This is a genomic window from Mesorhizobium tianshanense (assembly GCF_007830515.1).
GTDB lineage: Bacteria > Pseudomonadota > Alphaproteobacteria > Rhizobiales > Rhizobiaceae > Mesorhizobium > Mesorhizobium tianshanense.
Window position 1 is genome coordinate 1 of sequence record NZ_VLKT01000043.1, and the last position, 57273, is coordinate 57273.

A 57273-nucleotide genomic window follows, 5' to 3' on the forward strand; every position below is an offset into this window, starting at 1 on the left:
GTAGAACCACACCGACAGCGGCCCCGTCTCGAACACGACCCGCCAGGCATACGGTGCGCGCTTGCGGATCACCGCCGCGAGCAGTTGCGGGTCGGACGCGCACTTGCCCCGCCAAATCCTCTTGCCGTCCTGCCGGATCGAAATTGCCGTCTCTTTTATGGATACGTCGAGACCGATATACTGCTTCATGGCTGTCCTCCGTTCGATGCCTGGGCCCGGTGTCCATCGTGAGCCCGTTCTTCATCCTAGCGGGGGACAGCCAGCCGGCTAGAGCTCCGAACATCGCCGCCACAGCTTTGGTGGCCACCGCTCCCGCGATTACGTCATGTTCGTTCTCCGGCCCAAACGCGACACTTCGAGATCAACTCGGTAAGGACAGCTTCCGGCGTGACCGCGCTGTTCCGAAAGATGGAGCGAAAGGGTAAGTTCCACCCTTAGCGGCAGTTGGTTAAGGTGGTTGGCGCTAGATTTCACACTTGCAGCCAGGCGTCGATGCGGACCCTCCATCCCTCGATCATGTGCGCGAACGCATCCTCCGTCAGCTCGGACAGATACGATCTTCCTGCCGTGCTCAGGGCAGTGAAGGTGTAGGCAATCGACGCCTCGGTGCGGCCGTCGGCGGTTGGGCGGCAGGCCACTTCGACAAGTCCGAAGCGCGAATCCGGCGTAACCCGGACATAGCGAACACGATGCGCCACGGGGTCCCAGACCGTGCAGGCCCACAGCGTGACCTCATCACCATGGGCGGTCCGGAAGACCATGCCCTGGCGCGTCTCCCCGTCCTGCGGATGCAGAAACTCCGGGTTCCAGCCGTCCACCCACAGCGTCTCGCCGATCGGCGTGAACAGCGGGAAGACGCGGTCGACCGGTCCCGAAAGCACGATGCCGTGGCTGCGCTCGAGATGATGCGTCATCCGCCCTCCCCGCCGGTTTCCGCCAGACGGTGGCTGTCCGCCGCGCCAAGCTCCAGCCCGTAGATGCGCTTCAACTGGCCGATTGTTTCCAGGGTCGCGGGGGAAAACGGCGTCCGGCCTTCGAAAGCATGCAGCACGACGCCCTCGATGAGGTCACCCAGGCTCATGTCGCGATGCTCGGCCAGGGCCTTGAGTACCTTTACCAGTCGTTTTTCCAGACGCACCCCGGTCTGCACGCGTTCTATGGTCATAGCAAAGCGCTACCATGGTACATTGGTACAATCAAGCGTTCGCCGGCAGCGGTCATGTGTGTTGCCGAAATACCACCGCTGAAAGAAGCCGCGATTCAGCCACGACAATGCCGCTTGCGACAACCCGTCGCAGGGGCTATAGGCGCGCTCCCGGTCACGAAAACCGAAGCGAGCACAACGGTTGGAGCTTTCGTCTCCGCCCGCGCAGGCAGCATTGCCGTCCTGTGTACGGCGCCGTTTCGGAGATTGGGATTGGGGTGTAGCTCAGCGGAAGAGCGCCGGATTTGGGTCCGGAGGCCGGAGGTTCAATTCCTTCCACCCACCACGGATAGCTCAGTTTGGTAGAGCATCAGATTTAGGGTCTGATTGTCGAAGGTTCAAATCCTTCTCCTTTGGCCTGAAAAGCCAACACCCTGCCAGGTGTTATCTGAAAAACGGTCCGGGGACTGGAATGCGAAAGACCTGACGGACGACCCAAACCTGCGGGCGCGGGCCGGATCGAAGGGTTTTTCGCCATCGGCTCGCGGCCAGGCCCGCGGTGACGATCAAGGCGCAGCATCGCCGGCAAGGGAGGCCAAGGCCTCCGGCGCCCGCTTTGCTGCCTCGCGATCCGCTCCCGAAGGCCCGCCATGGGCGGATGTCACCGGTCCCCGGATCATTCGTGCCCGGAACGTGAAGTGAGACGACGTGAAACGAGAAGCGAAAGGATGATCGACGCATGACTTGACGCCTCGCATGGGGCCATGCCCGACAGGAGTAACGACAATGACTGTTCTCGATAAGGTTCTTGGGCGCGAGCGCGTCCTCGTAAAGGAAAACGAACGTGCCATCACCCTCTACAAGGGTGAGATCAAGGCTGTTCTGGTGCCGGGCGAGCATTGGCTCGCCAACCGGCGCCAGAGCCTTGACGTGTCGCGGCATGATCTGAAGAACCCGGAATTTGTTTCGGCGTACGAGAAGGCGTTGTTCGACAAGCTCCCGGACGTGGCCGCGCGTCATTTCACCGTCGTTCGCACCGGGCGCACGGAAGTCGCCGTCATCGAGCGTGACGGCAGCCTCCATGCCGTTCTGGCGCCGGACCACAAGCTCGTCCTGTGGACGGACGCCGGGCCGTGGACGGTGACCGTGATCGACACCGCCACCGATCTCGCGATCGATCCGGCCGTCATGCGCCGGCTCGGCCAGGCCCGAAAGGCGGAGCTGATGTCCGTCCATCCGGTCGTGGACGGGCAGGCCGGACTGCTCTTCGTCGACGGCGCCCTTGTGCGGACGCTGACGGCGGGCGTGCACGGGTTCTGGAACGTCGGGCGCATGGTGCAGATCAAGGTCGTCGACCTCAAGCGCCAGTCGCTCGACGTCGCCGGGCAGGAAGTGCTGACCAAGGATCGTGTCACGATCCGCGTCAACATCGCCGCCGAATACCGTGTCGTCGACCCGGTTCAGGCGGTGAGCGCTGTGAAGGACTTCGCCGAAGCCCTCTACCGCGCCCTGCAATACGCCTTCCGCAAGACGCTCGGCGCGCTGACGCTCGACCAGATCCTCGAGAAGAAGGTGACGATCGACGAGGAAGCCGCCGGGAAAGTCCGCGCCGACATGGCCGAGATCGGCATCGAGGTCAGCGATATCACCCTCAAGGATGTCATCCTGCCGGGCGAGATGCGCGAGATCCTCAACCAGGTGGTGTCGGCCGAGAAGCAGGCCGAGGCCAACGTCATCCGCCGCCGTGAGGAGACGAACGCCACGCGTTCGCTGCTCAACACGGCCAAGGTGATGGCCGAGAACCCGGTGATGCTGCGGCTGAAGGAGCTCGAAGCTCTGGAAACCATCGCCGGCAAGGTCGAGCGGCTGACCGTCCATAACGGAACGGGCGGGCTGCTGAACGACCTGGTCAAGCTCCGCGAGAGCTGAGCTGAAGCGACATCGTGGGAAGGGCCGCCGGGCCAACCGGCGGCCCTTCTTGCGTTCGCCAGGCAGGCATCCCATCTGCGCCCGGCGCATCAGGCCTTTTCCTGCCCGGAAAAACCGATTAGACAGCGCCCAGCCACATGCGGACAGATTCCGCCCGCAACCCGAAGGAAAAGCCGTTGTCCACCACGTTCGACAAAGTCGCCAAGATCATCGCCGACACCAGTGAGATCGATATCGACACGATCACCCCTGAAAGCCACACCATCGACGATCTCGGCATCGACAGCCTCGACTTCCTCGACATCGTCTTTGCCATCGACAAGGAATTCGGCATCAAGGTGCCGCTGGAAAAGTGGACGCAAGAGGTCAATGACGGCAAGGCCTCGACCGACGATTACTTCGTCATGAAGAACCTGTGCGCCAAGATCGACGCTCTGGTCGCGGCCAAGAGCGCCTGAAATGGCTCAAGCGCGCGACCTTGACGCGTCTTGCCGCGTGATCCCGAAAATCGATTTTCTCTGGGGATCATGCGCAGGATCAAAAATGCAACAGCGTCCTTTGCGCGTCCAAAAGAATGCGCGGCGCTGTAGTCGCCTGAGCCACAACAGCCGCCCCCACAATAGCCGCCCATGAGCCCCCACCACGTCGTCATCACAGGCATCGGCCTCGTCTCTTCGCTGGGAGAAGGTCCGGATGCGCATTGGCGCAAGCTCGTCCAGCCGGGCCTGGAACCCGTGCTCGACGCCGCGCGCTTCCCGCCATACACCGTTCACCCGCTGCCGGAGATCGACTGGAACCTGCAGATCGCCAAGCGCGGCGACCAGCGGCAGATGGAAACCTGGCAGAGGCTCGGCACCTATGCCGCCGGCATGGCGCTGGACGACGCCGGCATCAAGGGCAACGACGAACTCTGCACGACCATGGACATGGTGGTGGCTGCCGGCGGCGGCGAGCGCGACGAGACGGTCGACGCCGACATTCTCGCAGCGTCCGAAAGCCGCAACGACCGCGACGTGCTGCTCAACGAGAAACTGACCACCGAATTGCGCCCAACGCTGTTTCTGGCGCAACTTTCCAACCTGCTCGCCGGCAACATCTCGATCGTCCACAAGGTGACGGGATCGTCGCGCACCTTCATGGGCGAGGAAGGTGCGGGCGTCGCCGCCGTCGAGACAGCCGCCGCGCGTATCCGTTCCGGTCAGTCGACGCACATACTGGTCGGCGGCGCCTTCCAGACCGAACATTCCGACATGCTGCTTGGCTATGAGCTGGCCGGCTACCTGCATCGCGGCCCCTGGAAGCCGGTCTGGCAGAGACAGGGCGCCGAAGGCGGCGGCGTGGTGACCGGATCCGGCGGCGCGTTTCTCGTCCTGGAACAGCGCGAACACGCGATCAGCCGCGGCCGAAAGATCTATGCCGAGCTCGGCCCGGTCTTATCCGGACGCGCCAGACGGCGGCAGGGCGAGCTCGATGCCGGGATTGCAGCGCTGCTCAGGCAGGCGGCATTGCCGAACGGCGAGTTGCTGGCGATTTCGGGCGCTTCAGGTGCGCATGCCGCCACTGCCGCCGAGAAATCGGCGCTCGACGCCAATCCGGCGATTGCCGCACGCGGCTTTTCGACGCTGACCGGCCACATGAAGGAAGCGCAGTTTCCCTTCGCCGTGGCGCTAGCGGCGCTGGCTGTCGAACACAAGGCCGCCTACCCCGTTTTTGACGCCGCCAACGAGAAGCCGTTCAACGGCATTCCCAGGACTGTCCTTGCAACGGCGATCGGCTATCACCAATTCGAGGGCGTGGCGTTGGTCAACGCTGCCTAAAATATCAGGGCGAAGCGGTTTCGGACGAATCCGATGCTCCAACTCAAGGAAACGGTCGAGGGTCTCAGGACAACAACATGGCCAATCTGAACGATCACATGGGCAGGCCGATCGTCGCCGTCACCGGCATCGGCGTGGTAACGTCGCTGGGCGTCGGCAAGGCCGACAATTGGGCGGCGCTGACCGCCGGCAAATCCGGCATCCATCCGATCACCCGCTTTCCGGTCGATCATCTGAACACCCGCATCTCCGGCATGGTCGATTTCCTGCCGTCGAGTTCGAAGGGCGCCAGCCTCCTTACTTACGACCTCGCCGAGATCGCCGCACAGGAAGCGATAGCGGAAGCGGGTCTTAATTCGGGCGATTTCGGCGGGCCGCTTTTCCTTGCTTCGCCGCCGGTCGAACTCGACTGGAGCGAGCGCTTTTCGCTCTACAATTCCGACAAGGACAACATCGGCGCCGAAAGGCTGCTTCGCGTGGCGCGGGGCTTGAAGGAGCTCGATATTTTCGAGACCACCCAGTTCGGTTCGATCGCCGACCGGCTGGCCGACCGTTTCGGCACCCGCGGCCTGCCGATCACGCTGTCGACCGCCTGCGCCTCGGGCGCCACCTCGATCCAGCTCGGCGTCGAGGCGATCCGCCGCGGCGAATGCGACCGGGCGCTGTCGATCGGCGCCGACGGTTCCGCGACCGCCGAGGCGCTGATCCGTTTCTCGCTGCTTTCGGCGCTCTCCACGCATAACGACATCCCCGAAAAGGCATCCAAACCGTTCTCCAAGGATCGCGACGGCTTCGTGCTGGCCGAGGGCTCGGGCGCGCTTGTGCTGGAATCGCTGGAGGCCGCACTGGCCCGCGGCGCGACCGTTCTCGGCATCCTGCGCGGCTGCGGCGAGAAGGCCGACGACTTCCATCGCACCCGCTCCAAGCCGGACGGTTCGCCGGCGATCGCCGCCGTTCGCGCCGCCTTGGCCGATGCGGGCCTGAGCGAAGGCGAGATCGACTATGTCAACGCCCATGGCACCTCGACGCCGGAAAACGACAAGATGGAGCATCTGTCGTTGTCGACCGTGTTCGGCGAGCGGATCGGCTCGATGCCGATCTCGTCGAACAAGTCGATGATCGGCCACACGCTGTCGGCGGCCGGCGCGGTCGAGGCTGCGTTCTCGCTGATGACCATGCGCGAAAGCGTCATCCCGCCGACGATCAATTACGACAATCCCGATCCGGCGATGGTGCTCGACGTGGTGCCGAACAAGAAGCGCAACGCCGAGGTCGGCACCGTTTTGTCGAACTCCTTCGGCTTCGGTGGCCAGAACACCTGCCTTGTCATGGCGCGGGAACCGGTCTAAGCGACCCTTTTCCGACAACAGAACCGACAGGCTCCATGCGCGCATTGCAACTTATCGAGGACCGCCGCCTTGAAACGGTGGACCTGCCGCCTCCGCCGCAGCCTTCGCTTGGCGAAGTGACGCTGCGCATCAAGGCCGTGGCGCTCAACCATATCGACGTCTGGGGCTGGCGCGGCATGGCCTTCGCCAAGCGCAAGCTGCCGCTGGTCGTCGGCGCCGAAGCCTCCGGCGAGGTCGAGGCGGTCGGCCCCGGCGTCTCCAGCCTCGTACCCGGACAATTGGTGTCGATCTATGGCGCGCGCACCTGCGGACTTTGCCGTGCCTGCCGCGAAGGCCGCGACAATCTCTGCGAGCATGTTTCGGGCGTTCACGGCTTCCATCTCGACGGCTTCGCGCAAGAGAAGATAAACCTGCCGGCGCGCCTGCTGGTCCCTGCCCCGCCCGGGGTGACCGACATCGGCGCTGCCGTCGCGCCCGTCACCTTCGGCACGGTCGAACACATGCTGTTCGACAATGCCAGGCTGCAGCCCGGCGAAACGATCCTCATCCATGCCGGCGGCTCGGGCATCGGCTCCGCCGCGATCCAGCTCGCCATGAAAATGGGCTGCACCGTGATCACCACGGTCGGCTCGAACGACAAGATCGACAAGGCGAAGGCGCTTGGCGCCGACCATGTCATCAACTATCGCGAGGACCGTTTCGAAGGCGTCGTGCGCAAGCTGACGAAGAAGAAGGGCGTCGACGTCGTCTTCGAGCATGTCGGCGCCGACACTTTTGCCGCCTCGATGCTGTGCCTGAAACGCGGTGGCCGCCTGGTCACCTGCGGCTCGACCTCGGGCGTGTCGACACAGATCAATTTGATGCAACTGTTCCAGCAGCAGTTGAAGCTGCTCGGCTCCTTCGGCTGCCGCATGCAAAACATGGCCGACGCCATGCAGAAGATGGCGGCGGGGCTGGTTTCTCCGGTTATCGACACCGAAGTCGGCTTCGACGGCATCGACGCCGCGCTGAAGCGCATGGAAGGCCGCGACGTGTTCGGCAAGATCATCCTGCGCGTCGGCTAGATCCTTGCTCGGCAACGCCTTCAGGAAGCTCCGCAGGGACCTGGCGTTCCGCCACGGCAGGCGGCTCCGCCAGTTCAACTACTGGCTGCTTGCGCGCGCCGCGATGACGATGATCTGGGTGCTGCGTCTGCTGCCGGTCGACAGGGCGCTCAATTTCGCCGACCGCGCCGCCCGCCGCATTGGTCCGTGGATTGGGCGCCACAACGTCGCCGTCGCCAATCTGCGCAAGGCCTATCCCCAGAAGAGCGACAGGGAGATCCAGGCCATCGCGTCCGACATGTGGGGCAACATGGCTCGCCTCGCCGCGGAATACATCTTTCTCGACGCCCTGTTCGACTACGATCCCGCCGCGACAAAACCCGGCCGCGTCGAGGTTCGCGGCGTCGATCATTTCGTCGAGATCGCCCGCGAGCAAAAGCCGCATATCATCTTCACCGGGCATCTCGGCAATTTCGAGCTGCTCCCGGTGGCGGCAGCCACTTTCGGCATGAACATCACGGCGCTGTTTCGCCCGCCCAACAACCCTTACCTTGCCGACTACATCCTCTCGACGCGCCGCTCGACCATGGGTTCGCTTCTACCCTCCTCGACCGGCGCGTCATTCGCGCTGGCGGCCATCCTGGAAAACGGCGGCAATATCGGCGTGCTGGTCGACCAGAAATTCTCGGGCGGGCTCGAAACGACCTTCTTCGGCCGCCCATGCGAGAGCAACCGGGTCCTGGGCACGCTGGCGCGGCACTATGACTGCGACGTCTATCCGGCGCGCTGCATGCGCCTGCCGGGCAACCGCTTCCGGCTGGAGATCGAGGACAAGCTGACCTTGCCCCGCACCGCAGACGGCAGTGTCGACGTCCGCGCCACCACCCAGCTTCTCAACGACATGGTCGAGCGCTGGGTGCGCGAGGATCCCGGCCAGTGGATGTGGTTCCACAAAAGGTGGGAAATGACCGGTCGGCGCCGAAGGCGTCGCCACGCGAGACCGCGCGGCGAGGCCACCTGAGCAAAAGCCGGGCAAGTTTGTTCTTGCTTTGTGCCGGCAATTATGCTAGTGATTTAGGCATGGTGCTGATTTGCGCCAACGACCCGCCCGCCGAGGCGGGTTTTTTGTTTTGCCCATCGACCGCTCGATAGCCGCCTGACGCCTCGCCTCAAGTTTCGGTCTTTTCGGCGCCGTAAGTTTCATGAAAGGGCTGTTAGACAGCCACGCCTGGAGAAAAGTGATCCTGATCGGTCAAGGCCTTGCCTCATCGGCCGTAAGTGCGTGCTCTCGCGTGCCGGAGACGATGATCTCCAGGACCTCATGCTCGTCGGTGTTCCTGACGTAGCGATCGCCGACGTTCTCGCCGCGCTTTAGCACCATCACGCGGTCCCCCACAGCGAAGATGTCAACGAGGCGGTGGGAGATGATGATCTGGGCAACGCCCTGCTTTTTCAGTTCCAGCATGGTTTCGAGCAGCCGCTCGGTCGCCATCACCGAGAGATTGGCGGTCGGCTCGTCGAGTATCACCACGCGCGGCTGGAAGGAGATAGCACGGGCAATCGCCACGGACTGCTGGCGGCCGCCCGACAGGCTCTCGACCTTTTGATAGACGGAATTCACGTCGACCTTCAGCCGCTTCAGCACGCTGTCGGCTTCCGCGTACATCTTCCGCCGATTGACGAAAAGGCCCTTGCGCGGCCAACGGCCAAGAAAGATGTTCTGGCCGACATCCATATTCCCGCAAAGAGCGAAATCCTGGTAGATCATCTCGATGCCGGCGTCGCGGCTTTCGTGCGGGCTCTTGAAGTGCACCGGCTGCCCGGCGACGAAGATCTCGCCGGCGTCGCGCTGGTAGGCGCCGGTCAGGATCTTCATCAGCGTCGACTTGCCGGCCGAGTTGTCGCCGACGAGGCCCAGGATCTCGCCGGGATAGAGCACGAGGTCGACGTTGCGGAGCGCCTGCACCGCACCGAAGGCTTTTTCGATGCCCCGCATTTCTACGATCGGTGCAGGTTTGGTCGCGTCACGCATGAGTGGTTTCCGCCGTCCTTGTGCGCCGCGCGAGGCGTGCCCGCAGGCGGCCGAAGATGTTGGCCTGGCGCACCCAGATGTCGATCAGCACCGCCACGATCAGGATGCCGCCGATGAAGACGTTGATCCAGTGCTGCGGCATGGCGAAGCCCTGGACGTTGAGCTGCAGCAGCGCCCGGATCAGGGTGATCACCGCCGCCCCGGCGAGCGCCCCGATCACGGTGCCGTAGCCGCCGAAGATCGAACCGCCGCCGATGATCACCGAGGCGATGGCGTCGAGCTCGCGAAACTGGCCGGCCACCGGGTTGAAGCTGCGGAAGTAGGCAACGTTGATGATCCCGGCCATTGTCGCGCAGAGCGCCGCCAGCATGAGCGCGAGGAACCGTACCCGGTTGGTGTTGATCCCGGCATAAGCGGCGGCGCGAATGTTGCCACCGGTCGCATAGACCTTCTGCCCGAACGGCATGTAGGCGAGCACGACGCCGGCAATGAGGGCGACGAGCAGCATCCACATGGTCTGTACGCTTACCACCTCGGCGATCGAGCGCAGCAGCCCGTCCGGCAGCGAGATGCGGTAGTGCAGCAGGATATCGTTCACCTTGCGGCCAAGCAGGTTGTAGCCCTCGGGCCAGCCGGTGAGCTGCTGCCCGGCGACGAACCAGGCGGCGAGGCCGCGGGCGATGTAGAACATGCCGAGCGTGGCGATGAAGGCCGGCAGCTTGAAGCCGACGGTGACGATCGCGTTGACGAGGCCGGCGCACATGCCCGCGAGCAGGCCCATCGCCACGGCGGTCACGGGGTCGGCGCCGAGGACCTTGAGGAAATAGGCGGCGGTGCTGCCGGCGAGGGCGAGCACCGCCCCGACGGAGAGGTCGATATCGCCGGCGGCGATGACGTAGGTGAGCCCGATGGTGATCAGCGCAAGCTCGGTGTAGTTGAGCAAGATCGCGAAGCTGTTGGACAGGTTCCACCAGTAGTCCGGCCGGAGCGCGAGGCCGGTCAGCCACAGGAACACGGTCAGGATGATGGCGAGCGCGTCGCGCCGGGCGAGGAACTTGCCGAACCCGGTGGCCGACAGCGCCATGTCGGTCGCCATCGCGCCCTTGGTCTGCACCCCCTCGATCGCGATGCCGCCGATCTCATAGGCCGGTGGCGGCGGCCGGCCGCGGAGCCAGGCCCAGAGGCGCCCCGCCACCTGGCGGCGGATGAGATAGGGCTCGATAAGCACCGCGACGACGAGCAGCAGCCCAAGGAACACCGGCACCGCGCCGACCGGCAGCGAGAAGACGGCGTTGACCGTGATCTCCTCGTCGCCGATCTTGATGACGCGCGTGATCGGCCAGCCCTCGCGCAGCACCTTGTCGAGCAGCACCACCAGCAGGGCGCCAAGGCAGGATCCGGCGACACGGCCGCGGCCGCCGAGGATCGAGGCGCCGCCGATGATCACGGCGGCGATGACGATCAGCTCACTGCTGACGCCGTAGAGGGGCGTCACGCCCTTGTCCTGGGCAGCCGACATCAAGCCGGCTAGCGCCGCGCAGAGCGAGGAGATCAGGTAGGCTCGAATGCGCACCCAGTTGGTCGGGATGCCGGCATACGACGCCGCCTGCTCGTTGCCGCCGGTGGCGAAGGTCTCGTAGCCCCAGCGCGTCTTGGCGAGCACATAGGCACCGATCACGGCGACAACGACGAAGATCACGATCTGGTTGTTGAACCCGAGGAGGTTAGTCTCGCCGAGGTGAAAAAAAAGCGGATAGCCGGTCGCCTTGGCGGGATAGTAGATCGACTGGCCGTGGGTCAGCGCCAGCACGAAGCCGCGGCCGATGAAGAGGACGGTAAGCGTGGCGATGAACGCCGGCACCTTCAGGATGGTGACGAGCACGCCATTGACGAGACCGATCAACACGCCGAGCAGCAGGCAAAGGATCACCGAGGGGACGACGCCAAGGTCAAGGAAGCTTGGCGCGAACAGCCTGGCGAAGACGACGGCAACCATGCCGTAAGTGGAACCGACCGAAAGATCGAGGTCCTTGTTGACGATGACGAAGGTCACTCCGACCGCGATGATGGCAACCCGCGAGGTGTCGCGGAGCAGCGAGTGAAACGCTCCTGTTGACCCGAAGAACGCGGGATTGACGAGAGCGCCGCCGAGATAGAGCAGCAAAAGCAAGGCAACGAGCCCCACCTCCCAGCCGCCGACAATCTGGGACGGCGCACGGCCGAGCGATGTGGTCGCGGTGGGCGCCATGGGTCCCCTCTGGTTGTTGCCGTCGTTGCGGGAGAGCCTGCGCCCTCCCGCAGTGATTTCGGACGTTCCGAGCGGACTCAGTTCTCGAAGCGCTTGCCGACGTCCTCGACGGTCTCCTTCGTCACGAGTTGGGCGCGTGTGTCGAGGTTGGCCGCCGCGATGCCGCGATCGATCTCCAGATAGAGCTGCATGACCGGCCAGAAACCCTGCAAGAAGGGCTGCTGGCCGAGCGCGCCGGTCAGATCGCCGCTCTTCATCGCATCCTGCTGGGCCGGGCCGAGGTCGAAACCGTAGGCGCAGATCTTGCCGGTCATTCCGGTCTGAGCGACGGCCTTGGCAAGCGCCGGCGTGAACACGTTGTTGCCGGCGAAGGCGCCAACGACGTCGCCGCGCGATTCGAACAGCGTCACGATGCCGTTCACCGGGTCATTCGGATTGGTGTCGATACCGGTGTTCTCCGGACCCGCGTCGACCTTGAAGGCATCAAGCTTGCCGGCATCCTTCAAGCCCTTGACGATGGCGTTGAAAGCCGAAGTGACGCGATTGTTCACCTCGATGTTGCCCATTGCGGTCGACGACGGCAGGACGATCGAACCCTTCTCGATACCCTTGTCCGCGAGGCACTTGACGAGTGCCTCGCCGGCGATTGCGGCAGCGGAGGCGTCCTGGCCGGTGTGGCCGATGCCGCTGCGGTTGAGGATCGTGCCGTCAAAGGAATTGGTCGTGGCGACCGGTATGCCCTTCGCCTCGGCGGCCTTGACGATGTCGTTATAGGCGCCGACCTGGGGCGTTGTCATGATCAGCCCGTCGATCGTCGGATCCTGCACGATCTGGTTCAGGATTTCGATCTCGCGGGCAGGGTCGTCGGTCGGCGATTCCGAGCCGAGCAGCAGGACCTTGGCGCCGATCAGGTTGCCGGCGACGGTCGCACCGACGTAGACCGGATCGAAGAAGCCATTGCCGGCAGTGTGTGTCACGATAGCGAAAGTGAGGTGACCATCGGCCGAATGGAAGTCCTTGGTACCGGGGGCCTCCTTTGCGGCATCTTCGAAGTTGTAGCCGCCGACCGCCTTATCGACGCCCCCCGATTGTGCGTAGGCGTTCGACACGCCGAGCGATAACGCCGCGGCACACGCCGCGAGCGAGAAAATACGTTTCATGATTATCCTCCCTTGCAACCAACGGTAGGAAGCCGTTCGGCGCATTTATTCAGGAGTTTCCGAATGCTTCCTCCCAGCCGTATCTTCTGCCCAAAGCCTGCCCACGTAAATAGTGCTCCCACTTTCACCGACGAATTGGTCGGCGGTTCCGTCATTTTGACCGGGCGCGCCGGTTTCTAGCGTTGATGTAGCGCGACGCGGTGTCAGACAGACGAGGAGACTTGGTGTATCATGAACCGTACCTGGGCCGTATTTCAAAAGGGAGCGACACAGAGAGCAACAAAAATAAAGTTTCACAAACGCTTAGGGAGGATACCGCAATGAATCTGCGACCAGACCCCACATTCTATCCGTCACCCAAGCTGGCTATGGAAGGGCCGCCGGAAATTCTGGCCTACACGTTGATGCTTAGCCCGGACTTCTCGCAACCCGACGGCCTGGCTGTGGTGAATGTCGATCCAAATTCGCCGGATTTCGGCAAGATCGTCCACACTGTGATCATGCCAAACAAGGGCGATGAGTTTCATCACTTCGGCTGGAATGCGTGTTCTTCGGCGCTATCACCACTGACTGGCCACGCCTTTTTGGAGCGTCGTTATCTGATCATTCCGGGCATGCGTTCGTCGCGCATCTACATAATTGATGTGAAGGGCGGGCCGACAGCCGCCAAGATTCACAAGATCATCGAACCCGCAGAAGTCTTTGCCAAGACGGGCTATTCTCGTCCGCATACGATCCACTGCGGACCCGAGGGCATCTATGTCTCGACCCTCGGCGGCGGCGGCAAGGACGGTACCGACGGTCCTCCGGGCATTTTCATCATGGATTGCCAGACCTTCGATGTCATTGGCCGCTATGAGATAGATCGCGGTGCCCAGGACAAGCACTATGATTTCTGGTGGAACCTGCCGCGCGACTACATGGTCAGTTCCGAATGGGCCCTGCCGCCGCAGTTCGAAAACGGCATCGTCCCGGAGGATCTACTGTCCAACAAGTACGGCCACCGCATGCATTTCTGGGATCTGCGTGCGCGTAAGAACATTCAGACGATCGATCTGGGCGCCAATCACCAAATGGCGCTCGAAATCCGCCCGGCGCATGATCCAGTCCAGCAATACGGCTTCTGCGGCGTTGTGGTCGATACCACCAATCTCGAAGGCTCGATCTGGACTTGGTGGCGCGACGCAGATGGCAAGTTCCAGGCCAAGAAGACGGCAACCATTCCGCCTCAACCGGCCAATGCCGACGATCTGCCGGATCTTCTAAAGGGTTTCTCGGCGGTGCCGCCGCTGGTCACCGACATCGACCTCAGCCTCGACGACAAATATCTCTATGTAGCTTGTTGGGGTACGGGTGAAATGCATCAATACGATGTCAGCGACCCGATGAAGCCGGTTCTGGCGGGCAAGGTCGAACTGGGTGGGATCGTCAAGAAGACCAAGCACCCCTGTGGCAAGGTCTTCGGCTATGGGCCACAGATGGTCGAGATTAGCCGCGACGGCAAGCGTGTCTATTGGACCAATTCGCTCTATTCGACCTGGGACGATCAGTTCTATCCCGGTGAGCGCGGCGGGGCGATGGTGAAGGCCGATGTTGGCGCCAATGGTGGCCTGACGCTCGACACCAACTTCTTCGTCGAGTTCCCCAAAGGCTATCGAACGCACCAGATCCGACTTGAAGGCGGCGACTGCTCTACCGACAGTTTCTGCTACCCATCGGTCTAGGTGTCGCCCGAACTCCTTTCGACCACAGCCGGCCTCTGGCTTGCCGTGGTCGCCAGCGGGATTTACCATGGCGTAAACCCGGGTATGGGCTGGCCGCTTGCCGTCTCGGCCGCCCTGATGGAGCGGCGAGCCTATGCGCTGCCGCGCGCACTCATGGCGCTGGCGTTCGGGCATCTTGTCGCCATGACGGTAGTCCTCTTGCCCTTCGCGCTGATGACCGCGCTGGTTGATTGGCAAACCGAGATCCGCGTTGGCGCAGGTCTAATTGTCGTCGCGCTCGGAGTCTGGCTGCTCTTCAACCGGCGGCATCCTAGATTTCTGGCGCGCGTGCCGCCGTCGCGACTGGCGCTCTGGTCCTTTCTGGTCGCCGTCGCGCATGGCGCCGGCCTGATGCTGGTGCCGATCTACCTCGGCCTGTGCGGCATCGTTGAAACGGATGCCGGGCACCGTGCCGCGACCGCCCTCATTGCACGAACTGCAGTGCTCTCGATCGGCGTGGCAGCGGTCCACACCGGCGCGATGATCACTGCGGGCGGCGCTTTGGCCTTCGGCGTCTATCGGTGGCTGGGATTAAGGTTTCTTGCGAAAAGCTGGTTTGATCTAGATGTGATCTGGGCGCTAAGCCTAGTTCTGGTCGGGGCGATCGGCGTATTTTCCGCGCTCTAGGGTGTGTTGAGATTCAGGTCAGGCCGGGTCGAAAACGGTGGTTTCCGAGAACCGGAGCGGAGCGTACTTTGGTACGTGAGCACCGGAAGCGCAGGAACCCGCCGTTTGCAGGCCGGCATCGCCTGAATCTAACACACCCTAGTTGGTCACGACGATCCGCGTATTGCGGAAGCCGGCTCGCCTCACCATCGAATAGAAGGCGGCGGCATTGGAGGGGTGCAGCCGCACGCAGCCATGCGACGCCGGACGCCCGAGAGACTTCACCGCGCCCGTGCCGTGGATGGCGTAGCCGCCGCGGAAGAACACCGAATGAGGCATCGGCGACATGTCGTATTTGCGCGAATACCACATTCGCGCCGTCCGTTGCGGCCGGTAGCTGCCGCGCGGCGTGATATAACCTTTGCGCGCCGTGGATACGGGCCATCGGTAAACCGCACTACCGTATCTTACAGTCATCGTCTGCGATGACACGTCGATTCTTGCAACCAGCTTGGCTGCCCAGCCCTCGACCGAAGAACCGAACAGCATCGTTGCCAGCGCCGCTGCCATGAGAACGGTTTTTTTCATGTGTTCACCCCCCTGATTGCCCCTTGCCTGCTGCCCTTCACGCTATTTTTCATCTTTTTAATCTCAAGTGAACGAGGTAATCACATACTCCTTGACGAATTCACCAATCCAAAGCAGCAAATTTGAACGATTTCCCGTGATAGTTGCCGCAACGACACATCCGCCAACAGGCTTGCAAAACCGCACCTTTGGCTGCTCAATTCGCCGAATGAACGTAAAGAACGAACGTCTCCTGAAAGCGGTCGATGACCGGGTCGACGATCTGGTCGCGCTGACCGCGGATCTGATCCGCTTTCCGACCATCAACCCACCCGGCGAAGCCTACCGGCCATGCGCCGAATATGTCGGAGCGCGGCTGAAGCAGCGCGGGTTTGAAATCGAGTTCATCCGCGCCGAAGGCACGCCCGGCGACACCGACCGCTACCCCCGCGTCAATGTCGTCGCCCGCTTCGACGGCCGCTCGCCCGGCGCCTGCGTCCATTTCAACTCGCATATCGACGTGGTCGAAGCCGGCGACGGCTGGAGCCTCGACCCCTTCGCCGGCATTATAAGGGATGGCAAGGTTTATGGGCGCGGCGCCTGCGACATGAAGGGGGGCCTGGCCTGCTCGATCGTCGCCGCCGAGGCGTTCATGGAGGTCTTCCCCGACTTTCCCGGCGCCATCGAAATATCGGGCACGGTCGACGAGGAGTCGGGCGGCTTTGGCGGCGTCGCCCATCTGGCCAGGCTCGGCTATTTCTCCAAGCCGAAGGTCGACCACGTCATCATCCCCGAGCCGCTGAACAAGGACCGCATCTGCCTTGGCCATCGCGGGGTGTGGTGGGCGGAGATCGAAACCAAGGGCGAGATCGCGCACGGCTCGATGCCGTTCCTCGGCGACAATGCGGTGCGCCATATGGGCGCCGTGCTGCAGGCGTTCGAGGACGAACTGTTCCCGGCGCTCGACCGCAAGATGACGCGTATGCCGGTCGTGCCCGAAGGGGCAAAGCGCTCGACCATGAACATCAACTCGATCCATGGCGGCCAGACGGAGGATTTCCGGCCCGGCCTGCCCTCGCCCAACGTTCCCGATTCCTGCCGGCTGACCATCGACCGCCGCTTCCTGCTCGAGGAGGACCTCGGCACGGTCAAGAGCGAAGTGACCGATATCCTCGATCGGCTGAAGCGCGAGCGGAAAAAATTCGACTATGAGATCCGCGATCTCATGGAGGTGCAGCCGCTGATGACCGAGCGCGACGCGCCGGTGGTGAAGGCGGTGGCGCAGGGGATCATGGAGATATTCGACCGCGAGCCCGACTACGTGATTTCACCCGGCACCTACGACCAGAAGCACATTGCCCGCATCGGCCACATCTACGACTGCATCGCTTATGGTCCGGGCATTCTCGACCTCGCCCACAGGCCCGATGAATGGGTCGGGATATCGGACATGGCTGACGCGGCCAAGGTGATGGCGGTCGGGCTCAACATACTGCTCAGGGGCGCCGGCGCACGGTAATGCGGCAGCGACGGGGCAAGCTCAGATCGCCCGATCCCGCGGCTCACGGAAAAACATTCCCGCCGGCGCTGCCGGAAAGCACGAAACGCAATTTACTCCTTCGCGAAATCACGCTTCTATCCACCGGGTTTTGAGCATTTTTTTGAGCAAATCGGGAGTTGCACGATGAAATTGTGGAAGACCATTCTCACCGCTGCGGCTTTGGCGCTGGCTGCCGGAACATCGGCGTTTGCCGCGCGAACCGACCTGGTCATCGGCGTCACGCTCGAACCCCCGCATCTCGATCCGACCGCGGGTGCCGCGGCGGCGATCGACGAAGTGCTTTACGCCAACGTGTTCGAGGGGCTGACCCGCATCGGCCCGAATGGCGAGGTGCTGCCGGATCTGGCCGAAACCTGGACCATTTCCGATGACGGCAAGGTCTACACCTTCAAGCTGCACACCGGCGTGAAATTCCATGACGGCACTGACTTCAATGCCGACGACGTGAAATTCTCGCTCGACCGCGCCCGTGCCGAAGACTCCGTCAACGCACAAAAGGGCCTGTTCGCCGCCATCGATACTGTCGAGGTGGTCGATCCGGCGACGTTGAAGATCACGCTGAAGAACCCGCAAGGGTCCTTCCTCTACAATATGGGCTGGGGCGACGCGGTGATCGTCGCACCTGAGACAGCCGACACCAACAAGGAAAAGCCTATCGGCACCGGCCCGTTCAAATTCCAGAACTGGGCCAAGGGCTCATCGATCACGCTGGTCAAGTCGGACACTTACTGGGGTGCTCCGGTGTCCCTCGACAAGGCGGAGTTCCGCATCGTTCCCGATGCCGCTGCCGCCGTGCCGGCACTGCTTTCCGGCGACGTCCAGGCCTTTCCCTTCTTCCCCGATCTCGACAGCGTCGCGCAGGTCCAGGGCGACCCCCGCTTCAAGGTGGTGATCGGCTCGACCGAGGGCGAGACCATTCTCTCCATCAACAGCAAGAAGCCGCCCTTCGACAAACTGCAGGTCAGGCAGGCGATCTCCTTCGCGCTCGATCGCAAGGCGATCATCGACGGCGCCTCGGCCGGGCTCGGCGTGCCGATCGGTTCGCATATGTCGCCGGCCAGCAAAGCCTATGTCGACCTCACCGGCCTCTATCCGCACAATGTGGATAAGGCCAGGGAACTGCTGAAGGAAGCCGGCTTCGAGAACGGCTTCAAGGCGACGCTGAAACTGCCGCCGCCCCCCTATGCGCGGCTTGGCGGCGAGATCATCGCCTCGCAGCTTCGCGACGTCGGCATCGAGCTGGAAATCGTGCCCGTGGAATGGGCGCAGTGGCTGGACCAGGTGTTCACCAAGAAGGATTACGACCTGACCATCGTGTCCCACACCGAGCCCAACGACATCGATATCTATTCGCGCAAGGATTATTACTTCAACTACGACAATCCGGCCTTCGACAAGATCATAGCCGGGCTGAACCTCACCTCGGATGAGGCCAAGCGCATGACGCTGCTCGGCGAGGCGCAGAAGATACTGGCCGACGATGCCGTGGTCGGTTTCCTCTACGAACTGCCGAAAGCCGGCGTCTGGGACGCCAAGCTCGAGGGGCTGTGGGAAAACGCACCGATCCAGGCCAACGACCTGACCAAGGTGAAGTGGACGGATTAAGGCTGTTGGCCGGCCAAAGGCGAAGGGTGCGCTCCGTCCCACCCCCCTCTGTCCTGCCGGACATCTCCCCCGCAAGGGGGGAGATTGCGCCGTCATCTCCGCTTTCGCCAATCACCGACATCGCAGGGGTGAGCGGTGCGCTGAAACTGCCGATCGCCCCCCTTGCGGGGGAGATGTCCGGCAGGACAGAGGGGGGTGGGCGGGAACGCGACCTTTGCCCGGTCTTTGCGACAGGCAACGCAGCGGCCCTCCCGCCATGACCGCCTACCTCCTCAAGCGCCTCGCCATCGCTCTCGCCACGCTGGCCCTGGCCTCCATGGTGGTCTTCGCCGTGCTGGAGATCATTCCCGGCGACCCGGCGCGGCTGATGCTGGGCCTGAACGCCAGCGCCGAGCAGGTCGAGCTGCTGCGCAACCAGATGGGCCTCGACGCGCCCCTTGCCGCGCGCTATCTGCGCTGGGCCGGCGGCTTGCTGAGCCTCGATTTCGGCCGTTCCTACACCTATTCGGTGCCGGTCATCGACCTGGTCCGCGAGCGGGTCGTCGTCTCGCTGCCTCTGGCGCTGATCGCGCTTGCCCTGTCCACCGTCATTGCCATTCCGGTCGGGCTGTTTTCCGCCAGCCGGCGCGGGCGGGCCGGCGACACGATCGCGATGGGCGCCGCGCAGCTTGGCGTCGCCGTGCCGAACTTCTGGTTCGCGCTGATGCTGATCTATCTCTTCGCCGTCTGGCTGCGGCTGGTGCCGGCCGGCGGTTTCCCGGGTTGGAGCGCGGGTGTGTGGCCGGCGCTGAAGTCGCTGCTCCTGCCGGCGGTCGCGCTTGCTCTGCCGCAAGCGGCGATCCTTGCCCGCGTCACGCGATCGGCGCTGATCGAGGTGCTGCACGAGGACTATATTCGCACCGCCCGCGCCAAGGGCCTGCCCTATCGTGCCGTCTTGTGGCGGCACGCGCTCCGTAACGCCATGATCCCGGTTCTCACCATTCTCGGCCTGCAGTTCGCTTTCCTGCTCGCTGGCACGATCATCATCGAGAACATCTTTTACCTGCCCGGTCTTGGCCGGCTGGTGTTCCAGGCGATCACCCAGCGTGACCTGATCGTGGTCGAAAGCGTCGTCATGCTGCTGGTCGCCGCCGTCATCGCCGTCAACCTGCTTGTCGATCTCTCCTATGCGGTCGTCGACCCGCGCCTGAGAAGCCGCCAATGACGCTGCACATCGACATATCAGAGGAAAACCTTGCCGGCATCCTCGCCAAGGCGTTCCGAAACCGCTCGTTCCTCGCCGGCTTCGTCATCACCGCGCTGGTGGCGGCCGTCGCCCTCATCTCGTTCTTCTGGACGCCATTTGACGTCACCAGGCTGATCATCGCCGACAAGACTCAAGGGCCCTCGCTGACGCACTGGTTCGGCACCGACCATTTCGGCCGCGACATCCTTTCCATGATCATGGTCGGGGCGCGCAACTCGATCGCCGTGGCGCTGGTGGCGGTCGGCATCGGCATGGGCGTCGGCGTGCCGCTCGGCGCCTTCGCCGCGGCGCGCGGCGGCATCGTCGACGAAGCGGTGATGCGGTTGAACGATCTCGTCTTCGCCTTCCCTGCCCTGCTCTCGGCGATCATGATCACCGCCATCTTCGGGCCGGGCGCGCTCAACGCCATCATCGCCATCGGCATCTTCAACATCCCGGTCTTCGCCCGCGTCGCCCGCGCCGGCGCGCTGGCGATCTGGCCGCGCGAATTCATCCTCGCCGCGCGCGCCGCCGGCAAGGGCAGAACGCTGATCACGCTGGAACATGTACTGCCCAACATCGTCACTTTGCTGCTGGTGCAAGGCACCATCCAGTTCGCGCTGGGCATCCTGGCCGAAGCCGGGCTTTCCTATGTCGGGCTTGGCACACAGCCACCAATGCCGAGCTGGGGCCGGATGCTGTTCGATGCGCAGACGCGCATGGTGGCGGCGCCGTGGATGGCGCTGTTTCCGGGCATGGCGATCGCCGTCACCGTGCTTGGCCTGAACCTGCTCGGCGACGGCATTGCCGACATCCTCGATCCCCGGTCGCGGCGGCAGCGATGAACCTGCTCGAAATCGAGAACCTGTCGCTGACGATCGGCGGCACACCGATCCTGAAGCGTGTCGAGCTTTCCGTCGCGCCCGGCGAGGTGATGGGGCTGGTCGGGGAATCCGGCTCCGGCAAGTCGATGACGGCGCTCACCGTGATGCAGCTTCTGCCCTGGGCGGCGCGCGCCACGGGGCGCATCGCCTTCGACGGCATCGACATCCTTGCGGCCAGCGAAGACCAGATGTGCGCGCTGCGCGGCGACGACATCGGCATGGTGTTCCAGGAGCCGATGACGGCGCTCAACCCGGTCAAGACCATTGGCGAGCAGGTCGCCGAAGGCATCCGCTGGCACATCAGGGCAAGCCGCGCCGACGCGGAGGAGCGCGCGCGAAAAATGCTCGACCGGGTCGGCCTGCCGGCGGCACAATTCCCGCTGTCGCGCTATCCGCATGAGCTTTCCGGCGGCCAGCGCCAGCGCGTCGTCATCGCCATTGCCTGTGCGCTGAAACCGAAGCTGCTGATCGCAGACGAGCCGACGACGGCCCTCGACGTGGTGTTGCAGGCACAGATCCTCGACCTTTTGCGCGACCTGGTTGCGGAAAACCGCATGGGCCTGCTCTTGATCTCGCACGACCTCGCGGTGGTGACGGAGATGGCGGATCGCATCACCATCCTGCGCCATGGCGAAGTGATGGAGGCCGGCGACACGGCGCGCACGCTGTCCGGACAGTTCCATCCCTACACGCGGCAGCTGGCGCAGGCCTCGATGCATGTGCCCGCGCGGGCCAAGACACAAGAGGTCGGCCAAGGCAAACCGCTGCTTCAGGTAGACAGCTTGACGCGGGACTATCCGGGACGTCGCACGTCGCTGTTGAAGCGCGCGGCCCCGATCCGCGCCGTCGACGATGTCTCGTTCTCGGTCGATCCCGGCCAGTCGGTGGCGCTGGTCGGGCGTTCGGGCTGCGGCAAGTCCACGCTTGCCCGCATGGTCCTGGCGCTGGACGGGCCGTCATCGGGAACGATCCGGTTTCGCGGCGAGGTCATCACCGGCAAGAGCGAGGCGGAACTCAGGCCGGCGCGACGCGACATGCAGGTGGTGTTCCAGGACCCCTACGGCTCCTTCGACCCGCGTCAGAAGGTCGAAAAACTGGTGGCCGAGCCACTGCATGTCCTGGAGAAGAAGCCAACGAATACGGAGCGACGCGAGATGGTGGCAAAAGCCTTGCACGAGGTCGGCCTCAGCCCGCGCGACATGGACAAATATCCGCATGAATTTTCAGGCGGCCAGCGCCAGCGCCTGTCGATCGCCCGCGCCATCATCACCCGCCCCAGACTGGTCGTCGCCGACGAGCCGGTCTCGGCGCTCGATGTCTCGATCCGCGCCCAGATCCTCGACCTGTTCGCAGAGCTCAATCAGAAACTCGGCATCGCCTATCTGTTCATCACCCACGATCTGACCGTCGCCCGTGCCATCACCGACCAGGTGATGGTCATGCATGACGGCAGGATCGTCGAGCGCGGCGGGACGAGCGAGGTTCTCGACCATCCGCAATCCGAAGCCGCCAAGGCGCTGGTCGCCGCGGCGCCCGATTTGCACAGGGCGATCGCGCGCCGGTTGCAGGAACAGGGATGAACAGTCGGAGCCGGCTTACCCTTGCGGCTTCACGACATCGGCAGGTCTGATGTCGAGCAGGTCGAGCGTGCGGCGCAAGAGCTGCATCTCGTTCCCGGCAAGTTGCGAATCGGCCTTCGCGATCTCGGCCATATGGCGGGCAAGCAGCTTTCGCCGCTCGACATCGAGGTCGCGGAACTGCGCGATGGCTTGCGAGCTGTTGGTCTCGTAGCCGAAGTCGTTGAGATATTCGATGACGCTTTCGATGCTGGCTTCCGGAATGCCGAAGGCTTCCCGGCAGATGCGCCTGAAGGCAACCATTTCGCTCTCGCTGACCGAACCGTCGGCCAGGATCATGCGAAACAGCATGAGCAGTTCCGCCGACAGCACGGGATCGTCCGCAACCTTGCGCACGCCGGGGTCGCCATCGAAGATCGAACGTATCTGGTCCAGCAAAGCAAATGCCATCAGCGTCCCTTTCCGTTTCGTCAAATGCATGTCGCTCAAAAGTGCGCAGCGGTTTTGAGATAACGACATGCATAAAAATAAAGAGCCAAGCGCGTCGCGACGCGCTTGGAATAGGTAGCGCGGAATCGGTCTTGCGCAAACGGGTGATCGGACGCGCCGCACCCCGCCGGACGTCTACCTGCCATCCGCAATGGCGCAAAACTGATCAAGCCGCTGCTGAGTGGCGCTGGCCATCAAGTTGCTGGCCGATCCGGCAAACCCGCTGCGCACGCTCATTGGTGTGTGACGGTGCGCCTGATAGTATGCGGTTGTACGAATCATGTTGGAGGAGCCACACATGAATCTCAGTGCGCCTACACAGCTTATTTTCATTATATCCGTTGTTATCGCCGTCATCGGCCTTCTCGCCGCTCTCGGCGTTCTTGCGTTTATTCCACTTGCCGCGGTGTGGATCGTCCTCATCGCTTACATCGTGCTTGCCGTCGGCTGCTTGATGCCCGGCGCTTAAGCACTCAGATCTCAGGCAACTCGGAGCGCCCGGCCACAAGCCGGGCGCTTTTGATTCCGGGGGATGATCTGTTAGACTCCTTGGGCACAAGGATGGCCAATGCCGGTCGAGATGCAGCATCATGATCAACTGGACCGTTCGGTCGCCGGTCGGTTCGAGATGGTGCGGCGCGCGCCAGGCTTTCAGCTTGAAGGCGCGGTCACCGACATTTGCGGCTACCGCGAAACGACACCCGGCCGTTTCCGCAACGTCGAATTTGCATCGCTGACCGTGCCGCTGGTCATCAGCTTTGCCGAACCCTTCGCCATCGGGCTCGGCAAGAATCCGGGCGACAACGACCGCTTCGGCAGTTTCGCCGCCGGCCTCTATGCTGGTCCGGTGGTGATCGAGTCCTTCGGCGGTGCCTGCTGCGTCCAGGTCAATTTCACCCCGCTCGGCGCCCGCCGCTTCTTCGGCCTTCCGATGAGCGAACTGACCGACCGCATGGTCGGCCTGGACGATGTGCTCGGACTTGAAGGCACCGCGCTGCGCGAAAGACTTGGCAATGCGCGCGACTGGAGCGCACGCTTTGCCATCGTCGAGACGTTCGTCGCGACACGTCTGGCCGAGGCCCGGGAAACGCAGGCCGAAATCGCTTGGGCCTATGACCGGATCATCGTGTCGGGCGGCCGCATCCGCGTCTCATCGCTCGCCGACAGGCTGGGCTGGAGCCGCAAACATCTCTTGGGAAAATTCTCCAACGCGATCGGCGTCGGCCCCAAGACACTGTCGCGCATCGTCCGTTTCAACCGCGCGCTCGGCCTTTCAAGGCAGGATAGATGCGGTTGGGCCGATATCGCCGCCGACTGCGGCTATGCCGACCAGGCGCATCTGGTGCGCGAATTCCGCGATCTTGCCGGCGAAACGCCGACGACGCTTGCCGCCCAGGCATAGGCGCTGGAGCGTCCTGTGAGCGCCCAATGAGGCGCGTGGTAACATTTCTTCAAGACGCCGAAACGGCCTTCGCCCAGACTGGGTTATCCAACAACCCAAGGGAAGGAGATCGTCATGCCCAATACCATCGAAGCGCCGCGGCTTTATCCGGCACTGCGCTACAGGAACGCCGCCAAGATGATCGACTGGCTGGGCGAGGCCTTCGGCTTCAGCGTCCGCGCCCGCTATGGCGAAGGCGACGTCGTGCACCATGCCGAGCTCGCGTTCGGCTCTTCGATCATCATGCTCGGCACTGCACGCGATGACGCTTTCGGCAAGATGGTCGGCGCACCGGGTTCCGGCGGCGGCAACTCGATCTATGTCGCCATCGACGACGCCGACGCCGCCTACGCCAAGGCCAGAAAGGCCGGCGCCGAAATACTGGAAGAGCTCACCGACCGCGACTATGGCAGCCGCGAGTTCATCTGCCGCGATCCGGAAGGCAACGTCTGGTCGCTTGGAACTTACTGGCCGAAGGCCGGTGAAAAGGCCTGAATTGGCAGCGCTGCACATTCGGGATTGGCCGAAGCCTCCCAACTTCGTCATCCCTGGGCGAAGCGGGAGCGAAGCGCCGTCGCGGAGACCCAGGGATGACGAAGCAATGGGCGTTTCCGCTAATCGCCAAGGCATGTGGTCCGTCAAGGCAAATGACCCGCCAAAACTTCTGTGTCAAGGAACTACCGCGCGAGGCCAAAAATCGCGTCGCAGTCGAGATGCGTCTCCAGTTTGGCTGCAATCTCGTCCAGCGCCCGTTCGACCTCGGCGCGGTAGTCGATGCCGCCGCCTTTGACGCCGAGGTTTTCGAGGAATTTCGCCCGGAAGGAGTCGGCGGAAAACAGCCCGTGCAGATAAGTGCCCGATACCTTGCCGTCGGCGGAGATCGCGCCGTCGTCGACGCCGTTGATGACGGCGGACGGCCGCAGCGTATCCGGGCCGGTGGTGCGGCCGAGATGGATCTCGTAGCCTTCGAGCGGCAGGTCGAACTGCACCGAGCGCGCGCTGACGTTGCGCACCGTCTTTTCCGGCTCCATCACCGTTTCGACGTCGAGCAGGCCGAGGCCCTTGGTTTCGGTAACGCTGCCTTCGATCCCGTCGGGGTCGCGCACGACATGGCCGAGCATCTGGAAGCCGCCGCAAATGCCGACCACGTGGCCGCCGCGCTTGCGATGGGCGGCAAGGTCGCGGTCCCAGCCATTCTCGCGGAATCTCAAGAGATCGCCGATCGTCGATTTTGACCCGGGAATGACCACCAGCCCGGCATCGTCGGGAAGGCGCTGACCGGGTGGCACGAACACCACCTCGACCTGAGGCTCGGCCTTGAGCGGATCGAGATCGTCGAAATTGGCGATGCGCGAAAGCATCGGCACGGCCACCTTCAGCGCGCGCTTCTCGCCAGACGCCAGGCGTTCGAGCACCACCGAATCTTCCGAGGGCAACCGCGCCGCCGTCTTCAGCCAGGGCACGACGCCAAAACAGCGCCAGCCGGTGAATGTCCCGATCGCCTTGATGCCGTCATCGAAAAGGGAGACATCGCCGCGGAACTTGTTGATGAGATAGCCGGCGATCATGCGCCGGTCCTCTTCCGGCAGGATCAGATGGGTGCCGGCGACCGAGGCGATGACGCCGCCGCGGTCGATGTCGCCGACGAGGATCACCGGCACGTTGGCACTCGTGGCAAAACCCATATTGGCAATGTCTCGGCTCCTGAGATTGATCTCGGCCGGCGAACCGGCGCCCTCGACGATGACGAGATCGGCGCCCTCGCCGACCTTTGCCCAGGACTCCAGCACGGCATCCATCAGCCGGCCCTTCAGCGCCTGGTAGTCGCGTGCCTTCGCCTCGCCGAACACCTTGCCCTGCACCACCACTTGCGCGCCGACATCGGTCTGCGGCTTGAGCAGCACCGGATTCATGTGGACGGAGGGCGCCACGCCACAGGCGATCGCCTGCAGCCATTGGGCGCGGCCAATCTCGCCGCCGCCGCTGTCGCCCGCAATGTCGGCGACGGCGGCGTTGTTCGACATGTTCTGCGGCTTGAACGGCCGCACTTTCAGCCCGCGTTTTTTCGCCGCGCGGCACAGGCCGGCGACCAGCACCGTCTTGCCGACATCGGAGCCCGTGCCCTGCAGCATGATCGCCTTGGCCATCAGTTCTTGCCCTGCGCCATCGTTCCGGTGATCGTCGACTTGGCCGCCAGTGGTCCGCCGCGCCAGATGTAGAGCGCCAGCAGCGGCTCCTTGCCGGTGCGCATGGCGTGGCTGACGTCGGAGGCGTGGTGGATTACCTCGCCCGCCTCGCGCCTGCGAAAGCCGCCTTCGCCCATGCGCCATTCGGTGCCGCCGGTCAGCGCAAGGTAGATCTCCTCTGCAACATGATGATGGTCGGGATAGACGATATCCGGTCCGAGGATCAGCAGACCGCCCGCGACGTCGTCGTTGACGAAATGGCCGCGCGTGCCGAAGACTTCCAGCCAGCCGTAATTGTCTATGAACGCCTTGCCGAAATCCGTCTCGCTGTAGGTCTGCCCCCAGCGCAGATCGCCGCGACGCTCCGCAAGCAGCTGCGCCAGCGGCCTGGCGCTTGCCGGAACAAGTTCGACGATACGGTCGAGCTGGCGCAGGCAGGCGAGCGGATGAGGATCAAGCGGACGCGCCGGCATGGCCCAGCCGATCCGGGCAACGGCATCGCGCACCAGCGCATCATCGAACGTTTCGAGATAGGTATGGAAAAATTCGAGCAGTTCATCGAAATTTGTCGTCACGCCTTGCTCCAGACACGCATTCGCGCACAGCCGCTCCGCAGATGGTCGGGTTGCGCGGCGGCATCATTGGTCTAGATTGATGCGCGCGCAAAGCCAAGAACAACAGGCCAGCAGGCCGAAGAACATCAGGGAGCACGCCATGGACGCCGCTGTCGATGCGAGCACCAGCCAGTTCGAACTCAACGAGGACCAGCGCGCCATCCAGGCGATGGCCGAGGCGTTCGCCGCCGACCGTGTCGCGCCGAACGCGCTCGACTGGGACCGCAACAAGCATTTTCCGGCGGACGTGATCCGCGAGACGGGGCCGCTCGGCCTCGGCGGCATCTATATCCGTGACGATGTCGGCGGCTCGGCGCTCGGCCGGCTCGACGCCGTGCTGATCTTCGAGGCGCTTTCGCGCGCCGATCCGGCCTTCTCCTCCTTCATCTCGATCCACAACATGGTGGCGTCGATGATCGACCGCTTCGGCAGCGACGAGCAGCGCCAGCGCTTCCTGCCGAAGCTGACCTCGATGGAATGGCTGGCAAGCTATTGCCTGACCGAGCCGGGCTCAGGGTCGGATGCGGCGGCGCTGAAGACGCGCGCGGTCAAGAGCGGCGGTGACTATGTGCTGAACGGCGCCAAGCAGTTCATCTCGGGCGCCGGCGACAGCGACATCTACATCGTCATGGCGCGCACCGGCACCGAAGGGCCGAAGGGCATTTCCACCTTCGTCGTGCCGAAGGACGCGCCCGGCCTGTCCTTCGGCGCCAACGAGCACAAGATGGGCTGGCACATGCAGTCGACCCGCCAGGTCGTCTTCGAGGACTGCAAGGTGCCGGCGCAAAACCTGCTGTCGGTCGAAGGCGCCGGCTTCGGCATCGCCATGGCCGGGCTCGACGGCGGCCGGCTCAACATCGCCGCCTGTTCGCTGGGCGGCGCGCAATCGGCGCTCGACAAGGCCATGTCCTACACCGCTGAGCGCAAGGCTTTCGGCACCAAGATCAACCAGTTCCAGGCGCTGCAGTTCAAGCTCGCCGACATGGAGACCGAGCTGCAGGCGGCACGCATCTTCCTCTACGCCGCCGCTTCGAAGCTCGACCGCAAGGCCCCGGATGCCTCGAAATGGTCGGCGATGGCCAAGCGCTTCGTCACCGATATCGGCTTCAATGTCGCCAACGACGCGCTGCAACTGCATGGCGGCTATGGCTATTTGCATGATTACGGCATCGAGAAGCTGGTGCGGGACCTGCGCGTCCATCAGATCCTCGAAGGCACCAACGAGATCATGCGCGTCATCATCGCACGCGCCCTGATTGGGCGCTGACTGAGCATTTTTCAGCCAAGCGGGATCACTTGGCGTCGCAGAAATGCGGCTAAACAAACAGATAGAGCGGTATCTCTTCGACCCTGGACATCCCGCTCTAGAAAAACCGGGAGAAAAACGATGACCACCATCGCCTTCATCGGCCTCGGCAATATGGGCAACCCGATGGCCGCCAACCTCGTCAAGGCGGGACACACGGTGAACGGCTTCGACCTGATGCCGGAGAACCTCGTCGTCGCCAAGGAGCATGGCGTCGTCGTCATGGCCAATGCCGTTGCCGCGGTGAAGGATGCCGATGTGGTCATCACCATGCTGCCGGCCGGCAAGCATGTCCTGTCGGTCCACGAGGACATCGCGCCCAAGGCGAAAAAAGGCGCGCTGTTCATCGATTCCTCGACCATCGACGTCGAATCGGCACGAAAAGCCCACGCCATCGCCGCCAGGCACGGGCTGCTGTCGGTCGACGCGCCGGTTTCCGGCGGCACCGGCGGCGCCACCGCCGGCACGCTGACCTTCATGGCCGGCGGCTCGAAGGACGCCTTCGCCAAAGCCGAGCCAATCCTCAAGCCGATGGCCGGCCGCATCGTCCATTGCGGCGACGATGGCGCCGGACAGGCCGCAAAGATCTGCAACAACATGATCCTCGGCATTTCGATGATCGGCGTCGCCGAGGCCTTCGTTCTGGCGGAAAAGCTCGGCCTGTCGCATCAGGCGCTGTTCGACGTCGCCTCGACCTCCTCCGGCCAATGCTGGTCGCTGACCACCTATTGCCCGGTGCCTGGCCCGGTGCCGACATCGCCGGCCAACAATGGCTACAGGCCGGGGTTTGCCGCAGCCCTCATGCTGAAGGACCTGAAACTGTCGCAGGAAGCCGCGCAGGGCGCCGGTGCGGTAACGCCGCTCGGCGCCGAGGCAGCCCAGCTTTATGCGCTGTTCAATGCCCAGGGGAATGCCGGCGCCGATTTTTCCGGCATCATAAATTTTCTGCGCGGTGCCCCAGCGTAAGCCTTGAATTCGACAGGACTTTTCGATTTCCCGGCAAAAGAAACACCGCGAATTTAGATTTGCTTAAGCTCTCGATAACCCCCCGGTAACGATGTGCCTGTACAACGGAATGCGAGGCGGCAATCCCGCCCGGCGCTCCGGATCAGGTCTCGCGTACCGGAGCCCGTAAGTTTCGCAAGTGTTCTGGTAGCGAAGCGCCATGCGTATCTGGCAAAGCCGCGTTCCCGATGGAGCGCGGTTTTTGCGTTTCCTCGCCTGGCGGGCTCTTCGGCAGAATGCGGCATTCAAACACCGGGCGTCCCACTGCGGGACGCCCGGTGATCGTTCTACCTTACCGCTTGTGCAGATCCGCTTGCGCCAGATCGAGCGCCTTGGCGATGCGGTCGCAGGCCATGTCGATCGTCTCGCGCGTCCAGATCAGCGGCGGCGACAGGATCATCGTGTCGCCGGTGGCGCGCAGCATCATGCCCTGGGCGACTGCGTGGTCGCGGACAAGCACTGCCGTGCTCCCAGCCGGCAGGAAGCGCTCCTTGGTCGCCTTGTCCCTGACGATTTCGATCGCCCCCATCAGCCCGATCGAGCGCACCTCGCCGACCAGGTCGTGACCACCAATGCGCTCCTGCAGCGCCTTGGCGAAATAGGGTCCGGTGTCGTTCTTGACCCGCTCGACCAGGCCTTCCCGCTCCATGATCTCGAGGTTCTTCAGCGCCACCGCGCAGGCCACCGGATGCCCGGCATAGGTGTAGCCGTGATAGAACTCGCCTCCCTTCTCGACCAGCGTCGCGGCGATGCGGTCGCCGACCAGCAGCGCCGACAGCGGCTGATAGCCTGACGTCAGCGCCTTGGCGGTGGTGATGGTGTCGGGCTCGATGCCGAAGGTCTGCGCTGCGAACCACTCGCCGGTGCGGCCATAGCCGGTGATGACCTCGTCCAGCATAAGCAGGACATCGTATTTGCGGCAGATGCGCTGCACTTCCGGCCAGTAGCTCATGGGCGGTATCTTCACGCCGCCTGCCCCCATCACCGGCTCGCCGATGAAGGCGGCGACCTTGTCGGCGCCGGCTTCGAGGATGGCGTCCTCGACGGCCTTGGCCGCGCGCAGGCCGAAATCATGGTCGCTTTCGCCGGGCAGAGACAGCTCGTAGGCGTAAGGCATCATCACATGGACGATGTTGGGAACCGCGCCGTGGAGCTGGTTATGCATCTGTTCCATGCCGCCCAGCGACGCCCCGGCAATGGTCGAGCCGTGATAGGCCGACTTGCGCGAGATGATGCGGTTCTTCTCCGGCTTGCCTTCCAGCGCCCAATAGTGACGGACAAGGCGCAGCGCCGTATCGTTGGCCTCCGAACCGGACGAGCCGTAGAATACCTGGTTGACGTGCTTCGGCGCCAGTTCCGTCAGCTTTTTGGCCAGCAGCACCGGCGTCGGTGTCGAGCATTTGAAGAAGGAATTGTAGTAGGGCAGCTCCTTCATCTGGGCGTAAGCCGCGTCAGCCAGCTCATCGCGGCCGTAACCGACGTTGACGCACCATAGCCCGGCCATGCCGTCGAGGATTTCCGTCCCGTCGGAATCGTAGATGAACGGACCGTTGGCGTGGGCGATGATGCGAGAGCCGGCCTCGCGCATCTCCTTGTGGTCGGTGAACGGATGAAGGTGATGCGCAGCATCGATCTGCTGAAGCTGCTTCAGCGAATAATTCTGATAAGTCATGTCTGATCTTTCCTCTTGAACCAATCCGGCAATTCGCGCCGGGGCGGATTCCTCAGAGGAGCGCGGGCGGCGAATAGCCGATGCGGGCGCAAAGCCGCAAAAGCTCGGCGCGAAGCGTGCGCGGCGACGGCGTCACCGCGACCCCAAATGCGCACCATATCCTCATCCGAGCCATGGGCTGTACCTTAGGCCGTCCGATGCGATCAGTTCAAGCCGTTCCGTTCAAGCAATGCCGGTCAGCGCCCGTTGCAGGAAGACATACTTCATCGCGGCCTGTGCCGCTTGCGGCCGGCGATCACCGCGCCCGCCATGGCCGCCCTCGGTCTCCTCGAAGAACAGTGTCTTGGCATGACCGGCAGCCTGCAGCCGCCCGGCCATCTTGCGCGCATGGCCGGGATGGACGCGGTCGTCAGCGGTCGAGGTGGTCAGCAGGACCGGCGGATAGGCGGGATCGCTCTCGACATGCTGATAGGGCGAGTAAGCGGCCAGCCAGGCCGCTTCTTCCGGCTTCGCCGGATCGCCATACTCGGCCATCCAGGATGCGCCGGGCGGCAGCTCGGTGTAACGCAGCATGTCGAGCAGCGGCACGTCGATGATCACCGCACCGAACAGCTCCGGATGCTGGGTCAGCGAGACGCCGGTCAGCAGGCCGCCATTCGAGCCGCCCTGAATGCCGAGCATGGCCGGCGTGGCGATGCCGCGTTTCATCAGGTCTTGCGCGACCGCGGCGAAATCGTCGAAGGCATTCTGGCGATTGGCCTTGAGCGCGGCTTGGTGCCAGTTCGGGCCGAACTCGCCGCCGCCGCGGATATTGGCCTGCACATAGGCGTTGCCCTTCTCCAGCCACAGCCTGCCGCGCACGCCGGCATAGCCGGGCAGCAATGGCACTTCGAAGCCGCCATAGCCATAAAGCAGCGTCGGCACCGGCCCGTTCTGGTCGCGTCGCCTGACGACGAAGTAAGGGACCATGGTGCCGTCCTTCGAGCGCGCCTTGAACTGTTCCGAGACAAGGGACGACGCATCGAAACGCGCCGGCTGCGATTTCACCGTTGTCAGCGTGGCGGCATTGTCGTCCGACCAGATGATCGAGCTCGGCGTCAGGAAATCGGTGAAGGAGAACGACACACTGGAGCCGAAACGCTCGGCGTGGCTGATGCCGACGCTGCCGTTTTCGGGCAGCGCCACGGGCTGCGGCGACCAGCCGCCGTCGGCGCGTTGGCAGGCGACGACCTTGCCGCGCACATTGTCCATCAAATTGATGAACAACCGGTCTTGCGTGCGGGCAATGCCGGCGATCGAGACGCGATCCGCCGGCTCGAGCACGGTTTCGACAGGTCCCAACGCATTGGTTTCGATCCAGCGCTCGAAATCCAGCGAATAGAGGCCGTCAGGCTTGCACAGCGTACCTTCCGGCGCCGTCCATGGGCTGCGCACGCCGAAGACGAACTGGTCCTTGAACAGCTCCGTGTCGGTGACGTCGTCCGGCAGCGGGATGCGCCTGTTCTCGCCGGACGGCAGACGCAGAAAATTATGCGAGGCGAAGAAGTCGAGCGTCCGGGTCAGGAACAGATGCCGCTTGTCGCCGTCGAATTCGACGGAACCGCCGGCAGCGAGATCCTGCTTCTGCGCCTCGAAGATCGGCGTCGCGTCCTCCAGCCTGGTGCCGCGCTGCCACAGCTTGACCACGCGCGGATAACCGGACTGGGTTTTGTCCGCCTCCTCGAAGGCGGACGAAACGACGACGGTGTCCTTGTCCAGCCAGCCGAAGCCCGATTTCGAGGCGGGAGCGCGAAAGCCGCCCTCGACAAAGGACTTGGTGTCGATGTCGAATTCACGCATCTCACTGGCGTCGCCGCCATCCGGCGACAGGCTGAGCAGGCAGCGGGTGAAGTCGGGATAAAGCCAGCTGGCACCGCTGAACACCCATTTCACGCCCTCTTTGGCGGACAGGCTGTCGAAGTCGATAATCGTCTCCCAGTCCGGCTTCTCGGTCTTGTAGGAAGCGACCGTCGTGCGCCGCCACAGGCCGAGCACGTTGGTCCTGTCCTGCCAGAAATTGTAGACGTGGCCGTTGAGCGCGGACCCGACCGGAATGTTGTCTTCGGCCGTCATCAGGTCGAGCGCGGTTTCGAACGACGCCTGATAGGACAGATCGCCCTGCAATTCACCTGTTGTAACCGCGTTCTGACGGTGAACCCAGTCGAGCGCTTCCTTGCCTGTCCTGTCCTCCAGCCAGAGAAAGGGGTCTTCTGTCTCGCCGGCTGAACCTGGCTGCTTTTGAGTGATCGGCTTGGTCATGTGGTCTCCAAAATTTCGTCACGCTCGGTGCCACAAACATCGGCATGGCGCTACCGACATTCAACTGGAACACGTAAATACGAATGGTCGGAGATTGCCATGATAAGGCTCTCTGCATGGAGTGCGAGGAACCTCATGCAACGTCTGTACATTGCAACCGAGAAGTTTGATCCATCCCACGGCACGGGATGGGGCAAGTACATTGAGTGGTCGAGCCTCACCCAATTGACAGAGGTCGTCTCACTCGACGGCATGCTCTGCCCGACGGCACTTGGGGAGATAAAGGATAGCTACTGGCCCCACATTGTGAATGAAGACTTTATGCTGAGTTTCTTCGTGGATCTGGACTTCCTTCCTTCGGAATTGGCCGATACGAGCGGCCTCAACATCCTTGGCGTGATCCGAACGCCTTCGGCAGACGTGCGCTCACTTGGTTGGGACGGGTTCACTTTCATGGGCTATGAGCTGCTGGACAAGGACGTCAGCATCAGCGCGTTGACCAATTGCGGCGGGTTTCCCGACGTGTTTGCAAACGCAGAACTATCCGGTGTCGGGCTGATAGACGACTTTGATCGCGCCGTTGAAATCCGGGATTTGCTGCATAAAAAGCATCCCGAAGAACATCACGCCGACTGCGACCTCTGGGCCATTTTCAGACGGCAGGGCAGGTAATCGGCATTACGCCGCTGCGTGTCTCACACCATCCGCCTCCGCATGATGGTTGTAACCGCCAACGCCAGGCAAATGGCGCCAAGCGTGATCGGCAGGCCGTCCGCACCGAAAATATCCATGGCGCCGCCCGCCAGCGGCGGCACGGCGATGCCGCCGACGCCCCACATCAGCGAAAAAGCGGCGTTGCCGGCGACCAGTGCCGAGCCAGTGAACCGCTCGCCGAGCTCGATGATCGACATCGTATAGATGCCGTAGGAAACCGCGCCCCAGATAAAGACGCATGGCCAGATCAGCGGCGTCTCGATAAGGACCGGCAACAGCACGCATCCGAGCACCGTTAGGGACACACAGATGAACCGCACCAGACGCGCCGTCAGCCGTTCGGCAAGCAGGCCGAGCGGTACCTGCATGGCGATGTTGCCGGCGATCATCACGGACAGCAGCGCCGACATTCGGGCCTCCGCGAGGCCGTAATGCGTTCCGTAGACCGGCAGCAGTGCCAGCACCGCCTGTTCGAAACCGGCGGCCACGACGACCGCTGACAACAGCAGCCATGCCATCGGCATGAAACCCACGACCGAAACCCGGTGCCCGGTCTCGTCGAACTTCGGCAGCCGTCTCAGCACCAAGGTGAGGCAGGCGCCGCAAAAAACGAATGCCGCGATGCCGACGAGAAACGGCGGCCATCCTTCGGTGCCGACGGCAAGCAGGCACAACGGGCCGGCCGCGAAGCCTGCCGAAATGACTGTGGAATAGATCCCCATCACGCGACCTCGCCGCGCCGGCGGCGCCAGCGCGATCACCCAGGTCTCGCTCAGCACGTAGAGCGGATTGGTCACCACGCCGATCAGGAAGCGCAGCGGAAACCACAGATAGACATTTTGCGTCCAGCCGATCAGCGCCAGCACGATCGCGGAAAGTGCTGCGCAGGTGAGCGCCGTGCGCCCTGCCCCGAACCGGCGCGCCAACGCCGGGATGTGCGGCGACGAGACGATGAAGCCGACCGGCGTCATTGCCGCCGAGAGGCCTATCATGGCCGGCGAGACGCCCTGGCGCTGCAGGATGAAGCTCAACAGCGGATAGCTCAGCCCCTGCGCGATGGCGAACACCGAGACGGTGGCGATCACGCCGGTGATCGCCGCCCACTGCATCCTCTCGCCGCTGTTCGTTTCCGCCAGGTCCATGATCCGCAACCCATATGGGAACCTGCAGGATTAGCGTTTCGGCGGCGCGCCGGGAAGCACCGACGGCGAGAACCGCTTGCGCCAGCGGTCGAGCTTCAAGCTTTAGCTCCGGCGATCCAGTCGGCTGCCTTCGGCCATGTCGCTTCCCTCGTCCTAGTGGTCGCCGCCTCCGCAATGGCGGGACGCCCGGCGGTCCATTATGGCGCCGCACCGTCGCACCGTATGAGGCCTGTCATGACCGCCGCCCTTCATCCCGCCGAACCGGCATTGGCAACCGACCGCGCCCGTCGCGGAGGGCGGGCGGGCAAACGCGTCGGCGCAGCGTCGGCGTTCGCGCAGCCACCTTTCCGCCAGCTGAAAATCCCGCTGACGCCGACGAAGCTGGTCTCCGACGACGAGCTGGAATCGATTCATCTCGCCTCGCTGCGCGTGCTGCGGGAAATCGGCGTCGACGTGCTGCACGACGAAGCAAGGCGCATCATGAAGGCGCATGGCGCCGATGTCCGCGAAGGCAGCGAGCGGGTGCGCTTCGATAGCGACATGATCCTCGAACTCATTTCGCACTGCCCGCCGGAATTCACCATCCATGCCCGCAATCCGGCGCACGACGTGCGCTTTGGCGGCGACAATCTGATCATCTCGATGATGGCGTCGGCGCCTAACTGTTCCGACATCGACCGTGGTCGCCGGCCAGGCAACCAGCAGGACTATCGCAACTTCCTCAAGCTCGCGCAGATGCACAACATCCTGAACTGCACGGGTGGTTATCCGGTCGAGCCGATCGACATCCATCCGTCCGTCCGGCACTTGGAATGTATACGCGATCTCAGCGTCCTCACCGACAAGGTGTTCCACATCTATTCGCTCGGCAAGGAGCGCAATCTCGACGGCATCGAGATCACCCGCATCGCACGCGGCATCAGCCACGAGCGATTGCTCGAGGAGCCGTCGGTCTTCACCATCATCAACACCAATTCGCCGCTCAAGCTCGATGTGCCGATGATGGAAGGCATCATCCAGATGTCGAGCAAGGGCCAGGTCGTCATCGTGACGCCGTTCACGCTGTCTGGCGCCATGGCGCCGGTGACCATCGCTGGCGCGCTGGTGCAGCAGAATGCCGAAGCGCTGTCCGGCATCGCCTTCGCACAGATGGTGAAGAAGGGCGCTCCCGTCGGCTATGGCGGCTTCACCTCTAATGTCGACATGAAGTCCGGCGCACCGGCCTTCGGCACACCGGAATACATGAAGGCGCAACTGGTCGGCGGCCAGCTCGCCCGCCGTTATCAAATCCCCTACCGCACCTCCAACACCTGCGCCGCCAACACTGTCGACGCACAGGCCGCCTATGAAAGCGTGTTCTCGTTGTGGGGCGCCATACAGGGCGGCGGCAATATGATGATGCATGCGGCCGGCTGGCTGGAAGGCGGCCTGCGCTGCTCCTACGAGAAGACCATTCTGGACATCGATCTGCTGCAGATGGTGGCCGAGTTTCTGACCCCACTCGACCTTTCCGAGGAGGCTCTCGGCTTCGATGCCATCCAGTCCGTTGGTCCGGGCGGCCATTTCTTCGGCACCCAGCACACCCAGGACCGCTACAAGACCGCTTTCTACGCGCCGGTTATCTCCGACTGGCGCAATTTCGAGACCTGGGTGGAAGCCGGGTCGCCGACGGCGCTCGAAAAGGCCAACCGAGTGTGGAAGGAACGGTTGGCGTCCTATGAAGAGCCTTACATGGACCCGGCGATCCGAGAGGAGCTCGACGCCTTCGTCGAAAAGCGCCGGTCCGAAGGCGGCGCACCTACCGATTTTTGATCATCACGCAGCGACGGGTCTAACTCGGCGTCGAGGCGCGGTTCCCCGCTGACCAAAACATCTGATTCAATTTACACAAAAACGGAACTATCTTCATGAAATCTCATGCAAAAGCGGTTGTCATCGGCGGTGGTGTCGTCGGTTGCTCCGTGCTTTACCATCTCGCCAAGGCCGGCTGGACCGATATCATGCTGATCGAGCGCTCGGAGCTCACCTCCGGCTCGTCCTGGCATGCAGCGGGCGGCTTCCACACGCTCAACGGCGATCCCAACGTCGCCAAGCTGCAGGCCTACACGGTGCAGCTCTACAAGGAGATCGAAGAGCTTTCCGGCCAGTCCTGCTCGCTGCACCTGACCGGCGGCGTGATGATGGCCGACACGCCCGAGCGCATGGACTTCCTGCGCCTTGCCCACGCCAAGGGCCGCTATCTCGGCATGGACACGGAACTGATCACGCCGTCCGAGGCCAAGGCGATGTTCCCGCTGATGGACGAGACGAATTTCGTCGGCGCCATGTGGGATCCGGTCGAAGGCCATCTCGATCCTTCCGGCACCACCCATGCCTATGCCAAGGCCGCTAGGAAGCTCGGCGCCGAAATCTTGCTGCGCAACCGCGTCGTCGAGCTGACGCAGGAGGTCGACGGCACCTGGAACGTCGTTACCGAGCAAGGAACGGTCAAGGCCGAGCATGTCGTCAACTGCGGCGGCCTGTGGGCGCGCGAGATCGGCCGCATGGTGGGTGTCGAGCTGCCGGTGCTGGCCATGGAGCATATGTACCTTTTGACCGAGCCGATGCCGGAGGTCGAGGAATTCAACAAGTCGACCGGCCGCGAGATGATCGGCGTGATGGACTTCAAGGGCGAGATCTACACCCGCCAGGAACGTAACGGCATCCTGCTCGGCACCTATGAAAAAGCCTGCAAGCCGTGGTCGCCGGTCAACACGCCATGGGATTTCGGCCACGAATTGCTGCAGCCCGACATCGACCGCATCGCGCCGTCGCTCGAAATCGGCTTCAAGCATTTCCCCGGCATCGAGAAGGCCGGCATCAAGCAGATCATCAATGGTCCCTTCACCTTCGCGCTGGACGGCAATCCGCTGGTCGGCCCGGTGCAGGGCCTGACCAATTTCTGGTGCGCCTGCGCCGTCATGGCCGGTTTCAGCCAGGGCGGCGGCGTCGGGTTGGCGCTGTCGAACTGGATGGTCAACGGCGATCCCGGCTTCGACGTCTGGGGCATGGACGTGGCGCGCTTCGGCGAATGGGCAACCCTGCGCTACACCAACGCCAAGGTGCGCGAGAACTATTCGCGCCGCTTTTCCATCCGTTTCCCCAACGAGGAGCTGCCGGCCGCCAGGCCGGCGCAGACGACGCCGCTCTACGACACCATGCTGGCCAACAACGCCGTCATGGGAGACTCATGGGGTCTCGAAACCCCGCTCTGGTTCGCGCCGAAAGGCTCGGAGCCGAAGGACATCGTTTCGTTCCACCGCTCCAACGATTTCGGGCCGATCGGCGAGGAAGTTCGCACGACCCGCGAGAAGGTCGGCGTCACCGAGATCGCCAATTTCGCCAAATACGAAGTGTCCGGGCCAGCAGCCGAGGATTTCCTCAACCGGCTGATGACCAACCGCATGCCGAAGACCGGCCGCATCGTGCTGACCCCGATGCTGAACGAGTTCGGCAAATTGATCGGCGACTTCACCATCGCCAAGGCGGGTGAAGAGCGTTTCATGATCTGGAGCTCGTCCGCCGCTCAGAAATACCACATGCGCTGGTTCGAAAAACATCTGCCGAAGGACGGTGGCGTGCGCATCCACCGCTTCGACCAGACGCTTGTCGGCCTCTCCATCGCTGGGCCGAAATCGCGAGACCTGCTGCAGAAACTGGTCGATGTCGACATCTCGACCAAGGCTTTCCGCTTCATGGATTTCCGCGAGATGGCGGTCGGCGGCGCGCCCTGCATGGTCAATCGCATCACCTATACCGGCGATCTCGGCTACGAGATCTGGATGGCGCCTGCCTACCAGCGGCTGGTCTATCACGCGATCAAGGCTGCCGGCGAAGAGTTCGGCCTCGTCGATTTCGGCATGCGCGCTTTGCTCTCGATGCGCCTGGAAAAGAATTTTCCCACCTGGTACCGCGAACTGCGGCCGATCTACGGGCCGTTCGAAGGGGCGATGGACCGCTTCGTCAAGCTGGAGAAGAACGACTTCATCGGACGCGAGGCGGCAGCCAGGGAACAGGCCGAAGGGCCGAAGCTGCGCCGCGTCTCCTTCGTCGTCGACGCCGCGGATGCCGATGTGATGGGCGACGAGCCGATCTGGGCCAAGGTCGGCGGCAAAGACTACGGCACGGTGGAAAAGCCGCACGGCTATGGCGCGCCGCGCTTCGACACCGGCGGCGAGGAAGTGCGTGGCTCCAAGGCAGCGGAAGGTGCTTCGGCAGTGCGCGGCATCGTCGACGGCGACTGGCGCGTGGTCGGCTGGGTCACCTCCGGCGGCTATGCGCATTACGTGCAAAAGTCGATGGCGCAGGGCTATGTGCCGGCTGCCTTGGCCGCGGACGAGAGCGCCGGACTGTTCGAGATCGAAATCCTCGGGAGCCGGCGACCGGCCCGCATCAATGTCGAGCCGCCTTTCGACCCCAGCGGCGAGAAAATGCGGACCTGATGCATGTCGCCCGAAAAGTGCGGGCCGCTACCCGCATTGTGCGGGGTACAGTCTTCATGCTAGCGGAGCCGGCGGTAACCGGCACCGGCGATGAGAATTCCTTGAAGTATTCCTCGAAGTATTCGATGAAATGGGCCGAATGGCTTGCCGAGGGCAGGATCGGCCCCTTCCCCGCGGCGATCGTCATGATCGCGCTTTATTGCTGCACACAGATTGTCGTGCTGCCACTTGCGAGCCTCTGGGCGGGAACCGGGGTCGGCGTCGATGACTCCGAACAGCTGCTGTATATGCGGTTTTTGTGGGCGGGCTACGGCGGCGCGCAGCCGCCGCTTTACTCCTGGCTCGGCTGGCTGACGTCATCGGTTTTCGGAACCAACATCTTCGCGCTCAAAGTGCTGAAATACTCGCTGGTTTTCGTGGCCTTGGCCTCGGTCTTCGTCGCGGTGCGCAAACTCGGGTATTCCCAGCGCACAGCGGTTGCCTCCACTCTAGGTTTGTTGCTGTTTCCTCAGCTGACCTGGGAAATGCAGCACACCTTGTCGCATACCGTTGCCGCATTCTGCTTTTCGGCGCTGCTGCTGCTTGCACTTATCGAGCTTCTGCAGCGCAAATCGCTGCTGGCCTACGCCTTGTTCGGCCTGGCGATCGGTGCGGCCGTCCTGGCGAAATACAACAACGTCATCCTGCTTACCGCCATGGTGTTGGCGACCTTGTCGATGCGCGAAACCCGCCAGGTCATCCTGCGCCCGCAAATCATGATCAGTATGGCCGTGGCGCTGCTGGTGTGCCTGCCGACACTGTATTGGACCGCCACCCATCCGAGCGAATTGCTGGCGCGCAGCTACAAGTTCGGCATCAATGAAGGAGGCGGTGCTTTCCTCGTCGCGTTGAAAGGCATCGTCGACTTCGCCGGAGCCGTACGGAATTTTGCCATTCTGCCGGTCGCGGTTTTTGCAGTGGCGATGCTGGCGGGACGGATCCTTCCATCGACGCTTCGCCAACAGCTTTCAGATTCGGAAAAATTCCTGTGGCGCGTTCTCGGCTTTGGGCTCTGCATCACGACTATCCTGGTGATCGCCAGCGGCGCCACCATGTTCAGAGCGCGCTGGTTGTTACCGGTCCTGTTTCTTCTGCCTGTCGCGTTCGCAGTCCGCATGGATGCCCTTGGCGACAAAGGCAGGAGCGCGCAATACCTCACCATCACCGTTGCAGCCGCACTGGCCGTGCTGGTCTTGCCGGCGTCGTGGGCTTACCAGGTCTATGGCGGAAAGGGCATGGGACGCGTCGCCCGTCTGGACTACCAGACGCTGTATCATGATCTGACCGCGGATGGCGCGATCAAGACGGTTACGTCGGACTGGCACTGGGTGGGCAACCTCAGGCTCGTCGATCCCGACCTTGTCGTGCTCGGAAAGGAGGTGCCGGGTTTCGCTGCATTGCTGCAGGAACCGGCTATTCTGATCTGGCTCGATAAACCGGACCCGCAACCGGAAATCCTGGACCGCATCCATCAGGCGGGTTTCGTCCTGGATGGTGAAAGCCGCACCCTCAAGGTCCCCGAATTTTTCGGCTCGAGCGACGGCCGACTTGTGACCGTCGCCAAGTTGAAAAGGCAGGAGGCAAAATGACCGTCCGGCAATCGACTGGCCATCTGCGATGACCGGATCTGGCACAAGGACCGGAAAATGAGCGAGCAAAGCGTCGAGCGACGGTTCGGTCGCCACCGCAAGATCATGCCGTTCGACCCGAACGAAGCGGGCTCCATCGATGCGTTGCGCCTGAAGTCGCGGCAGAAGGCCGCTGAACTCAACCAGCATGTGCTTGGCTACGGCGCGCTGGCGCAAGCCGAGTGGCAAGCCGCCGGCATCGCCGCACCCGACCTGCCCGCCATGCGGCAATACCGGCTCGACCGCATCCGCGCCGAGCTGAGGCGTCGCGACTATGCGGGAGCCCTGCTCTACGATCCGATCAACATCCGCTACGCCACGGACTCGACCAACATGCAGCTTTGGGTGGCGCGCAATCCGACACGGCATTGTTTCGTCGCCACTGACGGGCCGGTCGTACTGTTCGACTATTTTTCCTGCGAGCACCTTTCCGATCATTCCGGCGTCGTCGACGAGGTGAGGCCGACGGTGTCGTGGATGTATCTCTACAGCGGCGAGCTGACTGAACTGAGGGTCCGCCGCTGGGCGGCCGGCATCGCCGATGTGGTGAAGGAACATGGCGGCGGCAGCAGCCGTATCGCCGTCGACCACATCAATCCCGAGGGCGTCGAGGAACTCGCCCGCCTCGGCATTTCGATCGGCAATGGCGAAGCGGTGATGGACAAGGCGCGGCTGATCAAATCGCCGGACGAGATCCTGGCCATGCGCCGCTCGATCGTCGCTTGCGAGGCGGCGATGGGCGAGATGGAAGCCGCGCTCGCCCCGGGCATTTCCGAGAACGAATTGTGGGCCGAACTCCACCGCGGCAACATTGCGCGCGGCGGCGAATGGATCGAAACCCGGCTCTTGTCGTCGGGTCCGCGCACCAATCCGTGGTTCCAGGAATGCTCGTCGCGGACGATCGAAGCCGGCGATCTCGTCGCATTCGACACCGATCTGATCGGCCCCTATGGCTTCTGCGCCGACCTGTCGCGCACCTGGCTCTGCGGCGACGCCAAGCCGTCCAACGCGCAACGCGACCTGTTTCGCATCGCCGTCGACCAGATCGCCCACAACACCGGTCTGATGCAGCCCGGCACATCGTTCCGCGACCTCGTCGAACGCTCGGCAGTGCCTCCTGGAGACTGTTTCCCGACGCGCTACGGCGTGCTTTATCACGGCGTCGGCCTGGCTGACGAATACCCGACGCTGCCGCATGCAAGCGACTGGACCGAAGACACGCCCGACGGCGTGCTTGTGTCAGGCATGGTGCTTTGCGTCGAGAGCTATATCGGCCGGCTTGGCGGCCACGAGGGCGTCAAGATCGAAGAACAGATCCTGATCACCGAAACAGGCAGCGAGCAGCTTTCGACCTATCCGCTCGACGAGCGGCTGCTCGGCGGTTGAGCTTTCTCAGCCGGCCGCCGCGACGGCCTCACGCATCGCTGCGACGATCTTTTCCGGTGTCGTTCTGGCGGTGATGAACGGCAGGCCCTTGCGCCGCCTTGTCCAGCCGACGACCTTCACCTGCCGCGCCGCAGGCTCGAAGCGCTGCGCCAGCGCCCAGCTCAGGCAATCGATTGCCGCGACATCGGCCCTGCCCTCGGCAATCGCGACGATCGACGCGCGGTGGCCGCCGCTTTCGCTGCGCTCTGAGAACATGTCCAGGCTTTCGCCCATCGCCTCCAGATCGCGCGTAAGCCCGACGAGGCCCGACATCGAATCGGAGTTGTTGAAGGTGAAGCGCATGCCGCGCAGCAGGTCGAGAGGAACGAGAGGGCTACCGTCATCAGGCGATCGAGCAGATGGCGCACCGTCTGCGCGCATCACGATGGCGCTCGAATAGAGTTCGCCCTGCCCGCCTTCGAAGGCATCGTAATTCGGCTGGCCGATCACCTGGACATGCTCCGACAGGCCGATTTCCATCGGACCCCAGCAGGTCTGTGCGAACAGCAGCGCCGGATGCAGCCAGAGCCCATGAAAATCCAGTTCGTCCGGCGGCAGCGTCGCCGGATCGGGCGCGATGACCTTTCCGGCGGCGTCGCGGATGCCGCCTTCTACAGGCCGCAAATCGGCATTGACGCGAGCGATGGTTTGCGGCGCGTCGATGCCTTTTTGCCGGAAGGCATCACGCAGCCGCGCCCATTGGGCATCGATCTCGTCGCGCATTTCGGACCAGTCATACATCGGCAAGGCGGCAACGAAATCGCTCCTGCAAGGATTTTGATCGTTACGCTGAGAAACTGACGAGACCATTGACACGCGCACCCGGGCATCGCCGTCGGCGATGCCGCAAAATCATTCCTTCGGCGGCTCGGCAGGCACCGGTGCGCTGCCAAGTCCATTGAGGCTGCGCGCCCTGACGCGCGGCTTGAACGCCCGGCCCGGTTCCGGCGTGCGCCGCAGCACCGGGTGGACGACCGGCTCCTTCGCCTTGAAGGCATATGCCCTAAGCAGCGCGAAATAATTCGGAAAGGCGTAGCCATTGTTCATCCGCAGCCATTCGTCACGGCGCTCGGCAAACAACTTCGGCAGCCGGTACCAGGCCACGGTCGGGCTCTTGTGATGGACGAGGTGCAGGTTGTTGTTGAGAAACAGCAAAGACAGCGGCGAACGTTCGACGATCACCGTGCGGCCCTCCGGATGCTCCGACCACTGGTGCTCGGCGAAGGTACGGATCGAGATCAGCGACTGGCCGAGCCACACCGGCACCAGAACGTAGAGCCACAGCGGCATGCCGAAGCCGAACTTCACGACAGGCAACACGACGGCGAGGCCGATCGCGTGCAGCAGCCATGCCTTGCGGATCACCCTGTCGCCGGCAAGCATCTGCTTGGCATCGTCGATGAAGAAGCCGATGCACGACAGCCACGGGCCAAGCACGAGGCGGCCGATCATGGTGTTGTTTATTTTCAGCAGGAACTTCATCGCCGGCGGCAATTCGTCATGGTGCCACAGCGCCTTGTAGTAGCTTTCGGGATCGTCAAGCGGATCGGTCAACCGTTCGTCGGCATGATGGCGCAGATGAATGGTCTTGAAACGGCGGAACGGCCAGACGACGCCGATCGGCAGGAAGACGAACGCTTCGTTGACCTGCGCATTGCGGGTCGGATGGCCATGCAGGATTTCATGGGCCAGCGAGGATTGCAGCGCGACCATCAAGGCCAGAACGACGAGCGCCAGCAACGGGTAGGACGGCCAGAGGAGCAAGCCGGCGGCGAGCCAGGTGCCGTAACAGAAAAATGCGAGAAACACGGTCGGCCATTCGATGGCCGGTGCATTGTGTCGTCTGTTGCCTATGCTCGTCATGCGATCGACCACTGCCCTTCCAGTCGTCGGAACCGTTTTGATTCCTGACAGCATTGTGTCAGGAGCGTCGAGTTGTTGCAACGCGACAAAGCGCACAAGATGTTGCGATTGCGCATTTTCAGCCGCATATGTTATCTATTGTAAACAACCTCGAGGATTCATTTACGCCTGAGATGCCGCTTTGGCGGCTTTGGCGAATTTTTTTCCTCCCAACGGCCGGAATGACGATATGGACAAACGCGACCTGTCGACAGTCTTTCGGGAGCGCCTGAAAATGCTCCTGACACGATCCGACTTGAACCAATCGGCCTTCGCGGCTGCGGTGGGCATCGACCGTTCCGCACTTTCGCAGCTTCTGTCCGGCGCCTCGACGCGCCTTCCCCGCGCCGAAACGCTGCTCAACATCGCCGCCGAATTCAAGGTGTCGCTCGACTGGCTGCTCGGCCTCAGCCAGGACGAAGGCGTCACCGGTGAAATCCGCGAAAGCCTGGAGATTGAGGAGGCGCCCGACGGTTTCGACCGCACGCTGCTGGCCAGATGGCATGCCGAGGCCGCGGGCACGAAGATCCGTTACGTACCGGCCGGCATTCCCGATCTCCTGCGCACCGAAGCGCTGGTCGACTACGAGGCGGGCATCGCCAACAAGAGCCGCGAGGCTCAGGCCGGTGAGACGCAGTACCGCATCGACTACAATCGGCGGCCGGAAACCGACATGGAAGTCTGCATGCCGCGCCACACGCTGGAGATCTTCGCGCGCGGCTTAGGCGTGTGGGATCGATTCCCGGAGGCCGACCGCCACCAGCAGCTTCTCCACATGGCGACGCTGCTCGACGACCTTTATCCCACCTTCCGCCTGTTTCTCTATGACGGGCGGATGCGCTATTCGATCCCCTACACCATCTTCGGGCCCTATCGCGCCGCCATCTATGTCGGCGACATGTATCTGGTGCTGAACGCAACCCAACCGGTCCGCACGCTGACCAGTCATTTCGACAATCTGATCCGCGCCGCCGACGTCAACGCGCATGAGGCCGCCAGCTTCACGCAAAGGCTGGCGGAAATGCGATTTTGACGGCCTGTTTCCTGCGCTGACATTGACGGCATATAAAGAGTTCTTTATATGTTTATCCCGATAGAAGATTCCCGGAAGGCGTATTTCCAATGACCAATCCGATCGACGCGCTGCTTGCCGAAAAGGGCGTTCTGCTCGCCGACGGCGCCACCGGCACCAACCTGTTCGCCATGGGGCTGGAGGCCGGCGAGGCGCCCGAGCTCTTGAACGAGACGGCACCCGACACCATCACCAGCCTGCACCAGAACTTCGTCGATGCAGGCGCCGACATCATCCTCACCAACTCCTTCGGCGGCACCCGCCACCGGCTGAAGCTGCACCATGCGCAGGATCGCGTGCATGCGCTGAACAAGCGCGCCGCCGAGATCGCCCGCGCCGTTGCCGACAGAGCCGGCCGCAAGGTCATCGTGGCGGGCTCGGTTGGCCCGACCGGCGAGTTGCTGGTGCCGCTCGGTGCCATGACCTATGATGAGGCGGTCGAGGCCTTTGCCGAGCAGATCGAGGGCCTGAAGGCCGGCGGCGCCGAAGTCGCCTGGATCGAGACCATGTCGGCGCCGGACGAAATCCGCGCCGCAGCCGAAGCCGCGATCCGCGTCGGCCTGCCCTATACCTATACCGGCTCCTTCGACACCGCCGGACGCACCATGATGGGGCTGTTGCCGAAGGACATCCACGGCGTCGCCGATGGACTGCCGCAGGCGCCGCTCGGTGTCGGCGCCAATTGCGGTGTCGGCGCTTCCGACATCCTCGCCTCGCTGCTCGACATGACCGAGGCGAAGCCGGAGGCGACGGTGATCGTCAAGGGCAATTGCGGCATTCCGGAATTCCGCGGCGCCGAGATCCATTATTCCGGCACGCCCGAACTGATGGCCGATTATGTCAGGCTGGCCGTCGATGCCGGTGCAAAGATCGTCGGCGGCTGCTGCGGCACCTCGTTCGCCCACCTGGCCGCCATGCGCAAGGCGCTCGACGCGCATACCAAGTCTGATCGCCCTACCGTCGAGAAAATCGTCGAGCGTATCGGTCCGATGCGCAACAAGCAGGCGACAGTCAACACCGCCGAGACCAGCGAAGCGCGCCGCGAGCGCCGGCGCAGCCGCGCCTGACGCTTTCGGTACTCGGATTTTTCGGCGCGGCGTCACGATCGATGCCGGAACCACAAATGTTGGAAAAAGGCCGGCAAGGTTTCCCTTGCCGGCCTGTCTCACCCGCTCGTGGGTCGGTTTCCCGTATCAGAACGATCCCATCTGAAAGAAACCGGCCGTATCGCCACTACCGGTTACCGCCAAGCGCCGAGGCAAGGCGCACAAGCGACAGGAACTCGGACCGGTACCCAAACGGGTCGGCTCCCCGGCCGGCGGTGGCAATCTCCATGATCCTGTCGTAGCCGAACTTCGCGGTCGCATCCTCGTCGCGCAGTTTCTGGCCGAAGGCCGCGACGGCGACGGAGAAACGCTGGTCGGTGCTGGCCTGATCGAAGCTCGACACTTCATTGGCGGACGTCACCGGCGTGGTGATCAGCTTCGAGGCATCCTCGTTCGGCAGCTTGTAGCGGATTTTCACGAAGGCATATTCGTCGGCGTTGGCGACGCCGCCATTGTTCACCGACGCCTGGCCGTAGCGCAGCGGGTCGATCTGCTCGCCGCCGCTGCCCTTCGGCGTGATCTCGTAGATCGCGGTGACCGAATGGCCGGAGCCGATCTCGCCGGCATCGACGCGGTCGTTGTTGAAATCCTCGCGGTTCAAGGCACGGGTCTCGTAGCCGACCAGCCGGTATTCCGAAACCTTGTTCGGGTTGAACTCGACCTGGATCTTCACGTCCTTGGCGATGGTGAACAGTGTCGAGGACGCATCCTCGACCAGCACCTTCTCCGCCTCGGCCAAAGTGTCGATATAGGCGGCGGTGCCGTTGCCGTTCTGGGCGATGGTCTGCATCATCTGGTCGTTCAGATTGCCGCGGCCAAAGCCGAACACCGACAGGAACACCCCGCTCTTGCGCTCCTGCTCGATCAGCCGCTTCAGATCGTCATCGTCGGTCTGGCCGACATTGAAGTCGCCGTCCGTGGCCAGCATCACCCGGTTGATCCCGTCCTTGACGAAGGATTTTTGCGCCAGCCTGTAGGCTTGCCTGATGCCCGCCTCGCCGGCCGTGCTGCCGCCGGGCGTCAAAGTGTCGATGGCATTGAGGATCTTGTCCTTCTCCGAAACCCTGGTGGGCTCCAGCACAGTGCCGGCGTCGCCCGCATAGGTGACGATCGAGACCGTGTCGTCCGGCTTCAGTCTGTTGACCAGCAGCCGGAAGGCCGACCGCAAGAGCGGCAGCTTGTCCTGCTCGTTCATCGAGCCCGACACGTCGATCAGGAAGACCAGGTTGGCTTGGGGCTGCTCGGCCGGCTTGACGTCGAACCCCTTGATGGCGACATGCATCAGCTTGGTGTGCTCGTTCCACGGCGTCGGCATAACGCTGACGGTCGAGTTGAACGGCGTCGAGGCAGAGTCCGGCCCTTTCCAGTCATAGGGAAAGTAGTTGATCATCTCCTCGACGCGGACCGTGTCGGCCTGCGGCACGAAACCCTCCTTCAGCGAACGCCGCACGAAGGAATAGGAGGCCGTGTCGACATCGATCGAAAAGGTCGAGACCGGATCTTCGAGCGCGGCATGAACCGGATTGGTCTTGAACTCCTCGACGCGGTCGCGGTTTTGCTCCTGCGGCAGCATCTGGTCGGCCGGCATAAGCCGACGCACCATCAGTTTGGACTCGGCAGTCGTGCGGCCGGCCTGCGCGGCGCCATCGGCCGCAGGTGCCTGTGGTGCCAATCGCATGATCACTCGGTTAGACGGCGGCGCGGCCTCCGTGCTTGGCACAGGCTCGGTCACTTCGCGGGCTAGCGCATCCTGCTGTGCCGTGCCGCCAGCAACGGTCGATTCGGGTTTCGGCGGCGCTGCTGGCACTTGACGCGGTGCGCTGTCGGCATTGGCCTTCTTTTGGTTGTCACCTTCGGCAACCGGCGCCTGTTTCGCCTTGTCCGGCGCGTTGGTCGCCGGTTTGTCGGCCAGCGTTTCGGTTATCTTCTCGTCTCCACCGAAATGGAATGGCTGCTCCCGCAGCATATAGATGGCGGCGTATCCGGCGATCGGCAGGGCGATGAGCCCGGCAATGGCCGGCGCGGCGAAGAGTTTCTTTTGCATGATTTCGCTCCAGAGCTTTTGTGCTCGCTCTGTGAGACGAAGCCCGTTCGCCGATCCTTGGGCGGCAGGTGAAGTTTTCTCGTCCATGTCGTAGGCACGCATGGCAGCCTCGAAGGCACGCGCCTTCGCGTCGGTACCCGGCGCCGGCGCTGCGATGTCGCGCAGCCTCTTGAGTTCGTTGTCGTCGACCATGATCATACTTCCCCGGCTGAACGCACGAGCGTCTTCAGCCGTTTCTTCGCCTCATGGATGTGCCAGGAAACCGTCGTCTCCGAGATCGCCATCGCCTCGGCGGCGGCTGCGTGGCTCAGCCCTTCGCCATAGACAAGCAGCACCGCGTCGCGCTGCTTGTCCGGCAGCATCCGCACCGCTGCCCAAAGCACCTCGACCGGATCCTCGGGCTCGGCCGAGGCTTCTCCCGAGATCAATGCGTAAGCGCCGTAGGCTTCGGTCTTGACCGTCTCGCGGGCGGTTTTGCGCATCATGTCGCGCGCCGCGTTCAGCGTCATGGCGTAGAGCCAGGTGGTGAAGGCGCCGCTGCCATGATAGCCGCGGATCGCCCGGCCCAGCCGGACGCAGACTTCCTGGGCGATGTCCTCGGCGTCGGCCTTTTTCCCGCACCAGCGATAGGCGGCGCGATAGACGAAATCATAGTGCCTTTCGAGCAACTTGCCGAAAGCCCTTCTGTCCCCGCCCTTCGCTCGCCCGATCAACTCGGCGTCGGAGGCTTCGCTTTCATCCAGCATCAGCGCCATCATTTGCCCGTTGGACGAAGGCTAATGGCGATTCCTTGGGGTGATGGAAAGAAATTTTTGGGAGGCGGTCAGAGAGGGACCACCGGCGCCCTACTCCAGCGTCTCCGCGAACAGCGTCGCCAGCCGCTTCCAATGACGCTCGGCGCCGATCGCATTGAAGACGCTGTGGTCCGGAACGCACCAGCCATGCGCCATGCCGGCATAATTCTCGATGACATGATCGACCTCCGCCGCGCGCAGCACTTCGGCCAGTCGCGCCGCCTGCTCCGGCGGGAAACTTCTGTCCACGCCCGCGGTGCCGACATAGACCCGCGCCTTGATCGATGCAGCCTTCCGGTGCGGGCTGTCGGCGGCGTTACTGGCCAGATTGCCGCCATGGAAGCTGGCGGCGGCAACGATGCGATCGGGATAGGTCGCGGGGGCATTCAGTGCCCGCGCTCCACCCATGCAATAGCCGACAGTGCCGACCGGTCCGGTCAGGCCTTCGGCATCGAGCGCATCGAGGAAAGCGCCGCTGTCGCGGATGGTCATGTCCTGTGTCGTGCTGCTGAGGAGACCCGTGATGACAGCCCTGCGCTTCTCGTCGCTGAATGCGGTCTTGGCCTCGAAAGGGCCGTAGGGCGCGTTGCGATAGAAGAGATCCGGGACCAATACCGCGTAGTTGTCGCCTGCAAGCCGTTCCGCCATTTGGTCGAGCGCGTGTCGCGGGCCAAAAGCGTCCATATAGAGAATGATAGCGGCCTTGGCCGGGGCTGCCGAGCGGAACAGCCCGGCTTTTGCCAAGCCGTCGCTGATTTTGATCTGAATGTCCCGCTTCACCATCACCCGCTCCTTTGACTTCACGCGCGATACATATCCACGCAGGGCATCGGAGCAAGTCGTAATGCGGCGACCCTATTCAAGATTCCGTGCGGCGTCCGGCGACGCTACGGACGCGCGAACGCCGCCATATGAAAGGCCTGAGCCGTCGCCGGATAGCGATAGGCCGTGCCATAGGGACAGGCGTTGCGGTCGAGACAGCCGCCGGTTCGGCAAGGCGCACCACCCGCCCCGCGCACATGCGTCAGACAGGCTCCATGCGCGAAACCGACCGCTGAATACGCGTCGACCGGGCAGGATTTCAGGCAAGGTTTATCGATACATGCATCGCAAAGATGAATCACGTCGCGAGCTTCCTGAAGCGCAATCTCGTCCTCGAACAGCAGCGCACCGCGATACGCGTGCCAGAGCCCGTATTGCGGATGCATGAGGATGCCGAGCGGTGACGGCCTCAGACCATCCGCCCGCATCGCCCATTGCTGGAACGGCAGATATGGCCTGTCGGAGGGCGACACGGCACGCGCGCCGAAGTCGTTCGCCAGCGCGCCGATCACTTCGCGAGACCATGTATCGAGCGGATTGGCGATGGCTTGCGATTGGCTCTCCCGCCAGCGCAGGAAATGCGGCCACGACGCAGCACCCGCCTGCCCTACCAGCACGATGGATTTGGCGGGAGCGCCGGAGAGACCGAACGGCGTGTCCTCGCCATCGGCAAAATTGAAGCCGCCGCGAAGCATGAGACCGCAGGCGGAAAGTGCTGCCGTTATATCTTCGATCATGCTGCGCGCAGGGATCACCCTTTCCTGTCCGGGTCGGAAAATGCGCTCCGCCAGACTTCCTTGTGGATGATGTTGGCGACTTTAGCCCCGCCTGACTCGGGCTCCTTTCAGGTGAAGGCGTCGGCCATCGACGCCTTCTTCCTGGCGATGAACTCCTTCAGTCCGTCGTCGATACCCTGATCGAGATGCGGCGCCTCGTAGCTTTCCAGCCAGCGGCGGGCGAGTTCGTTGGCGCGCTGCGGCGCTGTCTTTTCGCCTTCGGCCAGCCACTGCTCGTAGGAATTGTTGTCGGCGATGTTGGAACGGTAGAAGGCGGTCTGGAAATTGGCCTGGGTGTGGTCACAGCCGAGATAGTGGCTGCCCGGGCCGACCTGGCGGATGGCGTCCATCGCCTGGCCGTTTTCCGACAGGTCGACGCCTTCGGAGAACTTCTGCGTCATGCCGAGCTGGTCGATGTCCATCATGAACTTTTCGTAGCAGGAGGCGAGCCCGCCCTCGAGCCAGCCGGCCGAGTGCAGCACGAAATTGGTGCCGGCGAGGATCGTCGAGTTCAGCGTGTTGGCGCTCTCATAGGCCGCCTGGGCGTCCGGGATTTTCGAGGCGCAGAGCGAGCCGCCGGTGCGGAACGGTAGGCCAAGCCGGCGGGCGAGCTGCGCCGCGCCATAAGAAACCAGCGACGGCTCCGGCGTGCCGAAGGTCGGCGCGCCCGACTGCATCGAGATCGACGAGGCGAAAGTGCCGAACAGCACCGGCGCGCCCGGCCGGATCAACTGCGTGAACGACGCGCCGGCCAGCACTTCGGCCAGAACCTGCGTCAGCGTGCCGGCGACCGTCACCGGGCTCATCGCGCCGGCAAGAATGAACGGCGTGACGATGCAGGCCTGGTTGTGGCGCGAATAGACTTTCAGCGCGCCCAGCATGGTCTCGTCGAACACCATCGGCGAATTGGCGTTGATCAGGCTGGTCAGCACGGTGTTATTTTCGACGAAATCGTCGCCGAACACGATCTTGGCCATCGCCACCGTGTCCTCGGCACGCTCCGGCGCGGTGACGGAGCCCATGAACGGCTTGTCCGAGTATTTGATGTGGCTGTAGATCATGTCGAGATGGCGCTTGTTGACCGGCACGTCGACCGGCTCGCACACCGTGCCGCCTGAATGGTGGATCGACGGCGCCATATAGGCGAGCTTCACGAAATTCTGGAAATCCTCGATCGTCGCATAGCGCCTGACGCCGTCGAGGTCGCGCACAAAGGGCGGGCCATAGACCGGCGCGAAGACCGTAGCGTTGCCGCCGATCTGCACCGAGCGTTCGGCGTTGCGGGCGTGCTGGGTATAGAGGGACGGCGCGGTCTTCAACAGCGAGCGGCAGAGGCCTTTCGGGAAATGCACGCGCTCGCCCTTGACGTCGGCGCCGGCCTCTTTCCACAGCTGCAGCGCCTCGGCGTCGTCGCGAAAGATGATGCCGATCTCCTCGAGCACCGTGTCAGTGTTCTTTTCGATCAGCGCCAGGCCTTCCTCGTCCAGCACCTCATAGACGTTGATCTTGCGCTTGATGTAGGTGAGCTGGGTGCCGGGGCCGCCACCCGAGCGCGCCGCCCGCCGGGCAGCGGCGCCGCCGCTGGCAGCGCGGCCACGCCGGGCGTTTGACGCTTCCTGATCGACTGGCGCGTTCTCACTCATGATGTTTTTTCCCTGAAACCTGAAAATCGTTGCGGCCGCATATCGCGGTTCTGGCCAGATCGTAGTCATGGACCCTATTCGAAACGGCCCGCCAGCGCCAACGCCTGTCGCAAAATCGACAAGAATTCCAATAGATTTGCGGTCGCTTTCCTTTTGCGGGAAGTCGCAAATCAGCTATGGATACACGCCCCTTGCGGGTTAGGTATTACCGTTGCATTTCAGGTGCCGTGATTGTTTCCGCACGGCAAGGAGCCCGAGAAAAAATGGCCGACGACGAGATCATCCTTTCCGAGCTTTCCGACGACGAGCTCGTGCAGCAGATGCACGACGATCTTTATGACGGGTTGAAGGAAGAGATCGAGGAAGGCACGCAGATCCTGCTCGATCGCGGCTGGGCGCCCTATAAGGTGCTGACCGAGGCACTGGTCGAAGGCATGCGCATTGTCGGCGAGGATTTTCGCGACGGCATCCTGTTCGTGCCGGAAGTGCTGTTGTCCGCCAACGCGATGAAGGCCGGCATGTTCATCCTGCGTCCGCTGCTTGCCGCCACCGGCGCGCCGAAGCAGGGCAAGATGGTGATCGGCACGGTCAAGGGCGACATCCACGATATCGGCAAGAACCTTGTCGGCATGATGATGGAGGGCGCCGGCTTCGACGTCATCGACCTCGGCATCAACAATGCGGTCGAGAAATACCTGGATGCCATCGAGCAGCATCAGCCCGACATCATCGGCATGTCGGCGCTGCTGACCACGACCATGCCTTACATGAAGGTCGTCATCGACACGATGAAGGAAAAGGGCATCCGCGACGACTATGTCGTGCTGGTTGGCGGCGCGCCGCTCAACGAGGAGTTCGGCAAGGCCGTCGGCGCCGATGCCTATTGCCGCGACGCGGCGGTGGCGGTCGAGACCGCCAAGGACTTCATGAAGCGCAAGCACAACGTCCGCGCTTCGGCCTGAGCTCGGCGGATTCGGCCTGGACAATAAGCAAATCCGCGCCTTGCAGCGCGGCTTTTCGTTCCCAGATGTTAGAGCATGCCGCCTAAAGCGCATCGCTTGAAGCCGGCTGGCCGCGATGCGCTTTGATGAGACTACGGATCAGGGGTTGTTGACCGTATCCTCAACGGCGTTGGCTGTCGATTTGACATCCCTGCCGACGCCGCGGATCGTGTTGGCGCAGGCCGAAAGAGCCAGGGCACAAGCAAGAATGGCGATGGGGCCAAGGCGCAACAGTTTCATGGACGGTGTCTCCCTCGTTCGATAGATTCGAAAATCAATAGCAACGAAACCGTTCTATGAGCGCCGTGCAAAAACCACAACCCGATCAAGGCGACAGGCTGCTCGTCATCGCCTGCGGGATGATTGCGCGCGAAGTTCTGGCCGTCAAGGAGCAGCTGGCGCTCGACCATCTCGACCTGACCTGCCTGCCGGCGGAGTTCCATTTCTACCCGGACCGCATCGCGCCGGCCATGGACAAGGCGATCGAGAAGGCGAAGGCGGACGGTTACAGGAACATCTTCGTCGGCTACGCCGATTGCGGCACCGGTGGTCTGCTTGACCGTGTCTGCGAGAAGCACGGCGTCGAGCGCATGGCCGGGCCGCACTGCTTTGCCTTCTACCAGGGCATGGACGCCTATGCGAAAATCGCCGACGACGACATGATGTCGTTCTACATGACCGATTTCCTGTGCCGGCAGTTCGACGCCTTCTTCATGAAGCCGCTTGGCCTCGATAGGCATCCGGAGCTGATCAAGGACTATTTCGGCAATTACGAGAAGCTGGTCTACATCGCCCAGACCGACGACCCGGAACTCGACAAGGTCGCCGAGAACGCCGCCAAAATGCTCGGCCTCGCCTACGAGCGCCGCTCGACCGGTTATGGCGATCTGACGACGGAGCTGGCGCGAGCTGCAACCATCCCCTGACCATCAGGGAGGCGCGCCTCTTCCGCCGCGATCGCCGCGAGCACATCGGCAAAGCTCGCAGACGAACCCCAGCCTGTCCCTTGCCCGCGAGGCGTCGTAGACGCGGTCGATCGAGGAAAACATCGTCCAGCCCTTCCGCGCGTAGAGCGCCGGAAACTCCGGAAAATAGCGCCCGACGACGGACGGCGCATCGGCGATCAAGGCCTCGCAATCATCGGGCCGGAACGGCGTTGGCGCCGAAACAATGAAGATGTCGAAGCCCAGTTGCGGCGCCTTGTCCAGCGCCGCGATATGGGCCTCGGCGGCATCTTCCACGGTCAGCCGGCGAAACAGCAGCTCATTGGCTTTGGTATTGGCGTCCGACTGCTCGATGGCGTGCGCCATGTCGTCTGCCTCGCGAAAGAACCGGGCGGTGCGCAGCACGATCACCGGCAGTCCGGACTGGATGTGATAGAGGCGGCAAAGGTGCTCGGCCGAAAGCTTTGTGACGCCGTAGATATTGCGCGGCTCAGGCGACATGTCTTCCGTCAGCCAGGCGGCCTTGCGCGCGCCGCCGGTGAAGCCGGCGCGTATGGCTTTCGAGATCATCAGCGAAGTCGTCGACGTGAAGACGAAGCGCTGAACGCCTGATGCCACCGCCGCGTCGAGCAGGTTGAGCGTGCCGCGCACATTCGTCTCGACGAAATCCTCGTTGCGGTTGTGTTCGATATCAGGCTTGTGCAGAGCGCCGCTGTGGACGATCGCCTCGATGCGGTTTTCCCTGACCGTCCGCATGACCAGATCACGGTCGGCGACCGAGCCGATCATCTGCGTTTCCGCCGACGGGGCGGGATCGAGGCCGACAACGTCATGGCCAATTGCCCGCAAGCGCGGCGCGAGCGCGCTGCCCAACCAACCTGATGATCCCGTAAGCAATATCCGCATCGGTGAAGCCAGGATTTTTAACCTGGCCGCTGTTAAGCATGGATGACACGCCACCGCGAACAGATAACTTATGTGCCAAACGCGAAAACAGGCTGTTCCAGCCATCGACCAGGAAACGCAGCGATGATCGCTCGCCTCATGATTGCCGCAGGCGTTGTCTGCTTCACCCTGCCCGCGCTTGCCGACGGCGAGGTGCAGAAGCTCATCACGCCCGCCGACAAGGCACGGCTCGACAAGTATGGCGAGACGCGCAAGACATCCCTCGATGAAGCCAAGGCTGGCGACGCTGCCGAGGTCAAGCAGCTCGACGCCTTGCTGGCAAAGCCGCTGGTCGCCTTTTCCGACACGGACCTGACCGGGAACTGGCAGTGCCGTACCATCAAGGCCGGCGGACTGAGCCCGCTCGTCATCTATGGCTGGTTCAAGTGCAAGGTGAGCGACAATGGTTCAGGCTGGACTCTGGAAAAGATCACCGGATCGCAGCGCACCAAGGGTCGCTTCTTCGATGACGGCGAAAAGCGCTCGATCTATCTCGGCTCCTTCTCCGTCAACAACGATCCGGCAAAACCCTATGGCAGCGGCCCACAGAGCGACCAGGTCGGCTACGCCTTTCGCAACAGCGCCGACGAATGGCGCATCGAATTCCCCGCGCCCTACTACGAATCGAAACTCGACATCCTTGAGCTCAAGCGCTGAGCCTGCAGCCCTGACACCCAAGCCGATCACCAAGGATTAACCCGGGCGGTCTAGCATCCCGCGCGCTGAGAGCAGGTCTTTTCGGGGCGGCACAAACCATGGAACCGTTGAACCCAAATCCGCGGCCGATCGTCGTCGTCACCGAAGGCGGACCGCATATCTGGGCCATCGTCAACGCCATCGCTGACCGGCTGGGACCTGTCAGCGTTATCCTCGAAACCCCTGAATCCAAAAAGCAATTGCTGATCGGGCGTGCCCGCCGCCAAGGCTGGTTACAGGCCGCCGGGCAGCTTGGCACGATGGTGCTGACGCGGCTTGGCAAGCGGTTTTTCGCCGGGCACGCAGCACGCATGATCGCCGAACAGAAGCTGCAGACGGAACCGAAGCCCGGACAAGCGACCATCGACGTTCCCTCGGCCAACGCGCCGGAGTGTCTGCAGGCGATCGCGGAAATCCAACCCGGCGTCGTGCTGCTCGCCGGCTGCCGCCTGCTGTCGAGCCAGACGTTGGCGAAAATCCCTTGCCCGGTCCTCAATTACCATGCCGGCATCGCTCCTAAATATCGCGGCATGAATGGCGGCTACTGGGCGTTGGCCACGGGCGATGCGCAAAATTTC

The 57273-nt window shown here is 63.1% G+C and carries 50 protein-coding genes, 2 tRNA genes and 2 pseudogenes (1 of these 54 only partly in view); 32 read left to right on the top strand and 22 right to left on the bottom strand.

Features of this window, described 5'->3' with window-relative positions:
* The 3 genes and pseudogenes from IQ26_RS27855 to IQ26_RS27865 all read right to left on the bottom strand — a co-directional run.
* Positions 1 to 189: pseudogene (locus IQ26_RS27855) on the bottom strand (IS110 family transposase); the annotation flags it as partial.
* Between the two features lie 281 nt (positions 190 to 470).
* Complete coding sequence (locus IQ26_RS27860) at positions 471 to 914, bottom strand: SRPBCC family protein (protein WP_145721579.1); 444 nt, start codon at positions 912 to 914, stop codon at positions 471 to 473.
* Entirely contained in the window at positions 911 to 1165 is a 255-nt protein-coding gene (locus IQ26_RS27865; RefSeq protein WP_145721580.1) for a hypothetical protein, read from the bottom strand. Before IQ26_RS27865 ends, IQ26_RS27860 begins: the two co-directional genes overlap by 4 nt.
* A gap of 255 nt (positions 1166 to 1420) precedes the next feature.
* Between IQ26_RS27865 and IQ26_RS27870 the strand changes: the two genes are divergently transcribed.
* From IQ26_RS27870 to IQ26_RS27905, 8 genes are all read left to right on the top strand, one after another.
* Positions 1421 to 1490, top strand: a tRNA-OTHER gene (locus tag IQ26_RS27870).
* A 2-nt stretch (positions 1491 to 1492) separates the two neighbouring features.
* Positions 1493 to 1561, top strand: a tRNA-Leu gene (locus IQ26_RS27875).
* 369 nt (positions 1562 to 1930) lie between these two features.
* A complete protein-coding gene (locus IQ26_RS27880) occupies positions 1931 to 3073 on the top strand; it encodes a slipin family protein (protein WP_162458094.1) in 1143 nt (380 codons plus the stop codon).
* A 176-nt stretch (positions 3074 to 3249) separates the two neighbouring features.
* Positions 3250 to 3531 carry an acyl carrier protein gene (locus IQ26_RS27885; RefSeq protein WP_145721581.1) on the top strand — a complete coding sequence of 94 codons (282 nt, stop codon included), beginning with the start codon at positions 3250 to 3252 and terminating at the stop codon, positions 3529 to 3531.
* 171 nt (positions 3532 to 3702) lie between these two features.
* A complete protein-coding gene (locus tag IQ26_RS27890) occupies positions 3703 to 4890 on the top strand; it encodes a beta-ketoacyl-ACP synthase (protein ID WP_145721582.1) in 1188 nt (395 codons plus the stop codon).
* Between the two features lie 77 nt (positions 4891 to 4967).
* The gene (locus tag IQ26_RS27895) at positions 4968 to 6239 is read left to right on the top strand and encodes a beta-ketoacyl-ACP synthase (RefSeq protein WP_145721583.1); all 1272 of its coding nucleotides are present in this window, start codon (positions 4968 to 4970) and stop codon (positions 6237 to 6239) included.
* 35 nt (positions 6240 to 6274) lie between these two features.
* Positions 6275 to 7303, top strand: coding sequence for a zinc-binding dehydrogenase (locus IQ26_RS27900; protein ID WP_145721584.1), 1029 nt, complete (start codon positions 6275 to 6277; stop codon positions 7301 to 7303).
* Between the two features lie 4 nt (positions 7304 to 7307).
* The gene (locus tag IQ26_RS27905) at positions 7308 to 8303 is read left to right on the top strand and encodes a lipid A biosynthesis lauroyl acyltransferase (RefSeq protein ID WP_145721585.1); all 996 of its coding nucleotides are present in this window, start codon (positions 7308 to 7310) and stop codon (positions 8301 to 8303) included.
* A 231-nt stretch (positions 8304 to 8534) separates the two neighbouring features.
* Here the strand turns inward: IQ26_RS27905 and IQ26_RS27910 are convergent, their stop codons facing one another.
* The 3 genes from IQ26_RS27910 to IQ26_RS27920 all read right to left on the bottom strand — a co-directional run bounded on the left by IQ26_RS27910 (position 8535) and on the right by IQ26_RS27920 (position 12722).
* Entirely contained in the window at positions 8535 to 9314 is a 780-nt protein-coding gene (locus IQ26_RS27910) for an ATP-binding cassette domain-containing protein (protein WP_145721586.1), read from the bottom strand.
* Positions 9307 to 11562 (bottom strand): ABC transporter permease, encoded by a 2256-nt coding sequence (locus IQ26_RS27915; protein ID WP_145721587.1) that lies wholly within the window; start codon positions 11560 to 11562, stop codon positions 9307 to 9309. The genes IQ26_RS27910 and IQ26_RS27915 overlap by 8 nt, the downstream gene beginning before the upstream one ends.
* 77 nt (positions 11563 to 11639) lie before the next feature.
* Positions 11640 to 12722, bottom strand: a complete 1083-nt coding sequence (locus IQ26_RS27920) for a substrate-binding domain-containing protein (RefSeq protein ID WP_145721588.1) — start codon at positions 12720 to 12722, stop codon at positions 11640 to 11642.
* 320 nt (positions 12723 to 13042) lie between these two features.
* On the opposite strand from IQ26_RS27920, the gene IQ26_RS27925 reads away from it, so the two are divergent.
* Together IQ26_RS27925 and IQ26_RS27930 are read left to right on the top strand one after the other, a co-directional pair.
* Entirely contained in the window at positions 13043 to 14446 is a 1404-nt protein-coding gene (locus tag IQ26_RS27925) for a selenium-binding protein SBP56-related protein (RefSeq protein WP_145721634.1), read from the top strand.
* Positions 14447 to 15112: a hypothetical protein gene (locus tag IQ26_RS27930; protein ID WP_145721589.1), complete on the top strand. Its 666-nt coding sequence runs from the start codon at positions 14447 to 14449 to the stop codon at positions 15110 to 15112.
* 138 nt (positions 15113 to 15250) lie between these two features.
* On the opposite strand, the gene IQ26_RS27935 is transcribed toward IQ26_RS27930, so the two are convergent.
* Positions 15251 to 15679, bottom strand: coding sequence for a L,D-transpeptidase (locus tag IQ26_RS27935; protein ID WP_145721590.1), 429 nt, complete (start codon positions 15677 to 15679; stop codon positions 15251 to 15253).
* A 208-nt stretch (positions 15680 to 15887) separates the two neighbouring features.
* Here IQ26_RS27935 and IQ26_RS27940 point away from each other — a divergent pair, with 208 nt between their 5' ends.
* The 5 genes from IQ26_RS27940 to IQ26_RS27965 all read left to right on the top strand — a co-directional run bounded on the left by IQ26_RS27940 (position 15888) and on the right by IQ26_RS27965 (position 22513).
* A complete protein-coding gene (locus IQ26_RS27940) occupies positions 15888 to 17177 on the top strand; it encodes an acetylornithine deacetylase/succinyl-diaminopimelate desuccinylase family protein (RefSeq protein ID WP_145721591.1) in 1290 nt (429 codons plus the stop codon).
* A gap of 165 nt (positions 17178 to 17342) precedes the next feature.
* Positions 17343 to 18824 (top strand): ABC transporter substrate-binding protein, encoded by a 1482-nt coding sequence (locus IQ26_RS27945; RefSeq protein WP_145721592.1) that lies wholly within the window; start codon positions 17343 to 17345, stop codon positions 18822 to 18824.
* Positions 18825 to 19080: 256 nt separating this feature from the next.
* Positions 19081 to 20028, top strand: coding sequence for an ABC transporter permease (locus IQ26_RS27955; protein WP_145721594.1), 948 nt, complete (start codon positions 19081 to 19083; stop codon positions 20026 to 20028).
* A complete protein-coding gene (locus IQ26_RS27960; protein WP_145721595.1) occupies positions 20025 to 20894 on the top strand; it encodes an ABC transporter permease in 870 nt (289 codons plus the stop codon). Before IQ26_RS27955 ends, IQ26_RS27960 begins: the two co-directional genes overlap by 4 nt.
* On the top strand, positions 20891 to 22513 hold the full coding sequence (locus IQ26_RS27965; RefSeq protein WP_145721596.1) for an ABC transporter ATP-binding protein: 1623 nt from the start codon (positions 20891 to 20893) through the stop codon (positions 22511 to 22513). The genes IQ26_RS27960 and IQ26_RS27965 overlap by 4 nt, the downstream gene beginning before the upstream one ends.
* Before the next feature lie 15 nt (positions 22514 to 22528).
* On the opposite strand, the gene IQ26_RS27970 is transcribed toward IQ26_RS27965, so the two are convergent.
* On the bottom strand, positions 22529 to 22960 hold the full coding sequence (locus tag IQ26_RS27970) for a TerB family tellurite resistance protein (protein WP_145721597.1): 432 nt from the start codon (positions 22958 to 22960) through the stop codon (positions 22529 to 22531).
* A gap of 180 nt (positions 22961 to 23140) precedes the next feature.
* Between IQ26_RS27970 and IQ26_RS41835 the strand changes: the two are divergent.
* The 4 genes and pseudogenes from IQ26_RS41835 to IQ26_RS27985 all read left to right on the top strand — a co-directional run.
* Positions 23141 to 23246, top strand: a pseudogene (locus tag IQ26_RS41835) (TSUP family transporter); the annotation flags it as partial.
* Between the two features lie 51 nt (positions 23247 to 23297).
* On the top strand, positions 23298 to 23468 hold the full coding sequence (locus IQ26_RS39810) for a hypothetical protein (protein ID WP_145721598.1): 171 nt from the start codon (positions 23298 to 23300) through the stop codon (positions 23466 to 23468).
* A gap of 99 nt (positions 23469 to 23567) precedes the next feature.
* Positions 23568 to 24401 carry a helix-turn-helix domain-containing protein gene (locus IQ26_RS27980; protein WP_145721599.1) on the top strand — a complete coding sequence of 278 codons (834 nt, stop codon included), beginning with the start codon at positions 23568 to 23570 and terminating at the stop codon, positions 24399 to 24401.
* Positions 24402 to 24515: 114 nt separating this feature from the next.
* Positions 24516 to 24935, top strand: a complete 420-nt coding sequence (locus tag IQ26_RS27985) for a VOC family protein (RefSeq protein ID WP_145721600.1) — start codon at positions 24516 to 24518, stop codon at positions 24933 to 24935.
* A 182-nt stretch (positions 24936 to 25117) separates the two neighbouring features.
* Here IQ26_RS27985 and IQ26_RS27990 read toward each other — a convergent pair whose 3' ends face one another.
* The gene (locus tag IQ26_RS27990) at positions 25118 to 26587 is read right to left on the bottom strand and encodes a cobyric acid synthase (protein ID WP_145721601.1); all 1470 of its coding nucleotides are present in this window, start codon (positions 26585 to 26587) and stop codon (positions 25118 to 25120) included.
* The gene (locus IQ26_RS27995; RefSeq protein WP_145721602.1) at positions 26587 to 27201 is read right to left on the bottom strand and encodes a dimethylsulfonioproprionate lyase family protein; all 615 of its coding nucleotides are present in this window, start codon (positions 27199 to 27201) and stop codon (positions 26587 to 26589) included. Before IQ26_RS27995 ends, IQ26_RS27990 begins: the two co-directional genes overlap by 1 nt.
* Positions 27202 to 27340: 139 nt before the next feature.
* Here IQ26_RS27995 and IQ26_RS28000 point away from each other — a divergent pair, with 139 nt between their 5' ends.
* Complete coding sequence (locus IQ26_RS28000; RefSeq protein ID WP_145721603.1) at positions 27341 to 28507, top strand: isobutyryl-CoA dehydrogenase; 1167 nt, start codon at positions 27341 to 27343, stop codon at positions 28505 to 28507.
* Between the two features lie 24 nt (positions 28508 to 28531).
* Entirely contained in the window at positions 28532 to 29512 is a 981-nt protein-coding gene (gene mmsB, locus IQ26_RS28005; protein WP_338101645.1) for a 3-hydroxyisobutyrate dehydrogenase, read from the top strand.
* Between the two features lie 331 nt (positions 29513 to 29843).
* Here the strand turns inward: mmsB and IQ26_RS28010 are convergent, their stop codons facing one another.
* Positions 29844 to 31223, bottom strand: a complete 1380-nt coding sequence (locus IQ26_RS28010) for an aspartate aminotransferase family protein (protein ID WP_145721605.1) — start codon at positions 31221 to 31223, stop codon at positions 29844 to 29846.
* A 222-nt stretch (positions 31224 to 31445) separates the two neighbouring features.
* Entirely contained in the window at positions 31446 to 33521 is a 2076-nt protein-coding gene (locus tag IQ26_RS28020) for a prolyl oligopeptidase family serine peptidase (protein ID WP_145721607.1), read from the bottom strand.
* A gap of 135 nt (positions 33522 to 33656) precedes the next feature.
* Here IQ26_RS28020 and IQ26_RS28025 point away from each other — a divergent pair, with 135 nt between their 5' ends.
* On the top strand, positions 33657 to 34193 hold the full coding sequence (locus tag IQ26_RS28025; protein ID WP_145721608.1) for a hypothetical protein: 537 nt from the start codon (positions 33657 to 33659) through the stop codon (positions 34191 to 34193).
* 23 nt (positions 34194 to 34216) lie between these two features.
* Here IQ26_RS28025 and IQ26_RS28030 read toward each other — a convergent pair whose 3' ends face one another.
* Positions 34217 to 35377 carry an MFS transporter gene (locus tag IQ26_RS28030; RefSeq protein ID WP_145721609.1) on the bottom strand — a complete coding sequence of 387 codons (1161 nt, stop codon included), beginning with the start codon at positions 35375 to 35377 and terminating at the stop codon, positions 34217 to 34219.
* 234 nt (positions 35378 to 35611) lie between these two features.
* On the opposite strand from IQ26_RS28030, the gene IQ26_RS28035 reads away from it, so the two are divergent.
* The 4 genes from IQ26_RS28035 (at position 35612) to IQ26_RS28050 (ending at position 42911) form a co-directional block, all read left to right on the top strand.
* The gene (locus IQ26_RS28035; RefSeq protein ID WP_145721610.1) at positions 35612 to 37189 is read left to right on the top strand and encodes a trimethylamine methyltransferase family protein; all 1578 of its coding nucleotides are present in this window, start codon (positions 35612 to 35614) and stop codon (positions 37187 to 37189) included.
* A 95-nt stretch (positions 37190 to 37284) separates the two neighbouring features.
* Positions 37285 to 39858 (top strand): GcvT family protein, encoded by a 2574-nt coding sequence (locus IQ26_RS28040; protein WP_145721611.1) that lies wholly within the window; start codon positions 37285 to 37287, stop codon positions 39856 to 39858.
* Positions 39859 to 39983: 125 nt separating this feature from the next.
* Entirely contained in the window at positions 39984 to 41486 is a 1503-nt protein-coding gene (locus tag IQ26_RS28045; RefSeq protein WP_240547267.1) for an ArnT family glycosyltransferase, read from the top strand.
* A 57-nt stretch (positions 41487 to 41543) separates the two neighbouring features.
* Positions 41544 to 42911 carry a M24 family metallopeptidase gene (locus IQ26_RS28050; RefSeq protein WP_145721613.1) on the top strand — a complete coding sequence of 456 codons (1368 nt, stop codon included), beginning with the start codon at positions 41544 to 41546 and terminating at the stop codon, positions 42909 to 42911.
* A 6-nt stretch (positions 42912 to 42917) separates the two neighbouring features.
* Here IQ26_RS28050 and IQ26_RS28055 read toward each other — a convergent pair whose 3' ends face one another.
* Both IQ26_RS28055 and IQ26_RS28060 read right to left on the bottom strand, forming a co-directional pair.
* Entirely contained in the window at positions 42918 to 43673 is a 756-nt protein-coding gene (locus IQ26_RS28055) for a phosphate/phosphite/phosphonate ABC transporter substrate-binding protein (protein WP_240547268.1), read from the bottom strand.
* A 129-nt stretch (positions 43674 to 43802) separates the two neighbouring features.
* On the bottom strand, positions 43803 to 44813 hold the full coding sequence (locus IQ26_RS28060) for a fatty acid desaturase (RefSeq protein WP_162458095.1): 1011 nt from the start codon (positions 44811 to 44813) through the stop codon (positions 43803 to 43805).
* Positions 44814 to 45042: 229 nt separating this feature from the next.
* Between IQ26_RS28060 and IQ26_RS28065 the strand changes: the two genes are divergently transcribed.
* Positions 45043 to 45885: a helix-turn-helix domain-containing protein gene (locus IQ26_RS28065; RefSeq protein ID WP_126042731.1), complete on the top strand. Its 843-nt coding sequence runs from the start codon at positions 45043 to 45045 to the stop codon at positions 45883 to 45885.
* Between the two features lie 89 nt (positions 45886 to 45974).
* Positions 45975 to 46991: a betaine--homocysteine S-methyltransferase gene (bmt, locus tag IQ26_RS28070; protein WP_145721615.1), complete on the top strand. Its 1017-nt coding sequence runs from the start codon at positions 45975 to 45977 to the stop codon at positions 46989 to 46991.
* 166 nt (positions 46992 to 47157) lie between these two features.
* Here the strand turns inward: bmt and IQ26_RS28075 are convergent, their stop codons facing one another.
* The 5 genes from IQ26_RS28075 to IQ26_RS28095 all read right to left on the bottom strand — a co-directional run bounded on the left by IQ26_RS28075 (position 47158) and on the right by IQ26_RS28095 (position 53109).
* Entirely contained in the window at positions 47158 to 49266 is a 2109-nt protein-coding gene (locus IQ26_RS28075) for a VWA domain-containing protein (protein WP_145721616.1), read from the bottom strand.
* 2 nt (positions 49267 to 49268) lie between these two features.
* Positions 49269 to 49829, bottom strand: a complete 561-nt coding sequence (locus IQ26_RS28080) for an RNA polymerase sigma factor (RefSeq protein ID WP_145721617.1) — start codon at positions 49827 to 49829, stop codon at positions 49269 to 49271.
* Positions 49830 to 49919: 90 nt separating this feature from the next.
* Positions 49920 to 50651 (bottom strand): dienelactone hydrolase family protein, encoded by a 732-nt coding sequence (locus IQ26_RS28085; RefSeq protein WP_145721618.1) that lies wholly within the window; start codon positions 50649 to 50651, stop codon positions 49920 to 49922.
* Between the two features lie 104 nt (positions 50652 to 50755).
* The gene (locus IQ26_RS28090; protein WP_145721619.1) at positions 50756 to 51427 is read right to left on the bottom strand and encodes a 4Fe-4S dicluster domain-containing protein; all 672 of its coding nucleotides are present in this window, start codon (positions 51425 to 51427) and stop codon (positions 50756 to 50758) included.
* A 107-nt stretch (positions 51428 to 51534) separates the two neighbouring features.
* Complete coding sequence (locus IQ26_RS28095) at positions 51535 to 53109, bottom strand: trimethylamine methyltransferase family protein (protein ID WP_145721620.1); 1575 nt, start codon at positions 53107 to 53109, stop codon at positions 51535 to 51537.
* 263 nt (positions 53110 to 53372) lie between these two features.
* Here IQ26_RS28095 and IQ26_RS28100 point away from each other — a divergent pair, with 263 nt between their 5' ends.
* Positions 53373 to 54071: a corrinoid protein gene (locus IQ26_RS28100; RefSeq protein ID WP_126042739.1), complete on the top strand. Its 699-nt coding sequence runs from the start codon at positions 53373 to 53375 to the stop codon at positions 54069 to 54071.
* A 138-nt stretch (positions 54072 to 54209) separates the two neighbouring features.
* Here IQ26_RS28100 and IQ26_RS28105 read toward each other — a convergent pair whose 3' ends face one another.
* Positions 54210 to 54350 carry an entericidin A/B family lipoprotein gene (locus IQ26_RS28105; protein WP_145721621.1) on the bottom strand — a complete coding sequence of 47 codons (141 nt, stop codon included), beginning with the start codon at positions 54348 to 54350 and terminating at the stop codon, positions 54210 to 54212.
* A gap of 56 nt (positions 54351 to 54406) precedes the next feature.
* On the opposite strand from IQ26_RS28105, the gene IQ26_RS28110 reads away from it, so the two are divergent.
* Positions 54407 to 55036, top strand: a complete 630-nt coding sequence (locus IQ26_RS28110; protein WP_145721622.1) for a DUF1638 domain-containing protein — start codon at positions 54407 to 54409, stop codon at positions 55034 to 55036.
* A 3-nt stretch (positions 55037 to 55039) separates the two neighbouring features.
* Here the strand turns inward: IQ26_RS28110 and IQ26_RS28115 are convergent, their stop codons facing one another.
* Positions 55040 to 55927, bottom strand: a complete 888-nt coding sequence (locus tag IQ26_RS28115) for an NAD-dependent epimerase/dehydratase family protein (protein WP_240547269.1) — start codon at positions 55925 to 55927, stop codon at positions 55040 to 55042.
* A gap of 156 nt (positions 55928 to 56083) precedes the next feature.
* Between IQ26_RS28115 and IQ26_RS28120 the strand changes: the two genes are divergently transcribed.
* Positions 56084 to 56656 carry a DUF4893 domain-containing protein gene (locus tag IQ26_RS28120; protein ID WP_145721624.1) on the top strand — a complete coding sequence of 191 codons (573 nt, stop codon included), beginning with the start codon at positions 56084 to 56086 and terminating at the stop codon, positions 56654 to 56656.
* Between the two features lie 98 nt (positions 56657 to 56754).
* Positions 56755 to 57273, top strand: partial view of a formyl transferase gene (locus tag IQ26_RS28125; RefSeq protein WP_145721625.1) — the 5' portion only. 264 nt of this gene lie beyond the right edge of the window; only the first 519 of its 783 coding nucleotides appear in the window; the start codon lies at positions 56755 to 56757; its stop codon lies beyond the right edge, outside the window.

Coding starts and splice junctions, on each gene's coding strand:
- IQ26_RS27860 (WP_145721579.1), bottom strand. CDS start 914: ATGACGCATCATCTCGAGCGCAGCCACGGCATCGTGCTTTCGGGACCG.
- IQ26_RS27865 (WP_145721580.1), bottom strand. CDS start 1,165: ATGACCATAGAACGCGTGCAGACCGGGGTGCGTCTGGAAAAACGACTG.
- IQ26_RS27880 (WP_162458094.1), top strand. CDS start 1,931: ATGACTGTTCTCGATAAGGTTCTTGGGCGCGAGCGCGTCCTCGTAAAG.
- IQ26_RS27890 (WP_145721582.1), top strand. CDS start 3,703: ATGAGCCCCCACCACGTCGTCATCACAGGCATCGGCCTCGTCTCTTCG.
- IQ26_RS27895 (WP_145721583.1), top strand. CDS start 4,968: ATGGCCAATCTGAACGATCACATGGGCAGGCCGATCGTCGCCGTCACC.
- IQ26_RS27900 (WP_145721584.1), top strand. CDS start 6,275: ATGCGCGCATTGCAACTTATCGAGGACCGCCGCCTTGAAACGGTGGAC.
- IQ26_RS27910 (WP_145721586.1), bottom strand. CDS start 9,314: ATGCGTGACGCGACCAAACCTGCACCGATCGTAGAAATGCGGGGCATC.
- IQ26_RS27915 (WP_145721587.1), bottom strand. CDS start 11,562: ATGGCGCCCACCGCGACCACATCGCTCGGCCGTGCGCCGTCCCAGATT.
- IQ26_RS27920 (WP_145721588.1), bottom strand. CDS start 12,722: ATGAAACGTATTTTCTCGCTCGCGGCGTGTGCCGCGGCGTTATCGCTC.
- IQ26_RS27925 (WP_145721634.1), top strand. CDS start 13,043: ATGAATCTGCGACCAGACCCCACATTCTATCCGTCACCCAAGCTGGCT.
- IQ26_RS27935 (WP_145721590.1), bottom strand. CDS start 15,679: ATGAAAAAAACCGTTCTCATGGCAGCGGCGCTGGCAACGATGCTGTTC.
- IQ26_RS27940 (WP_145721591.1), top strand. CDS start 15,888: ATGAACGTAAAGAACGAACGTCTCCTGAAAGCGGTCGATGACCGGGTC.
- IQ26_RS27945 (WP_145721592.1), top strand. CDS start 17,343: ATGAAATTGTGGAAGACCATTCTCACCGCTGCGGCTTTGGCGCTGGCT.
- IQ26_RS27955 (WP_145721594.1), top strand. CDS start 19,081: ATGACCGCCTACCTCCTCAAGCGCCTCGCCATCGCTCTCGCCACGCTG.
- IQ26_RS27960 (WP_145721595.1), top strand. CDS start 20,025: ATGACGCTGCACATCGACATATCAGAGGAAAACCTTGCCGGCATCCTC.
- IQ26_RS27965 (WP_145721596.1), top strand. CDS start 20,891: ATGAACCTGCTCGAAATCGAGAACCTGTCGCTGACGATCGGCGGCACA.
- IQ26_RS27970 (WP_145721597.1), bottom strand. CDS start 22,960: ATGGCATTTGCTTTGCTGGACCAGATACGTTCGATCTTCGATGGCGAC.
- IQ26_RS39810 (WP_145721598.1), top strand. CDS start 23,298: ATGAATCTCAGTGCGCCTACACAGCTTATTTTCATTATATCCGTTGTT.
- IQ26_RS27980 (WP_145721599.1), top strand. CDS start 23,568: ATGCCGGTCGAGATGCAGCATCATGATCAACTGGACCGTTCGGTCGCC.
- IQ26_RS27985 (WP_145721600.1), top strand. CDS start 24,516: ATGCCCAATACCATCGAAGCGCCGCGGCTTTATCCGGCACTGCGCTAC.
- IQ26_RS27990 (WP_145721601.1), bottom strand. CDS start 26,587: ATGGCCAAGGCGATCATGCTGCAGGGCACGGGCTCCGATGTCGGCAAG.
- IQ26_RS28000 (WP_145721603.1), top strand. CDS start 27,341: ATGGACGCCGCTGTCGATGCGAGCACCAGCCAGTTCGAACTCAACGAG.
- IQ26_RS28010 (WP_145721605.1), bottom strand. CDS start 31,223: ATGACTTATCAGAATTATTCGCTGAAGCAGCTTCAGCAGATCGATGCT.
- IQ26_RS28020 (WP_145721607.1), bottom strand. CDS start 33,521: ATGACCAAGCCGATCACTCAAAAGCAGCCAGGTTCAGCCGGCGAGACA.
- IQ26_RS28025 (WP_145721608.1), top strand. CDS start 33,657: ATGCAACGTCTGTACATTGCAACCGAGAAGTTTGATCCATCCCACGGC.
- IQ26_RS28030 (WP_145721609.1), bottom strand. CDS start 35,377: ATGGACCTGGCGGAAACGAACAGCGGCGAGAGGATGCAGTGGGCGGCG.
- IQ26_RS28035 (WP_145721610.1), top strand. CDS start 35,612: ATGACCGCCGCCCTTCATCCCGCCGAACCGGCATTGGCAACCGACCGC.
- IQ26_RS28040 (WP_145721611.1), top strand. CDS start 37,285: ATGAAATCTCATGCAAAAGCGGTTGTCATCGGCGGTGGTGTCGTCGGT.
- IQ26_RS28045 (WP_240547267.1), top strand. CDS start 39,984: ATGAAATGGGCCGAATGGCTTGCCGAGGGCAGGATCGGCCCCTTCCCC.
- IQ26_RS28050 (WP_145721613.1), top strand. CDS start 41,544: ATGAGCGAGCAAAGCGTCGAGCGACGGTTCGGTCGCCACCGCAAGATC.
- IQ26_RS28055 (WP_240547268.1), bottom strand. CDS start 43,673: ATGCGCGACGAGATCGATGCCCAATGGGCGCGGCTGCGTGATGCCTTC.
- IQ26_RS28060 (WP_162458095.1), bottom strand. CDS start 44,813: ATGACGAGCATAGGCAACAGACGACACAATGCACCGGCCATCGAATGG.
- IQ26_RS28065 (WP_126042731.1), top strand. CDS start 45,043: ATGGACAAACGCGACCTGTCGACAGTCTTTCGGGAGCGCCTGAAAATG.
- bmt (WP_145721615.1), top strand. CDS start 45,975: ATGACCAATCCGATCGACGCGCTGCTTGCCGAAAAGGGCGTTCTGCTC.
- IQ26_RS28075 (WP_145721616.1), bottom strand. CDS start 49,266: ATGGTCGACGACAACGAACTCAAGAGGCTGCGCGACATCGCAGCGCCG.
- IQ26_RS28080 (WP_145721617.1), bottom strand. CDS start 49,829: ATGGCGCTGATGCTGGATGAAAGCGAAGCCTCCGACGCCGAGTTGATC.
- IQ26_RS28085 (WP_145721618.1), bottom strand. CDS start 50,651: ATGGTGAAGCGGGACATTCAGATCAAAATCAGCGACGGCTTGGCAAAA.
- IQ26_RS28090 (WP_145721619.1), bottom strand. CDS start 51,427: ATGATCGAAGATATAACGGCAGCACTTTCCGCCTGCGGTCTCATGCTT.
- IQ26_RS28095 (WP_145721620.1), bottom strand. CDS start 53,109: ATGAGTGAGAACGCGCCAGTCGATCAGGAAGCGTCAAACGCCCGGCGT.
- IQ26_RS28100 (WP_126042739.1), top strand. CDS start 53,373: ATGGCCGACGACGAGATCATCCTTTCCGAGCTTTCCGACGACGAGCTC.
- IQ26_RS28105 (WP_145721621.1), bottom strand. CDS start 54,350: ATGAAACTGTTGCGCCTTGGCCCCATCGCCATTCTTGCTTGTGCCCTG.
- IQ26_RS28110 (WP_145721622.1), top strand. CDS start 54,407: ATGAGCGCCGTGCAAAAACCACAACCCGATCAAGGCGACAGGCTGCTC.
- IQ26_RS28120 (WP_145721624.1), top strand. CDS start 56,084: ATGATCGCTCGCCTCATGATTGCCGCAGGCGTTGTCTGCTTCACCCTG.